This is a genomic window from Sphingobacteriales bacterium, from assembly GCA_016711285.1.
GTDB lineage: Bacteria > Bacteroidota > Bacteroidia > Chitinophagales > UBA2359 > JADJTG01.
The window spans coordinates 57,672-115,342 of the sequence record JADJTG010000017.1 but is presented as its reverse complement, the minus strand read 5'-3'; the positions used below and the strand labels follow the sequence as shown (position 1 = coordinate 115,342).

Below are 57,671 nucleotides of genomic sequence, written 5' to 3'. Positions count from 1 at the left end.
AGGAAGAAAATATTACGCGGCTTGCCACCCACTTGCGAGGATACGATATTGTCCACATGATAAATAGGATAGCTCACGCGGGTATTTTCCGTTTTGTCCACATTATCATAATCCACCGTGCGAGTCCCGGATTTGAAGTTGATATTTTCCAACAAAGCACCAAATTTAATGGCATCAAAAATCTGCGGCTCTTTGTTGGGGTCTAAGTTGATACATTTGGCATAGCAACCACCTTCAAAGTTGAATACATTATCATCAGCCCAGCCGTGTTCGTCGTCACCGATGAGGCGGCGTTTTTCGTCGGCGGAAAGGGTGGTTTTTCCTGTACCCGACAATCCGAAGAAAATAGCGGTGTCTTCGGCTTTGCCCACATTGGCGGAGCAGTGCATCGGCAATACGCCTTTAAATACGGGCAGCACAAAATTCAACACACTGAAGATACCTTTTTTGATTTCACCGGTATAGCCTGTGCCGCCGATGATGATGGTTTTGCGCGTAAAATTAATAACGGCAAAATTGTGTTGGCGCGTACCGTCTTCGGCGGGGTTGGCGCGGAAGCCGGGAGCCGAAATTACATGCCACTCCGGCTGAAAACGCTGTATATCATCTTGCGTAGGGCGAATGAACATGTTGTAGGCAAAGATATTTTGCCACGGATATTCCGTAACAACGCGCACGCCCATTTTGTATTTGGGGTGAGCGCAGGCGAAAGCATCGCGTACAAACACTTCTTTTTCGCCCAAATAAGCGCATACTTTATCGTAGAGCTTGTCAAAGTTTTCGGAACTGAAAGGAATATTGAATTTTCCTCCCCAATCCACATGATGCTCGGTGATAGCATCTTTTACAATAAAGCGGTCGTTAGGAGAGCGACCTGTAAATTCGCCGGTATCAATTGCCAAAGCACCTGTATTGTTCAAATTTCCCTGACCTTTGCAAAGGGTAAATTCCGTGAGTTCGGCAGGCGTTAAATTCCAATATTCCGTGGCATTGCGAATGCCCAGTGCGCTCAGGTCGGCACTGTGATTTTTATGTCCTGTGATACGCATATTTTTGATGATTAGGTTAATTAATTGAAGCCACAAAGTTACGAATTTTTCTGCTATCTGTTCAAAAAAAACTATACTATTTTCGCTCATTTAAAATGCTGTGGAATTGTTTTTTATATTAAAATGTACAATATGTGTTGAAGCGTAAACAAGATATATTTTTGTAAATAATGATGCATTTGTTTTTTTATCAAAAAATGGATTGATTTTTGTTGTAATATAGTGGGTGCGCTATGGCTCACTTGATGATAAGTTTGCTGTTCGCTTGCCTATAAAGCATTGATATTTAATTATATAAGTAATTGATGATGGATAATTGGAAGAACAGGTGCTTATTCCTTATTATGTAAATAATATATATTATGTTGAAAATTTTTACTTTAGCTGCTTTTTTGGGGATACCTTTGTGTACAATATGGGCGCAAAACAAAATACAGCGTTGTGCCACTTACGAAAGCGTTCAGGAGTGGAGCAGCCAGCGTAAGGAGTATCAGAATATGTACAAACAAAAATCACTTTCGGAAAATGATGAGATGCTGACCGCCACCACCGATATTGTTATACCGATAGTGGTACATGTATTGCATAATCAAGCCGATGGCAGTACCAAGGGAAACAACATTACAGAAGCGCAAATCATTTCTCAAATTCAGAGCCTCAACGCAGACTATACCGCCACTAATTTTGAAATTAATCAGGTGCCCGACATTTTCAAACCTGCCTTTGCCAATGAAGGCACAGGCATACAATTTTGTTTGGCAAAACAAGATATACAAGGCAATGAATTTAATGGTATTCATCGTGTTTATACCACCAAAAGCGATTTTTCTCATACCCTGAACGACTGTAAAAATGTTTCGGAAGGTGGTGCTGATATTTGGAATCCGTGCCACTACCTGAATATTTGGGTAGTTCCCTCTTTGGATAACGGACAGACGTTGGGCTATGCACAATTTCCGGGGGTGGGCGACGACAACACTGATGGGGTGGTGATTGTACATAGTGTTTTTGGCAACGAAAGCGGCACGGCGCAAGGAGGCAACTACACCAAAGGGCGCACGCTCACGCACGAAGTGGCTCATTTTTTTGGATTAAAACACATTTGGGGCGATGATAACGGAGCCTGCAGCGGCACAGATGACATTAGCGACACCCCCAATCAGGGAGGCGCAACACTTTCCTGCCCCGATGAATTGCCCAGTTCCTGCGGCAGTTATAATATGACGATGAATTTTTTGGACTATACCTACGACGAATGTTTGTATATGTTTACCAAAGGACAAGTGTCCCGTATGCAGCAGGTACTCAACACGCACTCTAAACGACAATGTTTGCTCAACGCCGCCGTTACTACGCTTTGCGACAACGAAGCCATTACCCCTACCGAAAATTGTCAGGCAGATTATGGTATATTATCCGCGCCGGCGGAGCGCAAAATCTGTTTTGGCGGCAATAATGAGGCAGTGCAAACGTTTAATTATCAAAACAACGGATACAGCAATTTGTATTTGCTTGCCGAACAAACGGGTAATAAAAAAATAGTGGCTTTGAATGAAACCGAAGGTATTTTTAGTTTTGAAGGTTTGCCCGCAGGTAAGTATGAAATATGGGTGGTCAATATCCGAAATAACCAGAAAAATACATTTATCAATAATATTGAAATAGGTACTACCACTTACAATGCCCTGAAAAATATTGCAACTTCACAAAATTTATGCTTTGAAATAGTAAGCACTAATGCCCCAGTTTTTGAACATTTAGAGCCGCTCACCGCCACCGTCTATTGGGAATGTTTGTATAATCCCAACGGACAACTCAGCGGTTTGGCTCAATATCATTTAAACGTACAGGGCGGCAGTGGCACTACATATACTATCACAGGCAACAATGAAGGCGATATATTGGCGATGCAGCAAAGCTACAATTCTGTTGTTACGGACAACTACGGCTGCACCACTGCCATTGAAAGTGTTTTGGAATCCTGCGAAGCACCCACAGCCTTGGTATCGGCAGAGGCTGCGGATTTTTCTTTGCAATACGATGCCATCCAAGCCCTGATTTGGATAGCAGCAGCACAAAAATTCAACTATACCTTATTGGACAGCTACGGCAGAGTATTGGCTCAAAGCGACAGCCCACATTCTGATTTTCAAGTATCTTTACACCCTTTTGTGAAGGGAATGTATTTTTTGTATGTACAAAACAAACAAGGCAGCACGGTGAAAAAAATAGTAAAATGGTAAGAATATCATCGGTGCTTTATTATTTTAGGCAAAGTGGCAAAGTTGTTCTTTTACTGCCGTTTTTATCGTCTGAACCTTAATTTTTAGGATTGGGGAATTATCCTGATTTTTTGTCATTATTCTTTTTATTATTTGATGAATTTTTGGGTAAAAACCTTGCCCGATTGGGTGTGTACTTGCAACATATACACACCGCTTGCGAGGTGGTTGATTGTAACCTCCCTTAATCTCTCCTTTGGCAGTGTTAATAATTTGTTGATAATACTGTATTCTTGCAAAAAAGAAAAATCGTATAATAAGTCAAACCTGCCAGTGTTATAAATGTAGCGGCACAAATATAGTAAAAAACGGCAAAAATGTAAGTGGTAAACAACGCTATAAAACGCTATAAGTGCAAACAAAGATTGTGGAGGAGTTTGGGGTCTTAGTGCCCAAACGCAAGTGTGTACAAAAAGTACAGTACAAGCAACTCAGGCAGATACTGTATTGGAAGTAGATGAGATATTTTCTTACATACTATTAAAAATCAATCACATACGAATTTGGATAGCAGAAAATAAGCAAACGAGGCAGATTATTTTCTTTTTTATTGGGGAAAATGGGTAGCTGCAAGCGTATGTGGCGGAAAATACCCTACAGTTATCTGCGGTGCAATAGTTTTTCTGGTTTTTGGCAATCCTATAATTATCTGCACCAAACTACTCATACCAAAGTGGGAAAGAAACAGGTCTTACTAACCACGTCGAAAGATGGAATAACACGATACGGCAATGTTTTAGCAGATTTGTGGGAAAGGCACTGTCCTTTTCAAAAAGGAGTATATGCTCAACTTCCATTTTAAACTTTGGGCTTTTCAATACAATAAAAAAGTTATTAACCAACAATTTACATTACCCCATAACAAAGATTTGGGCAGCTTTGCCTGCAATTCTGTTTCCAAATCACACTATGTTTATCTGACAATCTTATATTGTGTGCCATAAGTAAAAGGCGTGTGACGACTCCTCTAATTTATGGCATTTTTTATCCTTAAAAGACTGTTGTATAGTTAGGTTTTTTCATTAAAAAAGCCGTTTCCTATAAAAGGGAAACGGCTTTTTTAAATTCTTATAAAACTATGTATTAAAATGGTTTAAACGTACCATCTAATTACGCATAAATTGTATGGTTGGGCACAAATTAGTAGGGCAACAAGAGATTGTCTCAATAATAACAGGACAACAAGTGCCATCTGCACAGCCTCCGTTATCCGCTGTGTAGGTGTAGCTCCCCGCCTGATTAGCAATATAAGAACTGCCCGTTCCTACTTGCACACCGTCTTTGAACCACACTACATTCGTTAAGCCCATTTCCGCCTCTAATGTAATAGATTGAGAACCGTCATCACAGATTTGCATCGGTACGCTTACACATACATCATCTATATCATCTTCTCCGGCTACGCCATTGTTCGGTGTGCTGTCTATGTCCGTTCCATTCACCGCACTGATCTCTGCCGTGTTGTAATGTACACCCTCGCTTAATATCGTTCCTACTATTGTCAGCGTTTTCGGTGCATCATTCGCCAAGAAATCGCCCACCGTCCATACACCTGTAGCCGAATCATAGCTGCCCTGACTGGCTGAACTGCTCACATACGATATACCCGTTGGCAATACATCACTCACCGAAACTCCACTCGCATCTGTGCCGCCTTCATTCGTTATCGTTATCGTGAATGTCACCTGCTCGCCTATCTGAGCGATTGTTTTGTCTATCGATTTATCCAATGCCAAATCTACAGAATCTGCAATACCCGGCGTAATCTCAAAAACATAATCTGATATTTCACATACATTACAAATACCTGTATTCGTGATAGTAAGTGTCACAAGATTATTATTTGCAGGTACTGATCCTACTAATTGAGTACTGCCATAAGGCAAATCATTAGCTGTCAAATCGCCGCTCACATCGTAAGTTGAGGACAAGTTTGTTCCTGTCGGATTTGAATAGATTTGCCATTCGTCATCTGCTGTATCGGCAGTACCTTTGTCATCTTTTACTGCTGACAATCCGAAGCTGTTCAAGGAACAAGGCAAACAGTAAAATCCGAAGTCAACTGTCAGGTTTTCATTGGTATCTGTTGTGGCAGGGTCGTTATCAGGACTTTCTCCTGTAGGCTCGCCATCACCCAAAGTGATTACACCGCTTTGAATAGTAGTTCCTACTACCGTGATGCCGTTGTCGTTGCCATCTGTGTCAGGAGTTGTTTCATCTACTGTACTGCTCTGCGTACCTGTGGGTATTTCAACCGATACGATATAGTCGCCCGCAGCCAAACCATCAAATAAGTACAGACCGCCGCCGGAGGTTACTGTCGTGTCTATCGGAGTACCCGTTGCATCCAACAAGTAAACCGTTACACCGTCTATACCTGCTTCGCCTGAATCTATCAAACCGTTGTTGTTGGTGTCGCTCCATATTTGGTTACCCACTGAATAAGTATCCGCAGGTATTGGATAAAATCCGAAGTCAACTGTCAGGTTTTCATTGGTATCTGTTGTGGCAGGGTCGTTATCAGGACTTTCTCCTGTAGGCTCGCCATCACCCAAAGTGATTACACCGCTTTGTATCGTAGTTCCTACTACCGTAACTCCGTTGTCGTTGCCGTCTGTGTCAGGAGTTGTTTCATCTACTGCACTGCTCTGTGTACCTGTGGGTATTTCAACCGATACGATATAGTCGCCCGCAGCCAAACCATCAAACAAATACAGACCGCCGCCGGAGGTTACTGTCGTGTCTATCGGAGTTCCCGTTGCATCCAACAAGTAAACCGTTACTCCGTCTATACCTGCTTCGCCTGAATCTATCAAACCGTTGTTGTTCGTGTCGCTCCATACTTGGTTACCCACTGAATAAGTATCCGCAGGTATTGGATAAAATCCGAAGTCAACTGTTAAGTTTTCATTCGTATCTGTTGTGGCAGGGTCGTTATCAGGGCTTTCTCCTGTAGGCTCGCCATCACCCAAAGTGATTAGACCGCTTTGAATGGTAGTTCCTACTACCGTGATGCCGTTGTCGTTGCCGTCTGTGTCAGGAGTTGTTTCATCTACTGCACTGCTCTGTGTACCTGTGGGTATTTCAACCGATACGATATAGTCGCCCGCAGCCAAACCATCAAACAAATACAGACCGCCGCCGGAGGTTACTGTCGTGTCTATCGGAGTTCCCGTTGCATCCAACAAGTAAACCGTTACTCCGTCTATACCTGCTTCGCCTGAATCTATCAAACCGTTGTTGTTCGTGTCGCTCCATACTTGGTTACCCACTGAATAAGTATCCGCAGGTATTGGATAAAATCCGAAGTCAACTGTTAAGTTTTCATTCGTATCTGTTGTGGCAGGGTCGTTATCAGGACTTTCTCCTGTAGGCTCGCCATCACCCAAAGTGATTAGACCGCTTTGAATAGTAGTTCCTACTACCGTAACTCCGTTGTCGTTGCCATCTGTGTCAGGGGTTGTTTCATCTACTGCACTGCTCTGTGTACCTGTGGGTATTTCAACCGATACGATATAGTCGCCCGCAGCCAAACCATCAAACAAATACAAACCGCCGCCGGAGGTTACAGTCGTGTCTATCGGAGTACCCGTTGCATTCAACAAGTAAACCGTTACTCCGTCTATACCTGCTTCGCCTGAATCTATCAAACCGTTGTTGTTGGTGTCGCTCCATACTTGGTTGCCTACTGAATAAGTATCACACAATGTGTTAGGGGTATATTCGCACTGACAAGTCGTTGTATTATAATTATCATCTGTGCAAGGATTATTGTCATCACAAGCGGTAGAAGGAGGCGTGCCGGGTACACAAGAACAAGTAGCATCTGACCACGTTTCTAAGCCATTCATACAGTTACCGTCATCGCAAGTAAGCGGTGTAACTGGTGTACCGGGTACACAGGCACAAGAAGCTGCATCGTAAGTCTCTACTCCATTCATACAATTACCGTCATCACAAGTCGGTATCTCTCCGGGAGTTCCCGCAACACATTGACAAGTAGCAGAATCCCAAGTCTCTACCCCATTTTCACATACACCATCATCGCAGGTAAGTGGAGTAACAGGCGCGCCGGGGACACAGGCACAAGTAGCATCTGACCAAGTTTCTACGCCATTCATGCAGTTACCGTCATCGCAGGTAAGTGGCGTAACAGGGTACCGGGTACACAAGCACAAGAAGCATCTGACCACGTTTCTACGCCATTCATACAGTTACCATCATCGCAGGTAAGCGGAGTAACTGGTGTGCCGGGTACACAGGCACAAGTAGCATCTGACCACGTTTCTACGCCATTCATACAGTTACCGTCATCGCAGGTAAGCGGAGTAACAGGCGTGCCGGGTACACAAGCACAGGTAGCATCTGACCACGTTTCAACGCCATTCATACAGTTACCATCATCGCAGGTAAGCGGAGTAACTGGTGTGCCGGGTACACAGGCACAAGAAGCTGCATCATAAGTCTCTAAGCCATTCATACAATTGCCGTCATCACAGGTCGGTATCTCTCCGGGAGTTCCCGCAACACATTGACAAGTAGCAGAATCCCAAGTTTCTACCCCATTTTCACATACACCATCATCGCAGGTAAGTGGAGTAACAGGCGTGCCGGGTACACAAGCACAAGTAGCATCTGACCACGTTTCTACGCCATTCATACAGTTACCATCATCGCAGGTAAGCGGAGTAACTGGTGTGCCGGGTACACAAGCACAAGTAGCATCTGACCACGTTTCAACGCCATTCATACAGTTACCATCATCGCAGGTAAGCGGAGTAACAGGCGTGCCGGGTACACAAGCACAGGTAGCATCTGACCAAGTTTCTACGCCATTCATACAGTTACCATCATCACAGGTAAGCGGTGTAACTGGTGTGCGGGTACACAGGCACAAGAAGCATCTGACCACGTTTCAACGCCATTCATACAGTTACCATCATCGCAGGTAAGCGGTGTAACTGGTGTGCCGGGGATACAAGCACAAGTAGCATCTGACCACGTTTCAACACCATTCATACAGTTACCATCATCGCAGGTAAGCGGTGTAACAGGCGTGCCGGGTACGCAGGCACAAGTAGCATCTGACCACGTTTCAACACCATTCATACAGTTACCATCATCGCAGGTAAGCGGTGTAACAGGCGTGCCGGGGATACAAGCACAAGTAGCATCTGACCAAGTTTCTACACCATTCATACAGTTACCATCATCGCAGGTAAGCGGAGTAACAGGCGTACCGGGTACACAAGCACAAGAAGCTGCATCGTAAGTCTCTAAGCCATTCATACAGTTACCATCATCGCAATCCACATTACAAGCACAAGGCGCATCATAAGCAGCTACTAAGGTATCTGTGCAAACAGTATCATTTACAAAAGTAGCAGATACATCTACATCCTGCGCAGCATCTGCTGTGATGCCTGTTACTGTAAGAGTATCGGGGCTGTTGCCATCAGGTGTGAAAGTGTAATCCGTACCACCCACGTTGATAATAATATCTCCAACTGCCGGATTAATATATGATACGGTAACATCTACATCATACAAATTATTGCTGCAAGCAGTCGGTACGGCACTATCTACAGTGAGAGTACAAACGGGGCAACAAGGTGCTGAAGCCGAGGAAAGTGTACCATAAATATCAAAATATACGTGATTGCCTGTAGTACTTGAAGTGAAGCTAATACTGATACTTTTAATCAATTCATCGGGACGAATGGCTATAAAAGGACGATTGTGATTAATATTTTCAGGAGAACTAATAGTGCCTGTTGCTGCATCATAGGTAGGTGTTGCACCTACGGTGCCTGTAGTTTGCCCTGAAGCTACAGCTGTAGTGGCATCACCCGTACCCATCACTATCCAATTCGACAGATCTGTAATAACATTACCATCAGCATCCGTAGCCGTAATCACCACTTGATCGTTCTGGTCCACATCATATACAATAAAATCAAAATCAGCAATAGGAGTATCGAAAGTAAAATTAATCGTTTGTGTATTACCTGCACTTGTTTCCAAATAAATAGGCTGAACTGGCCAAGGGACATCACTGGTATATAAGGAAGTGTAAGCAAGGGCATCTAAGGAAGTAAAAGTAGTTGGTTCTTGCCTCACTCTGCCTCCACTTGTAATACTATAATCAACGGTCATACTACCGTGTCCAGGTATGGGTGCTACAAAGCTTCCAGTAGCCGCTCCACTAATGATGGTTGTACCTAATGCGCTAAAATCGGCATAACCCTCTTGTGTTGCCTGATAGCAAAGACAGGGTAGGTTACAGACTGGTTGCACCACATGGACGGTATCAATACAAGCTCCGCCGCCCAATATAGCCACATAGTCGCCAGCAGTAGATAGGTTTGTAATAAGACCTGTTGTTGGGTCAATAGAAGCACTTGTTCCCGAAGGCGTATATAATAATGACCACATAGAACCATCTGTTGCATCGGGTAAATCATAGCTGCTTGGTGCACCTATGCTATCGCAGGCTAAAACAATATCGGGAATGGGGACACAAGTTACCGCCTCTCTGAATCCCATATCCAATGTATGATTGTTTTGTCCATAATCATCAGTGGTTACACTTATAGTGGGGATATTACTCACTAAAGTGGCATCGCTATCTCTAAAATCGCCATCGATGGTGATGTCAGTATCAGCTGTTGTAAGTAGATATCCTTGTAAGGTTCCTGTTCCACTACCACTAGACCAATCAGAAGAAGCAATGCGGACTGTATAGGTTGAATAAGGTAGTATGCCACCGGTCACATTGGAGGTATTGAAATACCAAGTACCATTAGCATCAGTTATTGTGGTTCCTACAACATTGCCTAAATTATCTAACAACTCTATGCTAACATCAGGTATCGGCAACTCTTCAGGGTCTTGCACACCATCTTCATCCGTATCAATCCATACACGATTACCTATTTCTAATGGTTGAGGACCCATATTCACAAAGTCAATATCACCCAAGCCATTTGCTTTACCAAAACTACCTTGCCATTCTCTTGGATATACCCTTGTCCATTGAAACTTATCACCAGTTGTGTGGTCATACCAGTAGTACCCACCGGTACTCCAATAATTTGTTCCTGTAGGTTCACCTGGTGCTATAGGATCCATAACAATGCTTATTAAATCTTGTGTGCCTAATAGCAATAGTGAAGCCCCTTGATTAGCTTCAGCGGATCCATCACCAGAAAGATCCTCAAAATATTCCATGGTAGTGAGACCATAACTTGTATTAGTTCCAGTATCTGTATTAAGTTGTGGGCAGCTAGGAACCGTTCCTTCCAAAGCCCAAGAAGATCCATCATAGCAAGCATAAAGCATATCTCCTAATGCGGTGGCAGTAATTGTACTATTATCACCACTCAATGCTTTAGGTTGTCCCAAACCCATTTGATGCCCCCAACGATCCATAATATTAATAATCATGTCTCCTTCTTCAGTTATCGCTATATCAGAGACTACAGGCTGTGGCGAAAAATCATCCTTGTGTACTTGCGACCAAAGATATGACCAAGGCTTATATGAGTGATAGGTGCCTAAATTGATGGTCAATTCAAGTGTCAATCCCGCCTGCGGATTAGCAGGATCAAAACTAAAAACATACCCAATAAGATCAGTGGAAACACGTGAAATGGATGCATCGCATACCATTCCTAAATATCCAACACCTTTATCGAACCCTAGTCCCCAAGGGCGCATAATTCCATTAGCGCAAGAAGGAATACCAGGTAATGACATTATATCATAGGTATTGGTTATGCCACCTAATATTGCTGCTGAAGCATTGTTTAATGTACTAGTAGGAACTGATGCATCAATACTAATCAATGTCCGTTGCTTGAGATTGACTGTCCATATCAAATTATTAACAGGGTCATAATCAGTATCGCCATATCCTGTGGTTCCTACTTTCGCAAATGCATCGAGATCCCGACAATAGGTTGTAGTGGCATCACCAATAAAATTATCATCGCCGCTTATATGATTTCTTGTGATTGTTCCTAAATCAATAGTCGATCCCCCATTCGCCGGAACTACGCCTTGCAAATCAAAACCAGCAGCTATACCAAAACTGTTATTGGATAATTCCTCTACAATGTATATCCCATCAAGACCTCTTGGACCTTCCTCTGAATGTCTTTTTGCTAAGGCAGAAAAAAAGCTTCTCTCTAAGTTTTTTTGATATGCCTGCCCCCACACTGTACCAACCTCACCAAATTTTGCAATAGTATCAATAGATATATTAATAATATTACTTGCCGTAGTAGGTACACCTTGTGTTGTCTTGTAAAATCTTCCTATAGCAACACCATCAGTCATCATTCCATCATACGCACCGGCACTATAGCGAGGAATCATAAACGACACATCATTAATAGCTGACGAATCCCAGTAATCCTGAGGTGAATTAAGCGCAAAATCAATATCCGTAGTCGGTGCTTGCACAAACTGAACCGAACTGCCATAAGCACTTCCAAGAGAAGATGTATAATCTCCCGGATTAAGACCGGTGAACTCTATCCGTGCATAAGTTGATGTGCTTATTGCACTTGATGGGAACGTGTACGACCCAGTTGCATCGGTGCTTGTACTTATGACCGTACCATCAGTTAGATATGCGGTAACTGCTATACCACTGACACCAAATTCATTGTATTCAGGTGATGAGTCCTGAAAACCATTCCCATTGTAATCTCGAAAAGCAACTCCGCTAACCTGAGCATTAAGAGTAACGGAAATACCCCAAATACCAATAAATATTTGAGAGGATAAGCATTATCTCTCAATAGTTTCTGTTTAAGGTTACTTTGTTTAAATTGTTTCATACTTTTAATTTTATTATTATATAATATAAATTTATTAAATATATTTGATATAAAATCCGTTGTGTCAAAATGCTCGCAGATAACGAGTAAATTTTTTTATAGCTAAAAACTTCAAAAGACACACTGCAATAATGGAATAACGAAAAACCAAAAGACAATCATTTTCAACAAATTATATGCCATTGTTAAATTTATTTTCTATACTATAGTATTAAATAATTTTTATCATTCTATAATATTTAATATTAAATAGCAGCTTCTATATAAAATCTCATTTTTATCTATTTACATTGTATAAAAAAGTGTATTATTGTATAAAAATCTGATTAATATTTTAATCTTATTTCCCTCACGGGTCATTTATTCTATAGGTTACATAAGCGATACGGAATTTCCGAAATTCTGTATCCAATTTTGATTTTAACATAAGTAAAATATTATATTGTGTGCTTCCAATCAGAATTTATAAACACAAAAATTTATTGAATATCATCGTAGATAACTCGCTCAATTCTTTATTAATTTTGATAATATCAGCGACATTGGCGGATAGTTCTTCCAGATCTTTCAAATAATGTTAGCAGTTTTGCCCTTGATGTATCGCCATATCATCTCTGCGGGGTTTAATTCGGGTGAATAAGGAGGAGCAAACAACAGATGAATGTTTTTAGGAATTACTAATTGTCGGCTGTGGTGAAAAGCACCATTGTCAAGTAGAAGTATCTTGAATTCTTCGGTTTTTATAAGGTGAGATTGTATCCGTTGATGGGGGAATAGGCACCGAAGAGATAGAAGTTTTGCAAACAAACGAGTAATGTTATCCCTGCACCATCCGGATATTTGACCACTTACTCGCTTTATTAACCATTTGGTTGCCCACTTTGCTTAGGATAGCACTGCCTGAAACTATGCTCGCTTTCATAAACAATATTAGGGATTTTATGAACCATAACGAAGATTTGGGCAGCTTTTTTGCAATTCTGTTTCCAAATCACTATGTTTGTCTGACAATTTTATATTGTGTGCCATAAGTAAAGGGTGTGTGATGACTCCTCTAATGTGATGACTCCTCTAATTTATGGCATTTTTTTATCCTTAAAAAACTGTCGTATAGTTAGGGTCTCTTACTAAGACAACTGCAAAAGTGATATCAAAAAGATGAATTTGCTTATATATACTATGCGTGTTTTGTATTTTTTATGGACGGCATTTTGCATGCTGTTGATAGCTATTATTTTGACTTTTGCATTTTTGGGATTGGTAGTATTGGTATGGATTACGCCACAGCACCAACGCTCACGGCTGTATATATTGCCGTATTATTTTGCCAAAATATGCTTATTTATTTGCGGTATTCGCCTAAAAGGAATTGAAAATATTCCGGTAGATTTTTCGCAGCGATATGTATTTATCTTCAACCATACTTCGAACCTCGACCCTTTAATTTCGGCTGTAGCCACGCGCGGCAAAGCAAAATTTTTGGGAAAAGCGGAGATTTTGCGGTATCCTGTTTTTGGGTATATTCTCAAGCATTTATATATTTCGGTGGACAGGTACAATGCCAACGACCGCGCTTTGAGTGTATATCGCCTCACCCGCGCCATTGTGGAGGGCGACTCCATTGTTATTTATCCCGAAGGCACGCGCAACAATGGACCCGAGTTGCTGAAACCTTTTCATAAAGGAGCTTTTCAGATTTCCATAGATACCGATGTGCCGATAGTGATGCTCACCTGCCCCGATTCGGTGTTGCGGCTGCCGGGCAACTCGTGGCTGCTGCGTCCGGGCACTATCCATTGCGTGTGGGACGGTCCCTTTTCTCCCGCCCCCTACCAAGCCGCTTGCGATGTGCAGGGCTACTCTGCTGCTGTGCGCTCGGTGATGGAAGCGCGTATGCGCCTCGCTTTTCCCGATGGCGCGCTACAAATGCCTTCCTGACGACAACACAAAAAGGGAACAGTAGCATAACTGCACACTGTTCCCTTTTTTTATAACCTGATATTGGGTTTATTTCAATGAAAATTGCATCAAAAAAAACTGCCTTTGAGGTTTTAGCTCAAAGTATTTACTCTTTTCATCAAAGATGATTTGAGATTGGCAGCTTTGTTGCGATGAATGATATGGCGTTTTGCCAAACGATCCACCATACTTACTACACTTGGCAATAAAGTAGTGGCTTCTTTTTTATCCTCAATAGTACGCAATTTTTTAATGGCATTGCGTGTAGTTTTGGCATAATAACGATTGCGCAGGCGACGTTTTGCAATCTGACGAATTCTTTTTTGGGCGGATTTATGATGTGCCATAAATGTAAAACTCTATTTTCGTTTAGATTTTTTATTGAGGTGCAAAGATATAGCTTTTTATGTGATGTTAAAACTTTTTAGGTATAAAAAATCAATGATTTAAAAATTTTTCCAATTCTGTCACCAATCTGGCTACGGGTAAGCCCATTACATTGAAGTAGCAGCCATTTATTTTTTCAATGCCTACCAATCCTATCCACTCCTGAATGGCATAGCTGCCCGCTTTGTCAAAAGGTTGATAATGAGCAACATAGTGCCGGATTTGTCCATCGCTCAAAGGCTTAAAATACACTTCGGTCACTTCCGAAAAACAATGGCGGTGTTGGCGGCTCAAAAAACAAACTCCCGACACTACTTCGTGTTTTTTGCCCGAAAGTGCGTGCAGAGTATGGCAGGCTTCTTCCTCGTTAGCGGCTTTTCCGTAGATGCTGCCGTTTAATAATACAATGGTATCGGCGGCAAGCACCAAATCATCGGGTTGCAAATCGGGCAAGAGGGCAAGTGCTTTTTTTTCTGCCAAATACTGCGGCACTTGGTGAGGCAGCATATCAGGCGGAAAATCACTTTCATCAATTTCTTTTACACGCTGCTCAAAGCGAAAACCCGCCTGCTGCAACAAAAAAGAACGGCGCGGCGATTGCGAAGCCAAAATAATTTGAGGCAAATGCGAAAACATATAATAGTTGATAATTTTGTGAGCTATACTGTTGCACAACAAGAGCAGCATCGCAAATTACGCTATTTCTGTCGTAACTGCCAAATTTTAAACAGTCACCTCTAAAAAGATACCCCCTATATTTACATCAGCGTAAAAATTTATCCTGAACCATCTTTATTATTCTTATTTCCATAATTTTATGCTTTATTTTATTTCTTGAAAAAAATATTCCTTTCCATTGCTTTTATAAAAATATGGCACACGACATCAATTTTACCACAAGTTTGCTTTCAAAAGAACAACGCTATACCGAAACCCTCCAATTGGCGCAGCACCTGCTGGCAGAAGAAAATGACCTGATTGCGAATATGGCAAATATGGCTGCTTTGTTGCGCCAAGCCTTCGGATTTTTTTGGGTGGGCTTTTATCGCATGGTGGCGGGCGAATTGCGTTTAGCTCCTTTTCAGGGTACAGTGGCTTGTACGCGCATTGCGCTGCATCGCGGGGTGTGCGGAGCAGCGGTCACGCGCCAAAGTACGCTTGTCGTGCCTAATGTAGATGAATTTGAAGGACATATCGCTTGCAGCAGTTTGTCTAAATCCGAAATTGTTGTACCCGCCCTGCATCGCGGCGAAGTGGTGTTTGTGCTGGACGTGGACAGCGACCGCCTTCGCGAATTTGACGATACCGACCGCCATTTTTTGGAAAAATTGGTGGCGATGATGCTGGCGGCTACTTATCAAAATGAAGAACAACAAAAATGAAGAACAACAAAAAACTAAACCGAATTTTTGCAATATGCAATATTGTCATCTCATCGCTCCACCGCAGTTGTGCCCCGCCGCCGCCATTGATTTGGTAAGTTCCAAAAGCCTCAGCAACCGCGCTTTGCTCATTCGGGCTTTGTGCCGACCCTCGTTTGATATTCATAATTTGTCGAGTTCCGAAGACACACAGCATCTTTCAAAAGCCCTGCAACAAATACGGCAAGCTGCCCCCCACACTTGCACCACTTTGGATATTGGCGCAGCAGGAACGGCGTTTCGTTTTTTGTGTGCTTATTGCGCCGCCACCGAAGGCGAGTACCTACTCACCGGCGATGAGCGACTGCGCCAACGCCCCATTGCGCCTTTGGTGGCTGCGCTGCGCCAATTAGGAGCCAATATCAAATATGTAGAAAAAGAGAATTTTGCACCACTTCATATTAGCGGTAAGCCATTGCAGGGCGGCACGCTCCACATTGCCGCCGATGTGAGCAGCCAATTTATCAGTGCATTGCTGCTCATTGCACCCACCTTGCAAAGCCCTCTGAAAATTTGCGGCGAAGGAAAAATGGTTTCTGAACCTTATATTGAAATGACTTTGCAGTTGCAACGCTATTTCGGCATTGAAGCGCACCGCTCCGGCAACGAAATCAGCATAGTGCCGCAAACTTATCAGGCACGCCCCTATACAGTAGAAAACGATTGGAGTGCGGCTTCTTATTGGTATGCCATTGCTGCTTTGCGGCGCGATATTGTTATTGAAATACCTGATTTGCTTGAAAATTCGTGGCAGGGCGACAGCCACCTAGTACAATGGGCAGAGCAATGGGGAGTAAAAAGTGTTTTTACAAACCACGGCTCGCTGCGTTTATATACACAGCCACCCCTTGAACAGCTACCCGCTCTGATAGAGTTGGATATGCTGGATACCCCCGATATTGCGCCCACAGTGGCGGTATTGCTGGCTGCCCTGCGGCGGGAGGCTTTTTTTTACGGTTTGCAAACATTAGAACTCAAAGAAAGCAAAAGATGCAGTGCATTACACAGCGAATTGTCAAAAATAGGGTATGCTTTTGAGCCGCAAGGAACTGCTTGGCATTTGCACCCGACAGCAGTAGATTTTGACCGTGCGGCGGCATTGCCCACATTCGCCACCCACCGCGACCATCGCATGGCAATGGCTTTCGCACCTCTGGCATTGTGTTTTCCGCGCGGGGTGCGCATTGAAAATCCGGCAGTGGCGGGCAAATCATATCCCGATTTTTGGAATGATTTGCAGCGAGCAGGTTTTGAAGTCCGTTTTGTATAAATGCCGAAAAATAAATAAGCCGAATTTTACAACAAAAAATGATATTGAAAAATATTATCTTAGTACAAATATTGAATGATAACGAACGAAATAAATGATTAAAAATGAAATATTTAACCAATAACTAATCACTCAAAACTCAAAACTAAACACTCTATCGGTTGTTTTTGATGCCGCGATATAGTATTAAATAAATAGCCAGCGCACTCGTCCAGCAGGTGCTTTGTTGCACAAACGCCAACCAGTCGTAATCGTAGAGCCAAGGTAACAATGCTGTAAAAAAACTCCAGACAGTTGCATACAACAATATCCAGGGCAGGGGTTTTAGCAGCACCGCCACGCCCACGAGCATGTGAATAGCTCCGAGCAGAGGCAGCAGCAGGGTTGCCGCTTCGCTATTGATACCCACCCAAGTCAGATATTTTGCCAAACGTGCATCACCCTGAAAGGCAGCAATGGAGTGCGCCACAAAATTGCCGCCTACACCTATCTTCAACAAACCGGAAATAATATACTTATCCATAACAATTATACAAGAAAGATACCTCAGTCATCAGAACTTTTGAGGGTATTTATTTTAAGAAAAATACCAAACCAAAAGCACTTTTTATTGTTAATAATAGAAAAAATGTAGATAATTCGCCGCAAAAATGAAACTTTTTTGAGCAAAAAAAGTATATTTGCAGAAGAAAAAAAAGAAACAACAGTATTTACCAATTAATCCCTATTTTATTTTATGAGTACATTTGAAATTGAAGGCAAACTGATAGCCATTTCTGACGTTCAGGCGAAAACCGAATCATTTAAGGTACGTGAATTTGTGATACAGGTGGACAGAGAAATAGGCGGCACTATTTACAGCGATTATTTAAAATTTCAGCTTACCCAAGACCGTGTGGTGTTGATAGATGCTTTTCAGCTCAACGATACCGTAAAGGTAAGTTTTAATTTGCGCGGCAGAGGTTGGACAAAAGACGGCGTAACGAGCTATTTCAACTCCTTAGATGCGTGGAAATTAGAGCGTAGCGGCACTTCTTCGGCGGGTAGTAGTTTTGCTCCGGCAAACGAATCCTATACTGCAACAGCAACACCGGTTGCCCCTGCTCCTGTCATTACGACAGCCTCGCAATTAGCAGCCGATGACGACTTGCCCTTCTAAAAAAAATAAAAACCTTGTTTCTGCTGTCATAATGGCAGCTTTTGCACGATTGGAACTTATTTTGAGGAGTAAGTTGTTATCAATAACATTTTTCACTCAACAAATAAAAATAAAACACACAGTTTTTTATGGCGATGCAATTCACCGATGCCAACTTTTCGGATACCGTAATTAATAGCGGTAAAGTGGCAATTGTAGATTTTTGGGCAGAATGGTGCGGTCCTTGCCGTGCAGTGGGTCCCATCATCGAAGATTTGGCAAAAGATTACGAAGGACAAGCATTAGTAGGCAAAGTAGATGTAGATACCAATCCCGAAACTGCTTTTAAATACGGAGTGCGCAATATTCCTACCATTTTGTTTATCAAAAACGGAGAAGTTGTAGATAAACAAGTAGGTGCTGTGCCCCGCTCTGTATTGGAAAATAAATTAAAAGCACTTTTATAGTACTTTTTTTAGTGAGATAAAATGGCGGTAAGTGGAATAATTTTCACTTGCCGCTTTTTTTTTATGACCTTTCTCCACCGATATATCGCAGCACCTCCCGCGCCGCCTGCCGGTCTGTCGGAAAAGTAAACTGCTCCACCTCCAAAGCCTTGAGCGGCAACCAGCGCAAACGCTGTGCATTTTGCACCTTTGCTCCGAATACAAAAGGAGTAGCCGAAATATCCGCCACAACAGCCGTTTCTGTTTTGATGAAAAAATACAAAGCAATCAATTGCTCCTGTGGATTAAATGCAGAAAGCTGCAAAAATGTATTGACGTAAAATACGCGCTCCACACCGACCGACAAATGATGCTCCTCTTCAAACTCCCGACACAAAGCCGCCTCCAAACCCTCGCCCAATACTACGCCGCCGCCCGCAAATTTGGTCATCTGCATACCTTTATACACTTCGTCGCTTACCAGTAAACAATCGTTTTCAATCAAAATGCCATATACGCGCACATTATAAGCGAGTACAGGCAACGATGGTGTGCGGTTCATGGTTATATTTTAGAGCGCAGGGTGAGAGATAAAAAAAAACAGCTGCCGGATGAAGGGGCAGCTGCTATCAATTGTCTAAGTTAGAAAAAATACAATTTCTTTTTTTATAGGAGAAAAAAAGCACACTACACGCCCGCTTGCAAATAGGTCTGTGCGGCTTTTCCCAAGTTCAGATAGCGGCTTTTTTGGGTGTATTCCGAAGCATCTTTGTAGATGAAGAAACAAGTGCCGCCTTTTATGGTGTTGATGATAGGTTTAGAATCTGTCGGAGACACTGCCGGACAGCCGTGACTGCGCCCCAATCTGCCGTGTTGTTTTACGAAATTTTCGCTTACATAGTCGGCGGCGTGCATCACAATGGCGCGGTCGCGGGCATTGGTATTAAATTCTGTTTCTATGCCGTCGAAGCGCAACGAATAACCGTGTTCGCCGCTATAAGTTTCGGCGGTGGTATAAAAACCTAAGCTGCTCTTGTGCGAATTGGGAGTGTTGGAAAACCACTCTGCATAGTTGTCGCCCGTTTTTTGACCGTGTGCGCACAAACTTTTATAGAGCAATTTTTCATTTTTCAAATCAATCACATACAAGCGTTTGGCAGAAGAAGGCTGCTCAAAGTTGGCGATAGAGATAATATTTTTATTGCCTACTTTGCCTTCTGCTACCATATTATAATAGCCAATCAAAGCGGAACGGAAGGCATTGTAGTGCAAGCCAGCTTTTTTCAGCGACATTCTTTCATACAAAGCATAAATATCCTGCTCAAAATGCTGAACAGTATAGTTTTTTACAATGCTTGCTGTATGAAGATAGGTATTGCTACCGAAGGATATTTTCTGAAAATAAAATAATAAATGTACTAATAGAAAAAGGCGTATAGCAAAGCGCGTTTTTTGCATGTTGTTGAAAAATAATTGATTTTTGGTTTTTACTAAAAATGAATTACTCGGTAATAAAAGGACGAAAGCAATAAGATGGAACCATTAATTATTGCTGATGCAAAAAAGGTTTTTCTTTATTTAAGAAACGCAAAGAAATATGATTTATTTTAAAATAACAAAAAAAGGCAAAAAAAAATGTACCGCTGCATCGGAAAATCGGGAAATGAAGCGCGTGTTTATTGCTTTTTTGTATTGTAAAATACTGATAATCAGTGCTTTGATGTGATGAGTGTTTTTTATTAAAAATTATTATTATTGATGAAAAAATAATTTACAAACGTTGCATAATGCGGGCTAAAGTGGCATTTTTCCAAGTTGCGAAATCGCCGCCGATGATATGTTCGCGGGCTTCTTTTACCAAATTTAGATAAAAACTCAGGTTTTGCAACGTGGCAATTTGCGCTCCTAGAATTTCTTTGGAGATAATCAGATGGCGCAGGTAGGCTTTGCTGTGTTGGCGGCTCACCGCCGAAGGGCTGTCGGCATCGATGGACGAAAAGTCGTTTTTCCATTTTTGATTTTTGATATTGATAATGCCCTGCGAAGTAAAAAGCCAGCCGTTGCGGGCGTTGCGGGTGGGCATCACACAATCAAACATATCCACGCCTAAAGCGATGCTTTCCAAAATATTCACCGGCGTGCCTACGCCCATCAAGTAGCGCGGCTTGTCGGCGGGCAAAATATCTGTCACCAAATCGGTCATTTCGTACATTATTTCGGCGGGTTCGCCTACAGCCAAGCCGCCAATGGCATTGCCCGCCTGCTCCTGCGCCGCCACAAACTCCGCCGACTGCACCCGCAAATCGCGGTAAACGCTGCCCTGCACGATGGGAAACAACATTTGCTCGTAGCCGTACAAGGGGGGAGTAGCATTAAATTGCTGAATACAGCGCAACAGCCAGCGGTGGGTGCGCTGCAAAGACTGATTCGCATAGCCGTACTCGCAAGGGTAGGGCGTACATTCATCAAAAGCCATTATAATATCTGCCCCGATTTGCCTTTGAATATCCATCACGCTTTCGGGCGTAAATAAATGGTAAGAGCCGTCAATATGCGACTGAAACTTAACGCCTTCTTCGTTGATTTTTCGGATTTGCGTCAAGGAATACACCTGATAGCCGCCACTGTCGGTGAGTATGGGCTTGCCCCACGAATTGAAACGGTGCAAACCGCCCGCCTCCTGCAAAGTCGCCGTACCCGGTCGCAAATACAGATGATAGGTATTGCCCAAAATAATTTGCGCCTGCACCACTGTTTCTAATTCGGCAAAATGAACGGCTTTTACGGTACCCGCCGTACCTACGGGCATAAAAATAGGTGTTTGTATGATGCCGTGTGCCGTGTGCAAGGTAGCAGCGCGGGCTTTGCTGTGCGTGCAGCGTGCTTCTATTGAAAATTTGCTCATATTCCGGCAAAGGTACAACAGCCAAAGACGAAATTATTGTTTTTGTGGCAATATTAAAATGAAGAAGTCTCTTTTATAAGTTGTGTTTTTACTTCATTTATGCTTCAAAAAGCGGATAATTGCTTCAAAAAAACATATCTTTGTATTTTTAATCAGCGATTTATTTTTTATATACTTATGAATCAGACGCTTATATTGGGGGTGGTCGGCAGTGGCTCCATGGGGAGCGGTATTGCGCAGATTGCCGCCCAGCACGGGGCGCAGGTGCGGATATACGACAGTGCCGCCGCCGCCCTCGAAAAGGCACGCGAGCAAATTGAGAAAAACCTGCAACAACTCGCCGCCAAAGGCAAAATAAGCCCCGAAACCGCAGAGCATACTTTTGCGCGTATTCAGTTTGTCGGCGAACTAAATGCTTTGTCGGACTGCCAACTTGTTATTGAAGCCATTGTAGAAAATTTACCTGCAAAACAGCAGCTTTTTACCCAAATAGAAGAATTGGTTGCTGATTCCTGCATTTTGGCGAGTAATACTTCATCGCTTTCCATTACTTCCATTGCCGCCGCCTGCCGTCTGCCCGAAAGGGTAGTGGGCTTGCATTTTTTTAATCCCGCCACGCTGATGAAACTCGTGGAAGTGATACCCGCACTGCAAACGCACGAAGGTGTGACGGCTGCCGCCAAAAATATAGTGGAGCAATGGGGAAAAACAAGCGTGCTTGCCAAAGATACGCCCGCTTTTATCGTGAACCGCATTGCGCGTCCTTTTTACAGCGAAGCTCTCCGACTTTTGGAAGAGGGCATTGCCGACAGTGCCACCATTGATTGGGCGATGAAGCAAATCGGTGGTTTTCGGATGGGACCCTTTGAGCTGATGGATTTTATCGGCAACGATGTCAATTTTACCGTCACCGAAAGCACCTTTCAGGCTTTTTATGGCGAGCCGCGCTATAAGCCTTCTTTTACGCAAAAGCGTTTGGTAGAAGCGGGATTTTTGGGTAAAAAATCGGGGCGCGGCTTTTATCATTATACGGCGGCAGGTGCGGAAATTCCGGCGGTGCAGGAAAACTACGAATTGGGCGGATATATTGCGCAGCGCATTATTATGATGCTCATCAACGAAGCCGCCGATGCCGTATTTTGGCAGGTTGCCAGCCCGCCGCATATTGATTTGGCGATGACTTTGGGCGTAAACTACCCGAAAGGTCTATTGGCGTGGGCAAATGAAGCGGGGATTGCCGAGTGCGTGCGCAATATGGACGTGCTGTATGATGATTACCGCGAAGACCGCTATCGGTGCAGTTTTTTGTTGCGAAAAATGTCTCGCAATCAGGAGAATTTTGAGTTGTAAAAAATATTTTTCTTTAAAAAAAGCGCGACAGCTTTCTTTATCAAGCTGTTTTATTACAAAAAAACTTCTTTTGGATATATGAACTTATACGTCATTGATACCGGATTTTTTAAATTAGACGGCGGTGCTATGTTTGGTGTAGTGCCTAAAAGCATTTGGCAGCACCTCAACCCGCCCGATGCCAACAACCTCTGCACCTGGGCAATGCGCTGCCTACTGGTAGAAGACGGCAAGCGGCTGCTCCTCATTGATTGCGGATTGGGGAATAAGCAAAGCGAAAAATTTTTCAGCTACTACGAACCCCACGGCGAGGCTTCGCTGCTCGGCTCGCTGAAAAAGCACGGCTTTTCGCCGGACGACATCACTGATGTGCTGCTCACGCACCTCCATTTTGACCACTGCGGCGGGGCAGTAGTGCGTGTGGACGACCACCACTACCGCCCGCAGTTTCGCAATGCCACCTACTGGACACACGAGGCGCACTGGAACAATGCCCTGCACCCCAACCCGCGCGAAAAGGCTTCTTTTCTGAAAGAGAATTTTGTGCCTATTCAGGAAAACGGGCAACTGCAATTTGCGCAAGCCGGAGCCGAGATAATGCCCAAGGTGCGCGTGAGCCTCGCCAACGGACACACCGAAGGTATGTTTGTGACGCATATTCATTACCGCGATACGGTAGTGCATTATGTAGCGGATTTGATGCCTTCGGCGGCGCATATTCCTGTGCCTTATTTGATGGCTTATGATATACAGCCTTTGGAATTGATGCGCGAAAAAGCGGCATTGCTCGAAGGGGTGGCGCAGCGCAACGAGGTCTTGTTTTTTGAGCACGACCGCACTATTGCCTGTTGCACCGTACAAAAAACGGAAAAGGGCATACGCCAAAGCGAGGTGCTGCGCTTAGAGGATATTTAGCGTTTTTGTGGGGTATTTAGCTTTACCAAAGTTGGGAGGAGGGGAGATTTTTGTTTTTATTTTTTATTTTTCATCGTCCGTGTCCTCATAATTAAACTCAACTTTGCTTTGAATGACTACTTCGTCAAGGATTTTGTTTAGATAGCCTTGTTTCACAGCATCGTTAAATCTGTCGTTGAGAGTCGGAATATTTATCACTTCTTCAATGCAGTCCATATACTTATCAACGATGGCTTTGATTGAATACGTTTTACTTGCGTTCTCTCGGATTTTCTTTAAAAGGTCTTCGGTCGGTTCGGTTGATTTGATTACAAAAGTGATTGGATACTTCTGTATTTTGTCAATGTCGAGAAAGTATTTTTTGAAGTCCAAAGTTTCTGTTACTTGAAAAAATCGTCCAAGCGGTTTCATCACGAAGTCAATACCTCCGTCATTGGCGTTTGTTCTTCCTGTTTTGTAAAGTTTTAAATTCTCTTTGTTTAGTTTTTCAAGTTCATAGCCCCAAAATATTTGCTGGTCGTGATAAAAATATTTGAGAATTGAATAACTAACAATTTCAAAAAGCCTTGCATCAACATTTGGCGCAAGCAAACCAATTACAAATTCCTCAATTTTCTTTGGTGTTGTTTTGCCAATCTCAGTTTGGGGCTTGGCGTAGTGGCGGCATTTTAGCATTAATGTTGATTAGAATTACTATTATTCAATTTAGCACAAAAGTTCAATAAAAATCTATAACCCTTCATTATGCAAAACCCTTGTTGCAGGCTGTTCTTGTTTTACACCAAGATTTCATCAAAAAGTAGTTCAAGGTCTTCATCTAAATTTCCGTTATAATCCGTGAAGGGGATTTCCAACTTTTCCAAAACATTTTTGAAACGCTTAAATCCGCCTTCTGTTCGTAGTTCTACCCAATTTACATTTAGGCTATCGAGTTGGTTTTTGTTTGTGTCCGAAAGTTTGTCAGCAACGAAAACTGTGCTTTCTCTTGCAATTACAGCATCAGCAACTTCTGGATTTCCTTTTCCCATAAGTTTTACTTCGCATTTGTGATTTATTCCATTCTTTGATAGGAAAAAGTCTATTTCTCGTTCAAAATCTCCATAACTTGCAGCACCTGCTCCTTCAATTTTTATGCTGTAATTTTCAGTAGAAACTTTGTATAATTTGCATAAGGTTAGCATCAAGGGTCCCTCAACGATTTTACCGATTGTGCTATATGCACCGCCCGTAATTGCAGCACGTTTAACTGCCAAACTGGTAATAACAATTAGGCTTTCGTTCAAGTTTAATTCAACGCTAACGCTATTGAATTTTATTGTGAGTTTTAAATCTATCGTGTCGTTTTCTTCTATTAAATGAGAAATTGAATTTACAAGAGTGTCGTAATTATCTTCGGAAGCGGAAACTACAATTTCTTTCGTTCCACTGTTAAACATATTTGTGATTGTTTTCTTATTTATACCTGCATAAATTGCTCTATCAACAGGTTTGTGAGAATTATTCATCACAAAATTGTCTTTGTACCAATCTTCCGTAATTGTTGTTCCGTTCAATTTTGCATCAACAACTTTCTTGAAGAAATCAAGGCAATAAGTCAAAAACTTTGTGTTGATTTCTGTTTGTGTTACAATTCTGTAATCTTTTGCTTTTAAAAGTCGTTCAATAATTTCTTTGATGACTATTTTTCTCGTAATATCCATTCTTTAAATTCGTCTAATTTTAAAAATTTTGTTTCTCTTTCGTCAAATAAGGCTTTTGATTTTTTTGATTTCATATATTCAAAATAAGTTTCCTCTTTTTCAGTCAAGAAAAAGTTACGTCCTAAATTTTTTGCGGTTTTCCCCATTGTTCCACTTCCACCAAATGGGTCAAAAACTAAATCGCCCTTGAAAGAGTAATATTGAATTACTCGTCTGCAAAGTTCGACAGGAAAAACTGCGGAATGCACTTTGTTAAAGCAAGGGTCAATTTTCCAAACGTTTGATGTTTCGTAACCGTCTGCTACTTTGCTTTCCTGGACTGTTTTGTGGTCGTATGAACGAATATTCCAATCCAATAATTTTTCAGTTGATTTTCTATAAACCATTAAATATTCGGTTACACAATTTGGTTTGTAGCCAAGAGGTTTACGATGTTGCATAAAACCACCAATGCGATTTTTTACACTTGCTTCGGGTTTCAACCAAACAATGTCGTCAATAAATTCCCAACCCATTTCCATTAAATATGGGTGAATGTCAAACGGGATTGGATAGCGTTTACTGCTATGTGAACGGCTAATTCTCGGAATAATAATTGGTGAAGTGTTTACGATTAAAAAACGCCCTTCTTTGGTTATACGATGAACTTCTTTAAAAACGTCTGCAAGAAATTCTAAATACGCTTTGTAGCTTGGGTAGATTGAATAATCCCTTGCGTTGTAATACGGAGGCGAAGTGAACGTCAAATGAATACTTTCATCTTCCAAAAGTTTCATAGTTTCAATCGTATCAGCATTTACGACAACGTTTTTCAGATAGTCGTAACTTTCGATATGAGGCTGATTTTTATGAGTTTTTTGCGTAGGAAAAAACTCTTTATAAATCACCGTTCGCACCATTTCGTTTTCGTGATAGATTAACTTTTTAAGTTCTTCATCAACTCCGTTGCCTTTAAAAACTAAAAGTCCACGAATGGCTTGGCAAACGACTTTTGGGTCTTGGTCTTTTAACGCTTCAACCAAATATGGCTTCACAATTTCTTTTCTCATTCGTCCGATTGATGAAATTGCTTCACGTCTAACAGTTGTATCGTTGTCGTGTTTTGAGATGTATAAAAGTAGTTGAATATTTTCTTCGGTTGCTAATTTTCCGATATTCTTTACAGCCAAAAGCCTAACGTTTGAACTTTTGTGCGTTGTCAAGTCAGGCAAGAATGAACCGTCAAAGTTTTTAGGCAGTTGTCCCAAACTTTCCAAGATAAAAACCAAGTTGCTACTGTTTGTCTTATTTTGTTCGACAAGATGTTTAATAGCACCATTTCTGCTGGTTTTTAGTTTTTTTATGTATTCTTTTGTAAGCATTTATCTGTCTAAAAAGTTATTTGACAAAGTTAGTGTTTTAATTCAGTTTGTCAGTCGTTGTGAATGGTAAAATTGTCAGTTTCTGTTCGTCTACTTTATTTAGGTCGCTCTGTTAGGGTTGCTTGTAACGGTTTTAACGATTAGTTTCAAGGCTACGCAGTATGGGAATAAACTCTGAACTTGGAAAATATTTTTGAAATTCCGAGTTCATTCTGTTGTTCAATGCGTGATTTTGAAGTTTGCTGCCAAAAGGCAATTCCCTTTGTCTTGCAAAAAGTTTGTTAAACAATGCACCTTCATACTTTGAATAATCCCCTTTTTGGTCAAAGCCATTGGCGATATAATCTTCTATGATAACATAGATAGCGTAAAGGTTTGCGAAACTTGAACGAGATTTTGAACCCTTATTTGCTGAACGGGTTTTCTCGTTTATGTATTGAATAAGTTGGCTCTTATCAAAAATATCGTCAGCATTTTTGCCAAAGTGGTTTTCTAAAACCGATTTAATGTTTGCTGTGAATATATTTTCCATTTGGCTCTTCAAATAATTTTAAGGTGTTGGCTGCCGCCAACTTTTCTGTTTCATAAGTGCGGATTTCTTTTTGTAGTTTTTCGCCTTTAAACTCTTTGGCTAATTGTAATCTCCGCAAACCAATTTTTACATACTCTTCTTGTAGTTCTATGCCAATGGAATTTCTGCCAAGTTCTTTTGCCACAAAGCAAGTAGTAAATGTTCCCGAAAATGGGTCTAACACTAAATCTCCTTCGTTTGAACTTGCTTTTATAATCCTTTCGAGTAAAGCGATTGGTTTCTGTGTCGGGTGATTTTCGTATTCGTCCATACGATAACGAACCCTTGCAAACTCCCAAACATTGCCGGGAACTTTCTCTGAACTGTAAACTGTCGGAACGGCTTTGCGATAATCAATGAGTTTTCGTTTTGCTCCTGTTTTTGCTTCTACTAAGATGTCGTTTGTGTTAAAAGTGTAATTGTTCTTGTCTTTTACACAAAACAAAATTGGCTCATACATTGAACCATAATATTTTTTGGCTTGAACGCCTGAACTGTCGTAATACCAAACAAGTCTGGAAAGTATGTCTAATTTTTTTCGTAGATAAATGTCGAAAAACGGCATAAACTGTGTCGCTGTCATTACATAAAAACTGCCGTTTGGTTTAAGTTTTTGAATACACAAGTCAAGCCACTCGTAGCACCATTCAAGGTATGCTTCTTCTGTTTTCCATTTTTCAATATGTCCGTTAAAGTTTTTACCAATGTTGTAGGGTGGGTCGGCAAATATCAAATCCACAGCGTTGTCAGGAAGTGTTTTTAATGCTTCCAAAGCGTCTCCGTGAATAATTTTATGTTGTTCGTTACCTAATATTTCCATTTTGAAATTCAATTAAAAGTCGTTTGAAATTTAGGCAAAAAAAGAGTGAATTGATTTACAAGACAATCTGGTCTTTCGCCTCAATTTTCTTTTTGGTTCATTTTCGGTATAAGGTCGTGTATATCATATCAAGCCCAAATTTATAATTTTTCCTGTACTTACTATTATAAATAATATAGTATTATACAACAAAAAAACTACCGACACCTCAGAGATGTCGGTAGTTCAACATAAAGCCTATACCTCCGGCTCTTCGGTTGGCGGCGGTGCGGGTGCCTCTTCGCTGAGACCTCTACCCGAAAAACGCTTCGCCAAATCTTCGTAAATGCTGTCTGTACCTGCGATGTTCATCATTTTCGCCATCTTCACCGCCTGATAAAAAATCAGAGCCGCCGAATAGCTTTCGCTGCCCGCCAGCATCACGGTATCGTCTATACTTTCCACAATAGCCGTGAGCGGTCGCAGCAAACGCCGCAAATCGTTTACGAGGAGCATGTCTTTTTCAAACTCCGCCACATTCAAAAAAGGCGGCAGCAATTGCGGATTTTCTTTGGCATAGTCCAAAGATTTTTCAACAAAAGCCAGCGATTTATCGCCCATACGCGCATAAGATTGTCGCTCTTCGGGGGTGAGGTTTACCAAGAAGGGCAGTTTTTCTTTGATAACTGCTACGGCTTTGAGCAGTTCCGTCAGGTCGGCAGCAGTCAGCGAAGCCGAAATCTGATTGTGTTGTGCCATAGAATAAATAAAAGATTTAAGAAGTGGTTACAAGGCAACCAATTCGGTTGCGAAACTATAAACGTGAGTAGCTGCGTTGTATTGTGTGAGTTGGGAATTAATTTTAAAAATTGAAAATTAAAAAGGGAGCAAATTGGAGGTAAGAGTGAGAACGGAGAGGGTAAAAGCGAGGACGGCGAGGGTTGAAGGGAGGACGGCGAGGGTTGAAGGGAGGACGGCGAGGGTTGAAGGGAGGACGGCGAGGGTTGAAGTGAGGACGGCGAGGGTTGAAGTGAGGACAGCGAGGGTTGAAGTGAGGACGGCGAGGGTTGAAGGGAGGACAGCGAGGGTTGAAGGGAGGACAGCGAGGGTTGAAGGGAGGACGGCGAGGGTTGAAGGGAGGACGGCGAGGGTTGAAGGGAGGACAGCGAGGGTTGAAGGGAGGACAGCGAGGGTTGAAGTGAGGACAGCGAGGGTTGAAGGGAGCAAATTGCAGGTCAAAGGGAGGAAATTGATAACTTTGTCAAAGTTCCAACTTTGACAAAGTTTATTTTACACCCCAAAAAAGTTGAATTGCAGGTAGGCACCCACTCCGGTCGGCGGGCGGGCATTCAACTTTGACAATGTTTCAAACATTGTCAAAGTTGGGTGGGCATCAAAGTTGGGGGCATATCAAAGCTGGATAATCGTAATACCATCGCCGCCGTATTGCGGGTCTTCATCGGAAATATGGAGTGCGGCGGGGTATTTGCGAAGATACTGGCGTATTTGTTTGCGCAAAATACCGTCTCCTTTGCCGTGAATAATCTTGAGGCGGTCGGCATTGAGCATCAGGGCATTATCCATCAGTCGTTCCACTTCGGCGAGGGCTTCGTGGCTGCGCAAGCCACGCACATCTAAGGTAGCATCAAACTCCAAACTCCGCTCAAAAGTATGGAGGCGCGTGGTAACTTTGGCGGCGGCTTTGGGCTGCTGCACCAAGGTCAGTTCTTTGAGTTTGGCGCGGGTTTTCAGCGAGCCGAACTCCAAAAGAGCCGTATCGCCGTTGATTTCCAATACCGTTCCGCGCTGCACCCCATCGCGCAGCAGCACCACCGAGCCTATTGCTATGGCATCTTCTTTGTCGTTTACAAATACGCTCTCCTGCAAATCCGCTATTTTTTCTTCCAATATTTTGCGCTCCTGCTGCACCTCATTTTTGAGTTGTTGCAAGGTTTCCTTTTCTTTTTGCTCCGTAAATTCGCGCAGCATATTTTCCATGCGCTTATTGGTCTGCTGCAAAGCAAAGAGCGTGTCTTGTTCGGCTTTGAGGAGTATTTTTTTGGTGTTTTTATCCAAAAAGCGCGATTTTTCTTCGTATTCCTGCTTCAGTTTTTTGTTTTCTTCCAATAGTTTGCTCACTTCTGCATCTTTTTGCATCAGGGTAGTTTTTTCGCTTTGCAAAGAAGAAAGCAAATGGTCAAACTGCTGATAATCTGCGCCCACTTTTTGTCGGGCTTTGTCCAAAATATCTCCTTTTAAGCCGCTTTTTTGAGCAATTTCAAAAGCATAAGAACTCCCGGGCTGCCCCACCTGCAAGCGGTAGAGGGGCTGTAAGGTTTCGTTGCTATACGACATAGCCCCATTGATAATACCTTTGGTTTCGGAAGCAAAAATTTTGATATTGGAGTAGTGCGTGGTGATAACACCGTAGCAAAAACGGCGGTTGAGGTCTTCCAAAATACTTTCGGCAATGGCACCGCCGAAGCGCGGGTCGGTACCCGAGCCGAACTCATCTATCAAAAAGAGGGTTTTGGCATTGGCAAAATCCAAAAAATATTTCATATTGATGAGCTTGGAACTGTAAGTGCTCAGGTCGTTTTCGAGCGATTGCTCATCGCCGATGTCCACAAAAATTTGCTCAAACAACATAAAAGTAGAAAGTGCCTTTACCGGCACCAACAAACCCGTTTGCAACATCAGTTGCAGCAGCCCCACCGTTTTGAGGCTCACCGATTTGCCGCCCGCATTGGGACCGCTGATGACCAAAACCCGCTCGGCGGGCGAAAGGCGCAAATAGAGCGGAACGGTATTTTTTTGTTGCCTTTGGTTGCGCAGCAGCAGCAAAGGGTGATAGGCTTGTTGCCACTCCATAGTGCGGTCGTTGGAGAGGTAGGGTTTCACACCGTTGATTTGCAGGGCTAATTTGGCTTTGGCGCGTATAAAATCCAAAATCCCCAGCACATTCTGATACTGCCCCAAAGACTCGTGATGCTGCCGTATGTGCGCTGTCAGGGTTTTTAAAATACGATAAATTTCGCGTTTTTCTTCCAACTGCAATTCAAACAACTCATTGTTGAGTTGCAGGGTTTCCTGCGGCTCAATGAAAGTAGTTTTTCCGGTCGCCGACTCGTCCAATATCACGCCTTTTATTTTGCGTTTCAGCTCCGAAGGCACCGCCAGCACGCGCCGTCCGTTGCGCACACTTTCTTCATCTTCGGTGAGCCAGTTATTTTTCTTAAATTCACCCAGCAGGCGGCGAAAAGCATTGTTGATTTCGGCATATTTGAGGCTGATATTTTTGCGGATACGCTGCAATTCGGATGAGGCATTGTTGCGCAGCCTGCCTTCTTCGTCCAAAATCGCCTTGATGGCATTGAGCAAATCCTTATCCACCGCTATTTTTTGAACGATGACATACAATTCGGGAAAAATCGCCTGATTTTCGCCCTCTTTATTATTAAAAAAATGGACAATGCGCTGCGTGGTGTGCAATACCTTGAAAACACGAAAAATCTGCTCCGCCGTCAGCACCGAAGCCTCAATGCGCAGCAGGGCGAGTTCGTCGTGGAGGTCTAAATAATTATCGGTAGGAAATTCAAAATGGCTGTTGCCCTCAATGCGCACAAACTCCTCGGTTTGGGTCAGCAGGCGCAGCACCAAATCGGGGTTAAATTGCGGCTGAATAGCTGCCACGTGGCGTTTTCCGAGTGCGCTTTGGCACGATTTTTCAAGAATTTCCAATATTTTATCAAATTCCAGCTTGGCATACACCTCTTTGGGATACAGTTGAGCCACTTTGGGACGATACGAAGGGCTATGTTGTTGTGTGGTCATTGTTTGGTAAGGGTCAATAGCAACAAAAGCAAGCGCAATAAAGTTGCTCCGGTGTTTTTCTTTTATTAAGGTGCAAAGATAAAATGAAAAATCAAAACAGCGGCTGCACGGATTTTTGCACTTTGTTTGCATCAAAAACTTTAATACTTTTTCTGTTGTTAAAGAAAGAATAATAGCAGCCTCGCACGGAAATATAGTACCTTTGTGCCCTTAAAGCACGGCAGCAAAGGGCAGCCGCTTTTGGGGCTTTGTTCGGTGCACATTATTGATTATTCATTATATTATTATAAAAAAACAACAATGGAAAAAGTAAAATGTCTCATCATCGGCTCAGGTCCGGCGGGTTATACGGCAGCCATTTATGCGGCGCGTGCCAATGTCAAGCCCGTATTGTTTACAGGATTGGTGCCGGGCGGTCAGCTCACCCAAACCACCGATGTTGAAAATTATCCGGGTTATCCCGAAGGCATTATGGGACCCGAAATGATGGAAGATTTCCGCAAGCAGGCGGAGCGTTTCGGTACGGATATCCGCTACGAAATGGTGAGCAGCGTAGATTTTTCGCGCCGTCCGTTTACGGTTACTTTGGACGGGGGCAAGAGCCTCCAAGCCGATACCGTTATCGTGAGCACGGGAGCATCTGCCAAGTGGCTCGGATTGCCTTCGGAGCAGCGGCTCAACGGCAACGGCGTATCTGCCTGTGCCGTCTGCGATGGTTTTTTCTACCGCAATCAGGAAGTAGCCATTGTAGGGGCAGGCGATACGGCTTGCGAAGAAGCACTTTATTTGTCTAAGCTGTGCAGCACCGTACACATGCTCGTGCGCCGCGATACGATGCGGGCTTCCAAAATTATGCAGGAGCGCGTGCTGAGTACGCCCAATATCAAAATATACTGGAATTCCGAAGCCGAAGAAATTTTAGGCGACAGTGTAGTAGAAGCTATGCGCATTGTGCATCGCAATTCCGGCGAAAAACAGGAAATTCCCATCACCGGATTTTTTGTAGCCATTGGTCATCAGCCCAATACCGACTTGTTCAAAGGGATTTTGGATATGGACAAAGAGGGTTATCTCATTACCCAAAACGGCAGCACCCGCACCAATATAGAAGGGGTATTTGCCGCCGGCGACTGTCAGGATAAAATCTATCGTCAGGCGATTACCGCCGCCGGCACGGGTTGTATGGCAGCCCTCGAAGCCGAGCGTTATTTAGCGCATCAGGAATATTTGGAGTCGCAGTATCTTGCGGGATAAAGGGCAGAAAAATAAATATAGTAGCGGTTTTGGATTGGGCGTTGGGCGGGTTTTGGCTTATAAAACTGTCAAAGAAGCACTGAACTTGGATAGCGGCAGGAAAGCTCCGAGTTTGCACGCAATGTTCTGATATTTTATCGAAGTATCACCCCGCCTGACGCACAAAACCTTTCCTATATTGGTAATGCCATTCATTTTATACCATAAAACAGGCAGCTTTTATTCTGTCCACCAAGTCAAGGTTCAATTTCAATTGGTGTCCCAATTTTTACTGCGCTATAAAGTTCGTCAATTTCTTCGTCTGTCACCGCAATGCAACCTAAAGTCCAGTCATACCAGCGATGAAACTTACCGATAAATCCGGTTTTGTTTCTAAGTCCGTGAATTTTAACATCACCACCGGTAGGCTTACCAAGTCTTTTGGCATTTTCAATGTCGTCTTTGTTTGGGTAAGAAATACCTAAGTTTTTATGATAACCACTATTCGGGTTTTTGTCGTTAATGATATAAAGTCCTTCGGGTGTTTTTTTATCTCCTTCAAATTCTTTGTCCCCGATTGGTTGTCTGCCGAGAGAAATTTTATATGTTTTTACAAGTTGTCCGTTTGAGTATGCCAATAATTGTCTTTTTGATTTATACACAACAAGTTTGTCAATTTGTGTGTCTGCTGGAAGTTTGTCTTCCGGAAAAAAATAATAAACTGCCACTCCCAAGAAAATAAGGAAAATTGTCAGCCATATTATTTTATTTTTTTTCATTGCAAGTTATATAACCTTTTAATAGGTTCACCAACAAAATCCTATCCGAAAAGTTATTAAAAAACCAATTTGTAAGTTTTAATAAAAACACACACAAATTTTTATTTTTCGGGTAGCCTTTTGTTGCAAAAAAAATCAAAAGAAATTTATTGCGGATTGCCGGGGGCAAATTCCCAGCGCGCTTCTAATTGCTTGGTATGAAAAATATACTCGGTGCGCACACAATTTTTCACGGTATCGTAAGCCGTAAAACTATCGCTTTGATAGCTTTTGTCAAAATTGTAATCTTCATACTCTTCCCACACCATTTTTTCTTTGCGCAACTCGCGGAGGTGAAAAATACGCTCCGGCACATACAGCACCGGCACACCGTATTGCACTAAATTTTGGGCATCTATATAAGGGAAGTTCATCAAACGAAGGGCGGCTTTGTCTTTGTCGTCATCTACCCAGTACCATTTTTCGTTTTCTACGGCAAAAGTGCCTTTTAAGTCACTCTTTTTAATGTCGTCATAATAATTATACTCCCCTTGTACGCTGTATGCTCCGTGTCGGTCAATTTGAATAAAATAGTTAAATTCAATATCAAAATTGCGGGTAGTACCCTGACTGCCCACAGCATTGGTATAGGTAATTTCTAAGTTGTTGTCGCCAAAAAGGTGGTCGCTGCTGAGGGTAGTAACCATGTTCCCTTTTTCGGCGAGGGTGTCGCAGAGGGCATCGTTGAAGCCGATATTAATGCCATCGGCGGTTTCCATGCTGTGGCTATATACTTTGAGTTCCCAGTTTTCGGCGAGGCGTTCGCGGCGCGGAATAAAGGAAATAAAGGGGTCGTCTTCGCCACGGCGACAAGCGGTAAGCAAACTAATAATTCCCAGCAACAAAAGTGCTGTCCGGCGAAAAGACGGTGTAGTTGTCATTTGGCAAAAAAAATAAAGCTGATGAATACTAAAAAAATACGAGTGCGAAGATAAAGCAGCAAAATGTATTTTTACTATAAAATAAAACGACAAAATCAAGATTGTGGCGGCTTGCTGCTTTGCGCTTGTGCCGCTATTTGACGAATGCGCTGTACCATAGCATTGAGTCCGTTGGAGCGTTGCGCCGACAAATGGCTGCGCAAATCAATGGCATCAATGAAGTGCAAAGGGGCGGTTTGTACAATGTCGGGTGTTTGGCCATTGAGCACCCGCAACAGCAAAGCGATAATTCCTTTGGTAATAACAGTGTTGCTGTCGGCTTGATAGTGCATTGTTCCATCGGCTTGCAGCGCACCCGCTAACCACACCGTAGATTGGCAACCTTTCACTATATTTTGTTCGGTACGCAATTTTTCATCAAAATCATTCATTTTCTTTCCGATGTCAATGAGGTATTCGTAGCGTTCTAAAGGCTCGCAGAGATATTCAAATTCTTCAATAATATCCCGTTCTATTTGTTCCATGCGGGGCATAATATGTGTTTTTTTATGATGATTTTTTTCTTAAAATCAGGATATATAGGTTTATGCCAAAATACGCGCTGCTTTTTGTATGCCTTCGGCGAGCCGGCTCACTTCGTCCAACGTATTATACAAAGCAAAAGAAGCCCGCACCGTACCTTCCACGCCCCACCAACGCATCAAAGGCTGGCAGCAATGATGACCGGTGCGGCAGGCAATACCCATTTGGTCGAGCAATACGCCTATATCGTAAGGGTGCGCGCCTTTGACATTAAAAGACAGCACCCCGCTGCGCAAGGGAGCTGCGGCTCCATATACGGTGAGGTTTTCTATTGCCTGCAACTGCTCTGTAGCCGCTTGCAGCAGGTTTTGTTCGTAGTGCTCGATTTGCTGAAAATCAAATTGCTGCAAATAAGCGATAGCGGCATCTAAACCGATAGCTCCGGCAATGTCGGGAGTGCCGGCTTCGAAACGAAAAGGAATATCGTTGAAGGTGGTGCGTTCAAAAGTTACTTCCCGTATCATAGCTCCGCCCAACTGATAAGGCGGCATTTGCTCCAAGAGGTCGGCACGCCCCCACAGCACGCCAATTCCGGTAGGTGCATACAATTTATGCCCCGAAAAACACAAAATCGCATTGCAGAGCCTGCACATCTACCGGAAAATGTGCTACCGCCTGTGCAGCATCTACCACCACCACCGCCCCTACCTCGTGCGCTTTGGCAATGATGTTTTGCAAAGGATTGACAACCCCCGTAACATTGGAAAGATAAGTAATTGCCACTATTTTAGTGCGTTCATTGATGTAGTGTTGCAGATGATCTAAACACAAAGTAGCATCTTCGTTGAGTGGCAATACTTGAAGTTGCGCGCCTTTTGCCTCACAGAGCATTTGCCAAGGGACAATATTGGCGTGGTGTTCCATGTGCGTGAGCAGCACTGTATCGCCGGCTTGCAGGTGCTGTGCGCCGTAGGTACTCGCCACCAAATTAATGGCTTCGGTGGTACCTTTGGTGAAGATAATTTCGCGGTCGGAGGCGGCATTTATAAAATGGGCGATACGGCGGCGGGCGGCTTCGTAGGCATCGGTGGCAAGTTGGCTGAGGTGGTGCACCCCGCGATGCACATTGCTGTTGTAGCGGCTGTAATAATCGCTAATGGCATCAATAACCTGCTGAGGCTTTTGGGTAGTTGCTCCATTATCCAAATACACCAAGGATTTTCCGTGTACATTTTCCCGCAAAACAGGAAAATCGCGGCGTACAGTTTCAACAGAGAAGGGGAGGGTGTGAGAGATGTTCATATCCGAATTAAATCAACTTTTTTTTATAAAAACCTTCGCTATTTTTGATAAGAGAGCCTTTAAAACAATCAAAAAAAATATTTTACCCCACCATCTTTTCACCGATAAGTTTCAAAGCATAATCGCGCAAAGCGGCGTGGCTGATGCCATGCACCACTTCGGAAGCAAAGCCCTGCAACAACAAACGCCGCGCACTCGCTTCGCTGATACCGCGTGCCCGCATATAAAAAAGTGCCGCCTCATTGAGCTGACCAATGGTGCAGCCGTGCGAGCATTTTACATCATCGGCAAAAATTTCTAACTGCGGTTTGGCAAACATTTGAGCCGTATCGCTCAACAAAATATTGCGGTTTTGCTGGTAAGCATTGGTTTTTTGTGCATCAATATGTACTTTTATTTTGCCGTTGAACACTGTTTTTGCTTTGTCGGTGGCAATACCTTTGTATATTTCATTGCTGTAACAATTGGGCTGAATATGATTGACAAAGGTATGGTTGTCCATAAACTGTTTTTCATCGGCTACATACAAGCCATTCAAATAACACGAAGCATTATTGGCGGTGAGGTGCAGGTTCAAATCGTTGCGTAGCCAGTTTCCTTTCAAGCTAAGGGTAAAAATTTTAAAAACGGCATCGGCGGCTATGGCGGTGTTGGTGCTGCCGAAGTATGCAGCTTGTGAGGCTTCATTCTGTATTTGTACATACTCGGTGGTGCTGTGGTCGGCAGCGCGGATTTCTGTCACCTGATTGGTATAAAGAGCCGTTGTTCCCAAATTGCGGTGTTCTTCGTAAAAAACGGCTTCGCTGTGGTCGGCGATATGTACCAAACAGCGGCTTTGACGAAGTTGTTGAGCCTGCGGATTGTCGTACAAAAACAAGAGATACACCGGATATTGCAAGGAGGTATGCGGAGGCACTTGTATCCACACGCCCTGCGCAAAAGCCGTATTCAGAGCTACCCACGCCGCTTGTTCGCTGTCGGCGATTTGGTTAAAAACCTCATGTACGGCGGTATTTTTGGCTTGTTCAAGGGCATTTTCGAGGCTGCACACTTGCAAAGATTTATCTAAAAAAGCAGATTTTTCGGCGATATACTGTCCGTTGTACAGCACCACTACATTGCTTTCAAAAGGGGCGGGCGGCACGTTGATGCTATGAACTGCTGCCGTTTTTTGCGGGCTTGCAATGCTTTTTATGTGCTCTACAATTTTGGCAGGATTGCTGTATTTCCAATCCTCCAGCGCAGAGGTCGGAAAACCGAGTTCCAAAAAATGCTGTAAAGCAGCTTGGCGTTTTCCTTGCAAACCATTGTGCAAAGAGTCGTTTAAGTTGTTTTGAAAACTATTGAAAGTTTCTTGTATTTGTTGTAATAATGTTTGTTGCATAATATGGCAGCAAATCTTGCTTTGAGCGGCTGTTTTTATTTTTAAATGAAGGGGCAAAAAAGATAACAGAATAAAAAATAAGTCAATACTTATTGTTTGTTGCCGCTATCCCACTATTTCGCTTTCTTCTTTAATCCAGTCGTAGCCTTTTTCTTCCAATTCTAAAGCCAGTTCTTTGGTGCCGGTTTTCACGATTTTTCCCTGATACAATACATGTACAAAATCGGGAACGATATAATCCAGCAAACGTTGGTAATGCGTGATAACAATGATACCCATATTGTCGTTTTTTAAGGTATTTACACCATTCGACACAATGCGCAGCGCGTCAATATCCAAGCCGGAGTCGGTTTCGTCGAGTATTGCCAGCACCGGCTGCAACATCGCCATCTGCAAAATTTCGTTGCGCTTTTTTTCGCCGCCCGAAAACCCCTCATTCACGGAGCGTTTCATAAAATCGGGGTGAATTTCGAGCAAGTCCATTTTTTCGCGTATTTGCTTAATAAACTCCACCGTAGTCATTTCTTCCAAGCCTCTGTACTTGCGGCTTTCATTTACAGCCGTGCGCAAAAAATTGGAAATGGTGACACCCGGAATTTCCACCGGATACTGAAACGCCAGAAACACTCCTTCGCGGGCGCGCTCTTCAATATCCATTTCCAATAAATTTTTTCCGTTGAGCAAAATTTCGCCTTCGGTCACTTCATAATCTTCTTTTCCGGCTAATACCGAAGCCAAAGTGCTTTTTCCGGCTCCGTTGGGTCCCATAATAGCGTGTATTTCACCGGCTTTTACTTCCAAATTCAAACCTTTCAAAATGGCTCTATCTTCTACCGAAGCGTGTAAATTTTTGATGTGTAACAGCATATAAAAATAAATAAGCAAATAATAAATTGATGGTGCGGGGTTGATAAATTTTTATCAGGGTTTAATGATTTTTTTGTGTACAGAAGCCTGTCCTTTTTTATCGGGAATGATGCAAACGGCATACAGTCCGCTATTCCAGTGCTGTGTGGCGATGGTTTCTTTGGCGGCAGCCGCAAAATGTTGTTGCAGTAGCAATTTTCCGTTCATATCCGTAATCATCACGGTAGCAGCTTCTTCTGTTTGTATAGATAAATTTTCTTCAAAAGGATTGGGTGCAATGTTGTAAAGCAAAGGATTGACGGCAGCAAGAGCCGTAGCAGTATCGGGCGCAAATTGCGAGCGGCGGTAATCTTTGAAAAACAACCATATCGTTTCGCTGGCATTAAAATCCTGATTGGTAACACCGATGCTGATAGGTGCGCCGGGCCAAGTATGTGCGCCGCCGTTGATGCGATAGAGTTCCACGCGGCTGCCTTTTTCGCAACTCGTATATACGGTGTGGGTGGCGGTGCAGCCGTCGGCGGTATTGCTGTCGGCGAGGTCGGTGATTTGCGGCGGCAATTCGGGGCACTGATTGCGGGCTACCCAAAAATTGACAGCCTCTTGCACAGGCATCATTATCGTGCCGCCCAAGCCCGCGCCGCCTTCGTAGGGAACGGTGCTGTCGGCAGTGCCGTGTATGTGCAACAAAGGCACGGGGCGCGTATTTTGGCAATAATGAAACACACTATCCACCGCCACACCCGTCACCGAAGCAATGGCAGCGATGCGCTCCTCCAACTCGCAAGCCAGCCGATAGCTCATAAAACCGCCCATTGACATACCGCAGGCATAGATACGGTCTTGGTCTATATTATATTGAGCCGAAATGCTGTCCATCATTGCCTGAATAAAGCCCACATCATCTGAGCCTGAATGATAAGGAGACATAAAACCGCAGTTCCAATAAGTAGTTTGAGAAGCGGCATCTTGCAAGCCATCGGGATACGCTACTACAAAAGCAGCAGTATCGGCGATATTATTCATTCCTGAATACGCCTCTTGTTGCCAGGCATTGGAGCCTAAGCCGTGCATGTTGATAATGAGGGGCAAGGCAGTGCTGCTGCTGTAATCCGGCGGCAGATGCAGGCGATAGCTGCGAGTGGTGCCTTCCCACTGCAAAGTGCGCACCGTAGTTTGTGCCGATACCGAAAAAGCGGCTGCACTTAGCAGCATATATATAATGTAGAGGTGTCTCATTTTTTAAAATTAAATAATGAAAAAATTTTTTTCTGTTAAACAGTAACGCGGAACGCACAGACAGGGCTTTTTAATTTTTTATATTTTTAAAAACACCGAAAAGCAATTGAAAAAAAGGAAAAACTTTATCCTACACTTCCTTCCAATGAAAGGGCGAGTAGTTTTTTTGCTTCTACGGCAAATTCCATCGGCAGGTGCTCCATTACTTCGCGCACAAAGCCATTGATGATGAGTGCGGTGGCGGCTTCGGTATCTATGCCGCGCTGACGGCAATAAAACAACACTTCCTCCCCGATTTTGCTCGTGGTGGCTTCGTGCTCTACCTGTGCGGAGGCGGAGGCAGCTTCTATATACGGAAATGTATGTGCGCCGCAGCGGTCGCCGATGAGCAGCGAGTCGCACTGCGAAAAGTTGTAGGCGTTTTTTGCACCTTTCATCACCTTCACCAAGCCGCGATAGCTGTTGTGGCTGCGCCCTGCCGAAATTCCCTTGCTCACAATGCGGCTTTTGGTATCGTTGCCGATGTGTATCATTTTAGTACCCGTATCCGCCTGTTGAAAATGGTTGGTAACGGCAACGCTGTAAAACTCGCCCACCGAATGGTCGCCTTTGAGAATAACGCTTGGGTACTTCCACGTAACGGCAGAGCCGGTTTCTACCTGTGTCCATGATATTTTAGAACGCTCCCCCTTGCAGATGCCGCGTTTGGTGACAAAATTATAAATACCGCCTTTGCCCGTTTGTGGGTCGCCGGGGTACCAGTTTTGCACGGTGGCGTATTTTACTTCGGCTTTGCGCTCGGCGATAATTTCCACCACGGCGGCGTGCAGTTGATTTTCGTCGCGCATAGGGGCGGTGCAACCTTCTAAATACGACACATAGCTTTCGTCTTCTGCCACAATGAGGGTGCGCTCAAACTGCCCCGTTCCTGCCGAGTTGATACGAAAATAAGTGGAAAGTTCCATCGGGCAGCGCACTCCTTTCGGGATATAGGCAAAAGAGCCGTCTGTGAAAACGGCAGAGTTGAGGGCTGCATAATAATTGTCGGTGGGCGGCACGACCGTTCCGAGATAACGGCGCACCAAATCGGGGTATTTTTGCACTGCCTCGCTGAAAGAGCAAAAAATGATGCCGAGTGTGGCGAGTTCTTCCTGAAAAGTTGTTTTCACCGACACGCTGTCAATCACGGCATCAACGGCTACACCACTCAGGCGTTTTTGTTCATCTAAAGAAATTCCCAATTTTTCAAAAGTAGCTAAAATCTCGGGATCTACTTCATCTAAACTTTTGAGTTCTTTGGGCTTTTTTGGAGCAGAATAATAAATAATATCTTGCAGGTTGGGTTTGTCGTAGCGCACATTTGCCCACTCCGGCTCTTGGAGCGTACAAAAATGACGATAGGCTTCCAAACGCCATTTCAGCAACCAATCAGGTTCGTTTTTTTTGTGCGAAATGAAAGCAATAATTCCTTCGTTCAGCCCTTTGGGGGCATTATCGGCTTCAATATCACTCACAAAACCCCATTTATAGTCGCTTTGCGTAAGTTGGTCAATGGTTGTTTGAAAATCGTTCATATAATTAGTATCAAAAATGCTCAATAATGCTGCAAAAATAATGTATTTTAAGTAAAAAACGGCTTTGTAAGTAAATTGTTTAAAATTAGTCTAAATAACACCTGTTTTAAATACTTTCAGTTTCAAAACATCGCTAACTTCCTTATCCTGCCATTATTGCAGCGATACCAAACAGGCTACTTTCTTTATTATACCCCAAAAAACGCCTGCTCAATATCTTTGCAATCACTAACTTTGTGGGCTGTTGTGCTGTTGTTTTTTTCTGTAAGAAAGCAGCATTTTATTTTTTACTTTATCTATAATTATCAATTAAATATATGAAAGTTTTTAAATTCGGCGGAGCTTCGGTAAAAGATGCCGATGGGTTTCGCAACTTTGCCCGTATCCTCCAACGTTATGCCAACGACAGTGTAATGGTGATTTTGTCGGCATTGGGCAAAAGCACCAATGCCTTGGAAGAAATTCAAGCTGCTTACATCAAACGCGACAACGAGCGGCTGACGATGCTGTTTGAAACCTTGTGCCAAAAACATATAGAGCTTACGGAGCAGCTTTTTGACAAGAAAGAACAAAAGAAAGCCGTTCAAGCCGATTTAGAGGGTTTTTTTCAGCAAATGCAGCAGCAGTTTGGGCAAGAGCCTAACGCCAATCCCGCTTTTTTGTACGACCAAATCGTATCCAAAGGCGAGCAGCTTTCTACCGTGATAGCGGCTCATTTTTTGCGGGCGCAGGGTTTGAAATGTCAGTGGATAGATGTACGCAATTATATCAAAACCGACAATACATACCGCGAAGGTACGGTGGATTGGGCAGAAACGAGCAAGTATATACGCCAACTGCAACAGGAAACCGCCGCACAAACGGGTATTTGGATAACACAGGGATTTTTGGGCGGCACACCCGAAGGATTTACCACCACACTCGGTCGCGAAGGCTCGGATTACAGTGCGGCTATTTTTGCCCATTGTTTAGATGCCGAGAGCTTGAGTATCTGGAAAGATGTGCCGGGGATTCTCAACGGCGACCCGCGCATTGTAAAAGATGCACAGCTCATCGGCGAGTTATCTTATGAAGAAGCGATAGAAATGGCATTTTACGGAGCAACGGTGATACATCATAAAACCGTAAAACCTCTTCAAAACAAAGACATTCCTTTGTATGTGCGCTCCTTTATCAATCCAGATGTGGAGGGTACGGTGATACGCTCGCGGGTGTCGGCGCAGCAGTTGCCGCTGATTGCGCTCAAAACCAACCAAATTTTGATAGATGTTTATACGAAAGATTTCTCTTTTATTGACGGCGCACAATTGGGAAAAATCGTGTCTTTGCTGAGTAAATATAATATTACGCCGCATTTGTCGCAAAACAGTGCTATCAGCTACACCACCTGTGTTACACATAACCATCGCATTGCCGAATTACTTGATGAGTTGTCGCTGTATTTTGATGTGCGTTATCAGGGACCTATTGAAATTCTCACTATTCGCCATTTCAACGATGAAGTAATTGCCAAACAATTGGGCAGCCGCAAAGTGATTTTGCAGCAAAAAGACGACCAAACCGAAACACTTTATATGGTGATAGAAGGCAGCAGCGGGATACGCAAGTAAAAAAATATCCTAAAAACTACAAGATTTTAAATGTCTTGTAGTTTTTTTGTTTTATTGCCATATATTTTTTCAAAATCGCTGCGCAATATCTTGCAATCTATCCATTCGCCGTCCATCTCCATTTCAAAGGGCTGCCGCAGATAAAAGCGCAAAGCGGCTTCGTTCCAGTCCAGCACCTGCCACTTGACGATATTGGCTTGCACCTCCACGGCGTATAAAAACACTACATCTAATAATTGCTGCCCGATGCCGTGCCCGCGCCACGCTTCGCGCACCACCAAATCATCTAAAAACACCATTTTGCCGCGCCACGTGGAGTAGCCGATATAATAAAGAGCCATACCCACAATTTCGTCGGTATCGGTATTTTCGGCGAGGGTGAGTTCAAAACAAGGGCGGTCGCCAAAACCATCGTGTATAAAAGCCTCCAAAGAGTTGGTAACTTTTTCGGGAGCTTTTTCAAAAAGAGCCAATTCCCGAATCAAATTCAGGGCAGCAGCAGCATCGGCGGCGGTGGCAGAACGTATTTTTATCATAAAGTTTTGTGAAAATACTTGTTTTGTTTGTTGATGTAGCCGAAATTTACAATTTTTGTAATTGAGATAGTTATTTGCGGTGATAAATTTAATATTTTTATAATTTCTTGTACAAAAAAATTATTTATATACACTTTTTCAATCATTTTTAATTGTTATTTATTTCTCTATTTTTTTACGCTCATTATCCTCACACAACATGAACCAAAGAATTATTACTTTAGATGAGTTTATTATTCAACGCCAACAAGATTTTCCTTTTGCTTCCGGCGATTTATCGGCATTGCTGCGCGATATAGGGCTGGCTGCTAAAATTATCAATCGCGAAGTAAATAAAGCGGGTTTGGTGGATATTTTGGGTGTACACGGCACCCAAAATATATTTGGTGAGGAGGTGAAAAAATTAGACGTACTGGCGAATGATACCCTGATTGCGGCATTGCGAAACAGCGGGCATTGCTCAGGAGTAGCTTCGGAGGAATTAGATGATTTTATTTATTTTACAGACTCCCACTCCGATGATGCCGAATATGTAGTCTGTATGGATCCCTTAGACGGCTCTTCCAATATTGACGTAAATACAGCCATCGGTACTATTTTTTCCATCTATCGCCGCCTTACGCGCTCGCGCAATTGTGTGTTGGAAGACTTTTTGCAAAAAGGAGTTTATCAAGTAGCAGGCGGCTATATTATTTACGGATCTTCTACGATGATGGTGTATTCTACGGGCAGCGGCGTGAACGGTTTTACGTTAGACCCTTCTATCGGCGAATTTTGCCTGTCGCACCCCAATATCCGTATTCCGTCAAGGGGCAATATTTATTCGCTCAATCAAGGCTACGAGAGCAAATTTGAACAAGGGCTGAAAAATTATATAGCTTACTGTCAATCTTCGGATAAAGCCACCGACAAAAAACCATATAGCGGTCGTTATATCGGCTCAATGGTGGCAGATGTTCACCGCAATCTGATTAAAGGCGGTATTTTTATTTATCCGGCAATGAGCGACAGCCCCAAAGGGAAATTGCGTCTGTTGTACGAATGTAATCCGATGGCATTTATTGTTGAGCAGGCAGGCGGCAAAGCCACCGACGGAAAAAACCGTATATTGACGATGTCACCACAAAGTTTGCATCAAACCACCCCTGTTTTTATCGGCTCACGCGAAATGGTAGAAGACGCAGAGCGTTATTTGCAAGAGTTTTCTTCTTGAAGATTTATAAGTTACAAAAAATTTTATATGTCATATAGTGACAGTTATAAATATTCCTAAAAATTATTTTCTAAATAATTTTTAGGAATTGCTACTTTTCGCAGGATAAATAATAAGCACCTATATTTTTATTTTCCTCACTCAGTTTTATGATTATTGTATGAAAAAAATCTTTTACTTATTTTTATTATTGCTTCCGTCTATACCCGTATTGGCGCAATGTTCTCCCACTTCTTTGGGCAGTATTGGAGCTGGTGGTTACAATGCCAGCCGCACCACTTGCGGAAAAGGCGATGATTTTACAGATGTCAATACCGTTACCTGTGGCAGCACTTATTATTTAGATGGCGAAGATGAGTTGTTGAGTTTTACGGTAGCTACTACCGGCGCATATCAATTTACGATGACGGGTACTACCTCTTCGGATAATTGGTTAGGTATGAAACTATACGATGCTTGTCCACTTACCAGCGTTACTCCGAATGCCGCTTGTTTAGCCAATTCTACTTCCTCATCTTCATCCTCGACTACTTTTACGATTAGTTTGACAGCCGGAATTACTTATTACCTCATTACAGACACTTTTCCTTCGCCCAATTGTGCTAATTACACTTTAAATATAAGTACTGTGCCTACAGCGAGTTGTAGTCCTACTTCATTAGGTACTATCAGTGCGGCGGGTTATAATGCCAATCGCTCCACTTGCGGACAAGGGAATGATTTTACAGATGTCAATACTGTTACCTGTGGCAGCACTTCCTATTTGGGTGGTGAAGATGAATTGTTGAGTTTTATGGTAAGTACCACCAATACATATAAATTGACTATGACTGGTACCACCTCTTCGGATAATTGGTTAGGAATGAAATTATATAATGGTTGTCCTTTGTTGGCTGCTGCTGCTCCGGGTACTTGTTTAGGAGAGTCGTCTTCTTCAAGTACTAACGTTACTTATTTTTCGGTTACTTTAACGGCGGGTGTCACTTACTATTTAATTACAGATACTTATCCTTCACCCAATTGTGCCAATTATAATTTAACGATTGTATTAGCTCCGCCGCCGCCTGCTAATGATAATTGTGCGGGAGCCATTGCATTGCCAAGTATTCCGACCGATGCTACTTGTGCTTCTGCCACTTACAATACCACCGATGCTACCCAATCTCAAGCTGGTTGTGTGGGAACAGCCGATGATGATGTGTGGTTTAGTTTTGTAGCTCCGGCGGGCGGTGCGGTTGATATATCCCTAGCGAATACTTCAGGTAGTACCGACTGTGTTCACGAAGTATTTTCGGGTAGTTGTGCCGGACTGTCATCTGTCAGTTGCTCTGACCCCGAAAGCAACTCTATAACGGGATTGACGGCAGGGCTTACTTATTATATACGTATTTATACTTACAGCTCTGCCGTACTAACAGCAGGAACTTTGTGCGTAAAAACCCCGCCGCCTCCGCCTGTCAACGACGAATGTAGTGCCGCCACTTCCATAACAGTAGCACAGGGTACTTGCAGTTCGCCTACGGTAGGCTACAATAACGGCGCAACCACTTCCAGCCAAACAGCCCCCACTTGTGCCTCATTTAGTGGTGGTGATGTATGGTATTCTTTTGTTGTTCCGAGCAGCGGTAGTGTAATTGTAGAAACCAGTGCGGTAAGTGGAAGCAATGTAGGCGATACCGGATTAGAAGTGTATTCAGGCTCTTGCGGAAATTTGGCAGCTATAGAGTGTAATGATGACGGCGGCAGTGGTTTGTTTTCATTAGTGGCTGTTAGCGGACAAACGCCGGGCAGCACTCTTTATGCGCGCGTGTGGGAGTATGGCAATAATTCTTTCGGCGAATTTGGTATTTGTGCGTATGATACCACCACTACGGGCGGTGGCGGCTCCGGGAAACTGCCCACCCGATTATACTTTAATCAATACAGAAACCGATAGCATTGATTATGAAACCAATGGTGTTATTATCACTATTTCTGCTATTGAGTCTGGAGCGGTTATTGATTACGATTCCAATACTTATATTGATTTATTGCAGGGTTTTTGGGCAAAAGAAGGTTCTAATGTAGCGGCTTTTATTGATACTTGCGATGGCGGATATGGTGGTTTGATTGAACCTGCCGCCAAAACACAGGATTGGACAACAACGACTCTCGTTGCAAAAGCATTTAATATCGCTCCAAACCCGGCAAACAATATAGCTAATGTAGATTTTGCGGTGGAAAAAATGCTTTTGTACAGGTAGAACTTTACGATGTGCAGGGCAGAAAAATACAAACGCTTTTTCAGGATAGGGTAGAAGGCGGTATGCCGTATCAAGTGCAGGTAGAAGGCGACAACCTGCCCGACGGGCTGTATATCATTCGTTTAATATCTGATAATGATATGGTGCAAACGCGCAAACTGATGATACAACATTAAGATAGAAAAGGGCTGCAATAAACAACAAACAAAATGTTTTTATATTGTTTTTGCTGAATGTAAATAAAATAAAAAAGGCTGCTCCAAAGAGCAGCCTTTTTATAGATTTTGTGTATAGTATTTTAATGGTATTATTGCGGTGACGGCGGCGGCAAAGTCTTATCATCGCCTACGCGCTCCACTTGATACACGAAATATTTAGTATCACCCAAAAAACTGTAATGAAAAAACCGTTCTTTGTAATAAAGTTTTACGCGGTAGCCGTGGTCAATGGCAGCTTCTAAATCTTTGAGTACCTGATCTTCGCTGCCGGATACACTGAAATTCCACACGCCGGCATTGATGTCGTCGCCCTGCGAACCCGCCATACCGCCGGGTATTAAGCTGCCCTTCGTGTGTTTTAAATAAAATGCCTTTTTTACTCAATTTTACTACCGAGCCGCTGCGAAATCCATCGCTGAAACTCAACGATGTGCTGATATAAAAAGCACCGAACATCACCACTAAGAGCAATGCCAATATCAATAAACCCTTTCTCATGTGTTATTAATTTTTTGTTGGATTTTTTATTGTTACCCGCTTTATAAATAAAACAGAAAGCTAAATTAGTTCCTTTTGATGATGAAAATATAGTTTTCTTTATAAAAAAAGCAGATAAAGCCCGTTTCGCGCTTCATCTGCTTAGATATGTGTTGTTATATTAAAATTTTATTGCTGTGCAAAAACCGCCTGTACTTTTTCGGCAGCTTCTTTGAGCAATATCGCCGACTGCACTTTTAAGCCCGACTCATCAATGATTTTTTTGGCAATATCGGCATTAGTGCCTTGCAAACGCACAATAATCGGCACATTTACCGAGCCTAAAGCTTTGTAGGCTTCTACAATACCCTCAGCTACGCGGTCGCAGCGCACGATACCTCCGAAAATATTGACTAAAATTGCTTTTACGTTGGGATCTTTGAGGATAATGCGGAATGCCTGCTCTACGGTTTCGGCAGAGGCAGTGCCGCCTACATCTAAGAAATTTGCCGGCTCGCCGCCCGCTAATTTAATAATATCCATGGTTGCCATTGCCAAACCCGCACCATTGACCATACAACCCACATTGCCGTCGAGTTTTACATAATTGAGGCGATATTCGCTGGCTTCTACTTCGGTAGGGTCTTCTTCGTTGAGGTCGCGCATGGCGGCAATATCGGGGTGGCGGCGCAAAGCATTGCCGTCAATGCTCACCTTGGCATCTACGGCGATGACACGGTCGTCAGATGTTTTGAGCACAGGATTAATTTCTATCAAAGCGGCATCAATACCGATATAGGCATTGTACAGTTTTTGAACAAAATCTGCCATTTTATTACCCGCATCGCCGCTCAATCCCAAATTAAAAGCAATTTTGCGTGCTTCAAAAGGCTGCAAACCCACTTTGGGGTCAATAAATTCTTTGTGCAGCAAATGAGGTGTATTGTGGGCTACTTCTTCAATGTCCATACCACCTTCGGTAGAATACACGATGACATTGCGTCCAGAAGCGCGGTCTAACAAAATACTCATATAAAACTCCTTCGTTGGCGAAGCACCGGGCGCATATACATCTTCGGTAACGAGCACTTTGTGAACTACTTTTCCTTTGGCTCCGGTTTGTGGAGTTACTAAGGTAGCACCCAATATAGCGGTTGCTTTTTCGCGCACTTCGTCTAAATTTTTTGCTAATTTGATACCACCTGCTTTACCACGCCCGCCCGCATGAATTTGCGCTTTGATAACGTGCCATTGAGTGCCGGTTTGCGTGGTCAATTCTTGGGCAACACGCACCGCTTGTTCGGCAGTTTCGGCAACAATGCCTCGCTGTATGGGAATTTGAAAACGGGTAAGCAGTTCTTTTGCTTGATATTCGTGTATGTTCATTGAAAAAAGAGGTTGTTTTCTGATTTTGAGTTGCAAAGTTACGTTCTAACTGATTTATAAAGAAATAATGAGAAATAATTTTTTATATCTTTGCTTACTATGTCTAAAAATGTTTTATAAGAAATCAATAATTTGATGAACTTTTCAAATCTTTAACCTGAATTAATACATGGAAAAAAAAATAATATATTTTTCTGGACTGAATGGAATAAGAGCAATAGCTGCAATTTTTGTATTGATAGCACATACAATAGAATTTTTTCCTAAATTTGGCTTACAGGTAGATGGAAATTTACCAGGTGGATTGGCGGTTACTATTTTTTTTAGTTTAAGTGGTTTCTTAATTTCTTTTTTATTATTAAAGGAATACGACAAACAAGGATATATAGATATTAAGAAATTTTATTTAAGAAGAATATTGAGAATTTGGCCGCTATATTATCTTTGGTTGTTTTTAAGTATTATAGTGATATTCATTTGTCATTTAAAATTTGACGGCACAACTTTTTTGTTTTATCTGTTTTTTGGAGCAAATATACCTGTTATTCTACATAAGCAATTGCCTTTAATAGCGCATTATTGGTCTTTAGGCGTGGAGGAGCAATTTTATCTAATCTTACCATGGTTAATTCCACATATCAATAGAATAAAACGATTAATCTTTATATTCGTTATCTTTACTATACTTATTAAAATATATCTATCTTTGTTTTTTTATGATACTTTGCCATTTAGAATATTAGATATTGCTAGAGTGGATTGTATGGTAATAGGGGGAAGCATAGCTTATGCTTATTACAAAAATCACTCAATAATTAATATTATTAATAGTAGAGAAATTCAATTTATAAGTTGGGCGGTACTATTTTTTTTACTTAGTATAAAAATACTTACTCCATTTAAACTTAAAAGCATACTTATTCATCATGAAATTACAGCATTGCTAACAGCCTTCATAATAATTGGGCAAATAAAGAAAACAAATAAAATTTTTAACTTAGAAAATAAAATTTTTGACTATTTAGGTAAAATTTCCTACGGCATATATGTGATACATCCATTAATGCTATTTATTACTTCTAAATTACTTGTCAAACTTGTATTTAACAGACATGTATTACCAACAGGAATAAAATGTTTTTTATTTTCTATTATAGTTTTTCTTTTAACATTTCTATTTTCATCTTTTTCTTATCTGTATTTAGAAAAATATTTTCTAAAATTTAAGAATAAATACGTTGTAGTACAAAGTCAATCTACCATGTCGTAGATGTTGTTAGATTTAAAACAGGCAAAAACGCATATTTTTTATTCTAATTGATAGTATTTATTTTTATCAAACACCATGCTGGATCAAATCAACTTAGAAAATCTTTTATTTTTAGATATAGAAACCGTCACCGAAACGGACGAGCTCGGCGATATGTCGCTCGCCAAACAGCAGCTTTGGAAAGAGCGTACTGCACATTCATCTGCCGCCGCCGACATCAGTGCCGAACAACTTTTTGAGCAAGAAGCCTCGCTGCACGCCGAATTTGCAAAAGTGGTGTGCATTTCGGTGGGGCTGCTATTTCGCACTCCCAACAAAACGCTGGGCTTGCGCATCAAATCGTTCTGCGACCGCGATGAACAAAAACTATTGGAACAATTTTCAAAACTCCTCAACCAGCATTTCAACAACCCCAAAAAAGCAACCCTTTGCGGACACAATATCAAAGAATTTGACGTACCTTTTTTATGCCGCCGTTTGGTAATTCACAATATGTCTGTGCCACAACTGTTGGAGGCGGCTTTTTTAAAACCCTGGGAACTGCCATTTTTGGATACCATACATTTGTGGCGTTTTGGCACAGGTCGGCATTTTGTGTCGTTGCGGCTGCTGCGCGAGGTGTTGGAAATTCCACACAACGCCGCCCTGCCCGATGGCAGAGCCGTATCGCGGCTGTTTTGGCTGCAAAATGACCTGCAACAAATTCGGAGCGTGTGCGAACAAGATGTTGCCTCCGTAGCACAAATGGTGCTGCGCCTCAAAGGATTGCCCTATATTCAAGCCGCCGACATTGAAGCCGCCGCAGAATAAAATTGTGCTGGTATTTCTGTAAGATACACACGCATCTATGAACCACGTTACTCCTCGCTTACAACAATTGCTGTCGTTGCAAGCCGCTGCCCCGAACGATGCTTTTATCGCCTATGCCATAGCCGCCGAATACAGCAAATCGGGCGATACCGCCGCCGCCATTGTCGCTTTTGAAACCCTGCGCCGCCAACACCCCGCTTATGTGGGCTTGTATTATCATCTCGGCAAACTTTACCAACAGCAGGAAAATTACGAGCAAGCACGTTTTATATTCGAGGCGGGTATGCAAACTGCCCAAAGTATCGGCGACTCGCACGCTCTCCGCGAATTGCAAGCTGCTTATCGCAATCTTTTAGATGAAATGATGGAATAAAAAACAGCATATAATCATAAAAACTGACTTTTTGTCACTTTTTGTTCCTAAAACCTAATTATGGGCGATAAATATTGTAACTTTGTGCAGCGAAAAGGTATACTATTATTAATAGCTAAATATTTTGGGGTTTATTTGAAAACCACTACACACCCAATTAAATAATCCTTTTATTACGGATAATTGAATAATTATATAAAAAAATTCATTATTTTAAAAATATATGTTTGAATCTACGCACAACGGCACTGCTCATAATGTGCCTTTGCAAGAAGAAAGACAAGGCGAAGTGCTGGCAATGCCCTTGGTGGCGGCTGCCAACGGCAAGCGTTTTTATATAGAAAGCTACGGCTGCCAAATGAATTTCAGCGACAGCGAAATTGTGGCTTCGGTGCTATATGCCGATGGCTACGGCATCACCGACAACTACCAAAATGCCGATGTCATACTCCTCAATACCTGCTCTATCCGTGAAAAAGCCGAAGAGCGGGTGCGCCACCGCTTACAACAGTTGTCGGGCATCAAAAAACAAAACCCCAACGCCGTAGTCGGTTTGCTGGGTTGTATGGCAGAACGCCTCAAAAGCAAACTTATCGAAGAAGAACGCCTCGTTGATGTGGTGTGTGGACCCGATGCTTATCGCGATTTGCCGCGCCTCCTCGCCGAAGCCGAAGGCGGGCAGCGCGCCGTCAATGTATTGCTCTCGCGCGAAGAAACCTACGCCAACATTGCCCCCGTTCGCTTAGATGCCAACGGTGTCAGTGCTTTCATCTCCATTATGCGCGGCTGCGACAATATGTGCTCTTTTTGTGTAGTACCCTTCACGCGCGGACGTGAGCGCAGCCGCGACAGTTTCTCCATCGTTGCAGAGGCACAGGATTTATTCAACAGAGGCTACCGCGAAGTAACCCTGCTGGGGCAAAATGTGGACAGCTACAAATGGCAAAACCCCGAAAGTGGTGAACACATCAACTTTGCAAAACTGCTCGAAATGACCGCACAGGTAAATCCGCTGTTGCGGGTGCGTTTTTCTACCAGCCACCCCAAAGATATTACCAACGAAGTACTTGAAATAATGGCAAAACATGATAATATCTGCAAATATATCCACCTGCCTGTCCAAAGCGGCAACAGCCGTATTTTGGATTTGATGAACCGCACCTACGACCGCGAGTGGTATTTGGAGCGTGTGGCTGCCATTCGCCGCTATATGCCCGATTGCGGCATCAGTACCGATGTCATCAGCGGCTTTTGCAGCGAAACCGAAGCCGAGCATCAAGACACTTTGAGTTTAATGGAAATCGTGAAATACGATATGGCATATATGTTTGCCTATTCGGAGCGTCCGGGAACACTCGCCGCCCGCAAATATGCCGATGATGTGGACGAAGCCGTCAAAAAACGCCGACTTAATGAAGTCATTGCTTTACAAAATGCACATTCTTTTGAGCGTAACCAAGCCGATGTAGGAAAAATATATGAGGTGCTGGTTGAAAAAACATCTAAACGCTCTGATGAAGAAATGTGCGGGCGCAATTCGCAAAACAAAATGATTATTTTTCCGAAAGGCAATGCCGAAGCCGGACAATATGTGCAAGTGCGTGTCACCGACTGCACTTCTGCCAGTTTGCGCGGCGTATTGGTACAATAATATAGTAGTAGCGATTTTTATTTCCGTATCAGTTTTGGCAAATTTTTTAGTATTAATATAAAAAAAATACAGCACCACCCCAACTAACCAGACATGGCAGAGCAAGACCTTCAAAGTATCAAAGCGCGTTTTAATATTATCGGCAATTCGGAAAATTACCTGCGAGCCTTGCGCGTGGCGGTACAAGTAGCTCCTACCGACCTCACCGTGCTCATCAGTGGCGAAAGCGGCGTTGGAAAAGAAGTGTTTTCAAAAATTATCCACGAATTGAGTTTGCGCCGCCACAACAGTTTTATCGCCGTCAATTGCGGTGCTATCCCCGAAGGCACTATCGACAGCGAGCTGTTCGGTCACGAAAAAGGAGCTTTTACAGGAGCGGTGGATAATCGCAAAGGATATTTTGAAGTAGTAAATGGCGGCACTATTTTTTTAGATGAAATAGGCGAAATGCCACCCTCCACACAAGCACGTCTTTTGCGCGTACTCGAAACCGGCGAATACATACGGGTAGGCTCTTCCAAAACACAAAAAACAGATGTGCGTGTAGTGGCTGCCACCAATGTAAATTTATTGGAAGCCATAGCCAAAGGCAGGTTCCGCGAAGATTTGTACTACCGTCTCAATACAGTGCCTATTACAGTACCACCCCTGCGCGAACGCCGGGAAGATATTCCTTTGTTGTTTCGCAAATTCACGGTGGACTTTGCCGAGCGCAACCGTATGCAGCCCCTCCGCCTGAATGAAGATGCAAAAAACCGCTTGATTAATTATCGTTTTCCGGGCAATGTGCGCGAACTCAAAAATATCGCCGAGCAAATGACGGTACTTTCCAAAACGCGCGACATCACCGAAGAAGAAATATTGCAGTTTTTGCCTACACATCATTTTTCGCAACTGCCCGCTTTGGCGGTTGCCGGCGCACAGGAAACCACTTACAGCGAGCGCGAACTGATGTATAAATTATTGTTTGATATGCGCAAAGACATTAACGAACTCAAACAATTTATGTTTACATTGGCAGAGCGCGGCTATGTGCCTTCTGATATGGTGCAAGCTCATTTTGTGGAGCGCGGCGAAGCATACAGCAATGAACAAGTAATGCCTTATTCGGGGGCAGATAGTTTTAATACACCGATTATTTTGAGTGCTGCACAAGAAAGTGGTACACGCTTGCGCAATAATACCGCCTATACCGAAACTGCTTCGGCTGAAATTGTAGATGAGTCCTTATCCTTGATGGATAAAGAGCAGGAAATGATCATCAAGGCATTGAAAAAATACAACGGTAAGCGCAAATTAGCAGCCGAAGAATTGGGGATTTCCGAAAGAACGCTCTACCGTAAAATCAAAGAATACAAAATTGATGAATAGAAATTTCTTTTCAGCACCATAAAAAAATTAAAAAGAAATGAACGCTGCCACTTTTCATACTGCCCGCCAACATCTGATGCTGCAAGATGCGGTGATGGCTCGATTAATAGCCGACTATCCGATAGAAGTGCATTATGAAGAGGCGGGAGATATATACGAAACACTCTTAGATGCTATTATTTCGCAGCAGTTGTCGGTAAAAGCGGCAGCAGCGATTGTCAAAGAATTTAAGGCTTTGTTCGGTGGGTATTTTCCTGCTCCACATTTATTACTGCAACACGATACGGAATTTTTGCGAACAGCGGGCATTTCTAATCAAAAAGCCGGTTATTTGTTGAATATTGCCCATTTTTGGACAGATAATAATTTGCAAACTTTTGATTTTCAGCAATACAGCGATGATGAAGTGCTGCAACTGCTCACACAAATAAAAGGGGTAGGATGCTGGACGGTGGAGATGATTTTGATATTTGCCCTGTATCGCAACGATGTGTTTTCGGTAGGCGATTTGGGTATCCGCAAAGCGGTGGCGCGTCATTACGAAATTGCCGCACCCATCGAAAGCCGCGCTTTTGCCGCCGAAGCCGCCGCCCTCTCCGAAAGCTGGCGACCCTACCGCAGCTACGCCTGCCGCTATCTGTGGGCTTCTTTGGATAATAGCTGATATTGTGTCATTTCCGTGTTTTATTCCGCCAACTCCTTCGCTAATTGCACCCACTCCGCCACACTCAATTGCTCGGCGCGGCGTTGTTGCCAGGCGGGCAGCGTAGTGCGGTGCCAGCGGTCTTGATGACATTTCAGCGCATTGCCCAACATTTTTCGTCTTTGCCCGAAACCTGCCTTCACCACCGCCTTTAATTGCGGATACGCCACAGCATCTTCGTACAAATAATGCCGCTCCAAATGCAATACGCCCGACATCACTTTGGGCGGCGGTGCAAATACCTGCGGCGATACATCAAACAAATATTTTGCTTTGTAGTACGCCTGTGTCAGCACCGAAGTAATGCCATAATCGGGGTGTTTTTCACTGGCACAGATTCGCTTTGCCACTTCTTTCTGAAACATACCCACCAAATGCTGTACCTGTGCGCGGTGTTCCAATACTTTGAATACAATTTGTGTAGAGATATTGTAAGGAAAATTACCGATAACGCCAATTTTTTCAGGAAAAACAGCAGCAAAATCTACCACCAATACATCTTGATTAATGATTTGTGCGGCTTGCAAAGACGGAAACCTTTCCGACAATACCTCCGGCAGACGGCGGTCAATTTCAATGATATAAAAAGCCGGAATATCGTTGCGTTCCAAAAGAAACTGTGTGAGCACACCCTCGCCGGGACCGATTTCTACCACAGCTTGGCAGGCGGCGGCAGGCAAGGCTTGTACTATTTTGCGTGCAATATTGTTATCTTTCAGAAAATGCTGACCTAAACTTTTTTTTAAACGCAACATAAAAAAAGAAATAACGGTATATGTAAAATGATAAAAGAAAAGAACCTTGTAAAATGCAACAAAGTACATTTTACAAGGTTCTTTTTTGAAATATAAAAAAAGAAAAGATATATTATTTTTTCTTACCGACAGGAGTAGCTTCGCTACGCATACTGCGCGGAATTTCGATAGTAGCCAACGGTGTGCTGGGCGAATTGACGATTTCTACATTTTCTAATTTTAGGTCGCCTACTTTAATAGTTTTGCCCAAATCCAATTCCGTCAAATCCACCGAAATCTCAGGAATTAAATTTTCCAAAGTAGATTTTACTTTCAGCCTGCGTTGTTTGGTCACTAATTTACCACCCACACGCACACCTTTGGCAGTACCTATATAGCGCACCGGCAATTCCAAAGTAATTTTTTTACCTTCTTTCAACTCAAAAAAATCAACGTGCAACAAGGCATCGGAGACAGGGTGAAATTGAGTTTCTTTAATAATGGCGATGGATTCTTTGCCGTCCAAATTAATTTTTGCTGCGTGAAAATCAGGATTATAAATTAATTTGTGCAAATCGCTTTCTATCACGGTGAAATGATGATTTTTATCGCCACCGTACAATACACAAGGCACTAAACCCTCTTTACGGTTTTTTTTGGCAGCATTTTCGCCCAAAGTATTGCGCACCACACCTTGAATGTCTATCGTTCTCATTGTTGAATAAAATATTATTTTTTAAAATTTTTATTGATTGTTACCGTAAATTCTTACTTCCGGTACGGCTTCTGTATGCAAACCGATACTTTTGTAGTAAAATAAGTGCGCAAAGGTATTGTTTTTTTTGCAAAAATCAAAAATAAATACCTTTTTTAATACATTATTTTTACTCAAACTTTAAGTGATACTTGTAGAATGTAATAATTTTTCAAAGGACTATTGGCATACAAACTACAGAAACAGCAATGTAAAGCAGTAGTAGTCATTTATTTTTCTTAATAAAACCCTGTTATAAAACCAAAAAT

At 42.8% G+C, this 57,671-nt stretch carries 51 protein-coding genes and 2 pseudogenes (1 of these 53 only partly in view); 21 read left to right on the top strand and 32 right to left on the bottom strand.

Annotation, left to right across the window (positions count from 1 at the left end; translation table 11 throughout):
- Positions 1-1,049, bottom strand: partial view of a phosphoenolpyruvate carboxykinase (ATP) gene (pckA, locus tag IPL35_16485; protein ID MBK8444899.1) — the 5' portion only. Its footprint begins 562 nt before the window's first position; 1,049 of the gene's 1,611 nt are visible here — the first part of the coding sequence; it begins with the start codon at positions 1,047-1,049; its stop codon lies off the left edge, out of view.
- Positions 1,050-1,411: 362 nt separating this feature from the next.
- On the opposite strand from pckA, the gene IPL35_16480 reads away from it, so the two are divergent.
- Entirely contained in the window at positions 1,412-3,292 is a 1,881-nt protein-coding gene (locus IPL35_16480; protein ID MBK8444898.1) for a T9SS type A sorting domain-containing protein, read from the top strand.
- Positions 3,293-4,437: 1,145 nt separating this feature from the next.
- Here the strand turns inward: IPL35_16480 and IPL35_16475 are convergent.
- The 5 genes and pseudogenes from IPL35_16475 to IPL35_16455 form a co-directional block, all read right to left on the bottom strand.
- Entirely contained in the window at positions 4,438-7,503 is a 3,066-nt protein-coding gene (locus IPL35_16475) for a DUF11 domain-containing protein (GenBank protein ID MBK8444897.1), read from the bottom strand.
- The gene (locus IPL35_16470) at positions 7,449-8,228 is read right to left on the bottom strand and encodes a hypothetical protein (protein ID MBK8444896.1); all 780 of its coding nucleotides are present in this window, start codon (positions 8,226-8,228) and stop codon (positions 7,449-7,451) included. The genes IPL35_16475 and IPL35_16470 overlap by 55 nt, the downstream gene beginning before the upstream one ends.
- Positions 8,168-11,089: a hypothetical protein gene (locus tag IPL35_16465; GenBank protein MBK8444895.1), complete on the bottom strand. Its 2,922-nt coding sequence runs from the start codon at positions 11,087-11,089 to the stop codon at positions 8,168-8,170. Before IPL35_16465 ends, IPL35_16470 begins: the two co-directional genes overlap by 61 nt.
- 771 nt (positions 11,090-11,860) lie before the next feature.
- Positions 11,861-12,112: pseudogene (locus IPL35_16460) on the bottom strand (hypothetical protein).
- A gap of 632 nt (positions 12,113-12,744) precedes the next feature.
- Entirely contained in the window at positions 12,745-12,984 is a 240-nt protein-coding gene (locus IPL35_16455) for a transposase (protein ID MBK8444894.1), read from the bottom strand.
- Positions 12,985-13,335: 351 nt separating this feature from the next.
- Here IPL35_16455 and IPL35_16450 point away from each other — a divergent pair, with 351 nt between their 5' ends.
- The gene (locus IPL35_16450; GenBank protein MBK8444893.1) at positions 13,336-14,115 is read left to right on the top strand and encodes a 1-acyl-sn-glycerol-3-phosphate acyltransferase; all 780 of its coding nucleotides are present in this window, start codon (positions 13,336-13,338) and stop codon (positions 14,113-14,115) included.
- A gap of 113 nt (positions 14,116-14,228) precedes the next feature.
- On the opposite strand, the gene IPL35_16445 is transcribed toward IPL35_16450, so the two are convergent.
- Together IPL35_16445 and maf are read right to left on the bottom strand one after the other, a co-directional pair.
- Complete coding sequence (locus tag IPL35_16445; protein ID MBK8444892.1) at positions 14,229-14,483, bottom strand: 30S ribosomal protein S20; 255 nt, start codon at positions 14,481-14,483, stop codon at positions 14,229-14,231.
- 91 nt (positions 14,484-14,574) lie between these two features.
- Positions 14,575-15,159: a septum formation protein Maf gene (gene maf, locus IPL35_16440; GenBank protein ID MBK8444891.1), complete on the bottom strand. Its 585-nt coding sequence runs from the start codon at positions 15,157-15,159 to the stop codon at positions 14,575-14,577.
- A 236-nt stretch (positions 15,160-15,395) separates the two neighbouring features.
- On the opposite strand from maf, the gene IPL35_16435 reads away from it, so the two are divergent.
- Both IPL35_16435 and aroA read left to right on the top strand, forming a co-directional pair.
- Positions 15,396-15,905 carry a GAF domain-containing protein gene (locus tag IPL35_16435; GenBank protein MBK8444890.1) on the top strand — a complete coding sequence of 170 codons (510 nt, stop codon included), beginning with the start codon at positions 15,396-15,398 and terminating at the stop codon, positions 15,903-15,905.
- Positions 15,886-17,214 (top strand): 3-phosphoshikimate 1-carboxyvinyltransferase, encoded by a 1,329-nt coding sequence (gene aroA, locus IPL35_16430; GenBank protein ID MBK8444889.1) that lies wholly within the window; start codon positions 15,886-15,888, stop codon positions 17,212-17,214. The genes IPL35_16435 and aroA overlap by 20 nt, the downstream gene beginning before the upstream one ends.
- A gap of 154 nt (positions 17,215-17,368) precedes the next feature.
- Here aroA and IPL35_16425 read toward each other — a convergent pair whose 3' ends face one another.
- Positions 17,369-17,737 carry a hypothetical protein gene (locus IPL35_16425; protein ID MBK8444888.1) on the bottom strand — a complete coding sequence of 123 codons (369 nt, stop codon included), beginning with the start codon at positions 17,735-17,737 and terminating at the stop codon, positions 17,369-17,371.
- A 213-nt stretch (positions 17,738-17,950) separates the two neighbouring features.
- Here IPL35_16425 and IPL35_16420 point away from each other — a divergent pair, with 213 nt between their 5' ends.
- Both IPL35_16420 and trxA read left to right on the top strand, forming a co-directional pair.
- On the top strand, positions 17,951-18,373 hold the full coding sequence (locus tag IPL35_16420; GenBank protein MBK8444887.1) for a DUF3127 domain-containing protein: 423 nt from the start codon (positions 17,951-17,953) through the stop codon (positions 18,371-18,373).
- 128 nt (positions 18,374-18,501) lie between these two features.
- A complete protein-coding gene (trxA, locus tag IPL35_16415) occupies positions 18,502-18,819 on the top strand; it encodes a thioredoxin (protein MBK8444886.1) in 318 nt (105 codons plus the stop codon).
- A gap of 61 nt (positions 18,820-18,880) precedes the next feature.
- Here the strand turns inward: trxA and IPL35_16410 are convergent, their stop codons facing one another.
- From IPL35_16410 to tgt, 3 genes are all read right to left on the bottom strand, one after another.
- Positions 18,881-19,360, bottom strand: a complete 480-nt coding sequence (locus IPL35_16410) for an NUDIX domain-containing protein (protein ID MBK8444885.1) — start codon at positions 19,358-19,360, stop codon at positions 18,881-18,883.
- A gap of 125 nt (positions 19,361-19,485) precedes the next feature.
- Positions 19,486-20,256 carry a murein L,D-transpeptidase catalytic domain family protein gene (locus IPL35_16405; GenBank protein ID MBK8444884.1) on the bottom strand — a complete coding sequence of 257 codons (771 nt, stop codon included), beginning with the start codon at positions 20,254-20,256 and terminating at the stop codon, positions 19,486-19,488.
- Between the two features lie 313 nt (positions 20,257-20,569).
- Complete coding sequence (gene tgt / locus IPL35_16400; protein ID MBK8444883.1) at positions 20,570-21,703, bottom strand: tRNA guanosine(34) transglycosylase Tgt; 1,134 nt, start codon at positions 21,701-21,703, stop codon at positions 20,570-20,572.
- A 177-nt stretch (positions 21,704-21,880) separates the two neighbouring features.
- Here tgt and IPL35_16395 point away from each other — a divergent pair, with 177 nt between their 5' ends.
- On the top strand, positions 21,881-23,053 hold the full coding sequence (locus IPL35_16395) for a 3-hydroxybutyryl-CoA dehydrogenase (protein ID MBK8444882.1): 1,173 nt from the start codon (positions 21,881-21,883) through the stop codon (positions 23,051-23,053).
- 78 nt (positions 23,054-23,131) lie between these two features.
- Positions 23,132-23,968 carry an MBL fold metallo-hydrolase gene (locus IPL35_16390; GenBank protein ID MBK8444881.1) on the top strand — a complete coding sequence of 279 codons (837 nt, stop codon included), beginning with the start codon at positions 23,132-23,134 and terminating at the stop codon, positions 23,966-23,968.
- Between the two features lie 63 nt (positions 23,969-24,031).
- Here the strand turns inward: IPL35_16390 and IPL35_16385 are convergent, their stop codons facing one another.
- The 6 genes from IPL35_16385 to IPL35_16360 all read right to left on the bottom strand — a co-directional run bounded on the left by IPL35_16385 (position 24,032) and on the right by IPL35_16360 (position 29,158).
- Positions 24,032-24,478 (bottom strand): type II restriction endonuclease, encoded by a 447-nt coding sequence (locus IPL35_16385; protein ID MBK8444880.1) that lies wholly within the window; start codon positions 24,476-24,478, stop codon positions 24,032-24,034.
- A 266-nt stretch (positions 24,479-24,744) separates the two neighbouring features.
- Complete coding sequence (locus tag IPL35_16380; protein MBK8444879.1) at positions 24,745-25,668, bottom strand: CfrBI family restriction endonuclease; 924 nt, start codon at positions 25,666-25,668, stop codon at positions 24,745-24,747.
- Positions 25,647-27,029 (bottom strand): HEAT repeat domain-containing protein, encoded by a 1,383-nt coding sequence (locus tag IPL35_16375; GenBank protein MBK8444878.1) that lies wholly within the window; start codon positions 27,027-27,029, stop codon positions 25,647-25,649. The genes IPL35_16380 and IPL35_16375 overlap by 22 nt, the downstream gene beginning before the upstream one ends.
- 133 nt (positions 27,030-27,162) lie before the next feature.
- Positions 27,163-27,561, bottom strand: coding sequence for a hypothetical protein (locus tag IPL35_16370; protein ID MBK8444877.1), 399 nt, complete (start codon positions 27,559-27,561; stop codon positions 27,163-27,165).
- Positions 27,533-28,420, bottom strand: coding sequence for an adenine-specific DNA-methyltransferase (yhdJ, locus tag IPL35_16365; protein ID MBK8444876.1), 888 nt, complete (start codon positions 28,418-28,420; stop codon positions 27,533-27,535). The genes IPL35_16370 and yhdJ overlap by 29 nt, the downstream gene beginning before the upstream one ends.
- A gap of 237 nt (positions 28,421-28,657) precedes the next feature.
- Entirely contained in the window at positions 28,658-29,158 is a 501-nt protein-coding gene (locus IPL35_16360; protein ID MBK8444875.1) for a hypothetical protein, read from the bottom strand.
- A gap of 133 nt (positions 29,159-29,291) precedes the next feature.
- On the opposite strand from IPL35_16360, the gene IPL35_16355 reads away from it, so the two are divergent.
- Positions 29,292-29,678 carry a hypothetical protein gene (locus IPL35_16355; GenBank protein MBK8444874.1) on the top strand — a complete coding sequence of 129 codons (387 nt, stop codon included), beginning with the start codon at positions 29,292-29,294 and terminating at the stop codon, positions 29,676-29,678.
- A gap of 131 nt (positions 29,679-29,809) precedes the next feature.
- Here the strand turns inward: IPL35_16355 and IPL35_16350 are convergent, their stop codons facing one another.
- Positions 29,810-32,233: an endonuclease MutS2 gene (locus IPL35_16350; GenBank protein MBK8444873.1), complete on the bottom strand. Its 2,424-nt coding sequence runs from the start codon at positions 32,231-32,233 to the stop codon at positions 29,810-29,812.
- 300 nt (positions 32,234-32,533) lie between these two features.
- On the opposite strand from IPL35_16350, the gene trxB reads away from it, so the two are divergent.
- Positions 32,534-33,487, top strand: coding sequence for a thioredoxin-disulfide reductase (gene trxB, locus IPL35_16345; GenBank protein MBK8444872.1), 954 nt, complete (start codon positions 32,534-32,536; stop codon positions 33,485-33,487).
- A gap of 236 nt (positions 33,488-33,723) precedes the next feature.
- On the opposite strand, the gene IPL35_16340 is transcribed toward trxB, so the two are convergent.
- The 8 genes and pseudogenes from IPL35_16340 to sufB all read right to left on the bottom strand — a co-directional run bounded on the left by IPL35_16340 (position 33,724) and on the right by sufB (position 42,053).
- A complete protein-coding gene (locus IPL35_16340) occupies positions 33,724-34,245 on the bottom strand; it encodes a L,D-transpeptidase family protein (protein ID MBK8444871.1) in 522 nt (173 codons plus the stop codon).
- A 146-nt stretch (positions 34,246-34,391) separates the two neighbouring features.
- The gene (locus tag IPL35_16335; GenBank protein ID MBK8444870.1) at positions 34,392-35,165 is read right to left on the bottom strand and encodes a hypothetical protein; all 774 of its coding nucleotides are present in this window, start codon (positions 35,163-35,165) and stop codon (positions 34,392-34,394) included.
- 95 nt (positions 35,166-35,260) lie between these two features.
- Positions 35,261-35,698: a SufE family protein gene (locus IPL35_16330; protein ID MBK8444869.1), complete on the bottom strand. Its 438-nt coding sequence runs from the start codon at positions 35,696-35,698 to the stop codon at positions 35,261-35,263.
- Between the two features lie 51 nt (positions 35,699-35,749).
- Positions 35,750-36,989, bottom strand: a pseudogene (locus IPL35_16325) (cysteine desulfurase).
- 82 nt (positions 36,990-37,071) lie between these two features.
- A complete protein-coding gene (gene sufD / locus IPL35_16320; protein MBK8444868.1) occupies positions 37,072-38,373 on the bottom strand; it encodes a Fe-S cluster assembly protein SufD in 1,302 nt (433 codons plus the stop codon).
- 105 nt (positions 38,374-38,478) lie between these two features.
- Complete coding sequence (gene sufC, locus IPL35_16315) at positions 38,479-39,237, bottom strand: Fe-S cluster assembly ATPase SufC (GenBank protein ID MBK8444867.1); 759 nt, start codon at positions 39,235-39,237, stop codon at positions 38,479-38,481.
- Positions 39,238-39,294: 57 nt separating this feature from the next.
- On the bottom strand, positions 39,295-40,455 hold the full coding sequence (locus IPL35_16310) for a T9SS type A sorting domain-containing protein (GenBank protein ID MBK8444866.1): 1,161 nt from the start codon (positions 40,453-40,455) through the stop codon (positions 39,295-39,297).
- A 149-nt stretch (positions 40,456-40,604) separates the two neighbouring features.
- Positions 40,605-42,053, bottom strand: coding sequence for a Fe-S cluster assembly protein SufB (gene sufB / locus IPL35_16305; GenBank protein ID MBK8444865.1), 1,449 nt, complete (start codon positions 42,051-42,053; stop codon positions 40,605-40,607).
- Between the two features lie 317 nt (positions 42,054-42,370).
- On the opposite strand from sufB, the gene IPL35_16300 reads away from it, so the two are divergent.
- On the top strand, positions 42,371-43,663 hold the full coding sequence (locus tag IPL35_16300; GenBank protein MBK8444864.1) for an aspartate kinase: 1,293 nt from the start codon (positions 42,371-42,373) through the stop codon (positions 43,661-43,663).
- Positions 43,664-43,689: 26 nt separating this feature from the next.
- On the opposite strand, the gene IPL35_16295 is transcribed toward IPL35_16300, so the two are convergent.
- The gene (locus IPL35_16295; GenBank protein MBK8444863.1) at positions 43,690-44,199 is read right to left on the bottom strand and encodes a GNAT family N-acetyltransferase; all 510 of its coding nucleotides are present in this window, start codon (positions 44,197-44,199) and stop codon (positions 43,690-43,692) included.
- Positions 44,200-44,398: 199 nt separating this feature from the next.
- On the opposite strand from IPL35_16295, the gene fbp reads away from it, so the two are divergent.
- From fbp to IPL35_16275, 4 genes are all read left to right on the top strand, one after another.
- Positions 44,399-45,412, top strand: a complete 1,014-nt coding sequence (gene fbp, locus IPL35_16290; GenBank protein MBK8444862.1) for a class 1 fructose-bisphosphatase — start codon at positions 44,399-44,401, stop codon at positions 45,410-45,412.
- 160 nt (positions 45,413-45,572) lie between these two features.
- Positions 45,573-47,348 carry a PPC domain-containing protein gene (locus IPL35_16285; GenBank protein MBK8444861.1) on the top strand — a complete coding sequence of 592 codons (1,776 nt, stop codon included), beginning with the start codon at positions 45,573-45,575 and terminating at the stop codon, positions 47,346-47,348.
- Positions 47,290-47,655 (top strand): hypothetical protein, encoded by a 366-nt coding sequence (locus IPL35_16280; GenBank protein ID MBK8444860.1) that lies wholly within the window; start codon positions 47,290-47,292, stop codon positions 47,653-47,655. Before IPL35_16285 ends, IPL35_16280 begins: the two co-directional genes overlap by 59 nt.
- 11 nt (positions 47,656-47,666) lie before the next feature.
- Positions 47,667-47,831: a T9SS type A sorting domain-containing protein gene (locus tag IPL35_16275; protein ID MBK8444859.1), complete on the top strand. Its 165-nt coding sequence runs from the start codon at positions 47,667-47,669 to the stop codon at positions 47,829-47,831.
- 131 nt (positions 47,832-47,962) lie between these two features.
- Here IPL35_16275 and IPL35_16270 read toward each other — a convergent pair whose 3' ends face one another.
- Both IPL35_16270 and sucC read right to left on the bottom strand, forming a co-directional pair.
- The gene (locus IPL35_16270) at positions 47,963-48,199 is read right to left on the bottom strand and encodes a hypothetical protein (protein MBK8444858.1); all 237 of its coding nucleotides are present in this window, start codon (positions 48,197-48,199) and stop codon (positions 47,963-47,965) included.
- Between the two features lie 340 nt (positions 48,200-48,539).
- Positions 48,540-49,736 carry an ADP-forming succinate--CoA ligase subunit beta gene (sucC, locus tag IPL35_16265; GenBank protein MBK8444857.1) on the bottom strand — a complete coding sequence of 399 codons (1,197 nt, stop codon included), beginning with the start codon at positions 49,734-49,736 and terminating at the stop codon, positions 48,540-48,542.
- Between the two features lie 169 nt (positions 49,737-49,905).
- On the opposite strand from sucC, the gene IPL35_16260 reads away from it, so the two are divergent.
- From IPL35_16260 to IPL35_16235, 6 genes are all read left to right on the top strand, one after another.
- The gene (locus tag IPL35_16260) at positions 49,906-51,006 is read left to right on the top strand and encodes an acyltransferase (GenBank protein MBK8444856.1); all 1,101 of its coding nucleotides are present in this window, start codon (positions 49,906-49,908) and stop codon (positions 51,004-51,006) included.
- A 75-nt stretch (positions 51,007-51,081) separates the two neighbouring features.
- The gene (locus IPL35_16255) at positions 51,082-51,816 is read left to right on the top strand and encodes a 3'-5' exonuclease (protein ID MBK8444855.1); all 735 of its coding nucleotides are present in this window, start codon (positions 51,082-51,084) and stop codon (positions 51,814-51,816) included.
- Positions 51,817-51,853: 37 nt separating this feature from the next.
- On the top strand, positions 51,854-52,189 hold the full coding sequence (locus IPL35_16250) for a tetratricopeptide repeat protein (protein ID MBK8444854.1): 336 nt from the start codon (positions 51,854-51,856) through the stop codon (positions 52,187-52,189).
- A gap of 223 nt (positions 52,190-52,412) precedes the next feature.
- Positions 52,413-53,840, top strand: coding sequence for a tRNA (N6-isopentenyl adenosine(37)-C2)-methylthiotransferase MiaB (gene miaB, locus IPL35_16245; protein ID MBK8444853.1), 1,428 nt, complete (start codon positions 52,413-52,415; stop codon positions 53,838-53,840).
- A gap of 93 nt (positions 53,841-53,933) precedes the next feature.
- On the top strand, positions 53,934-55,211 hold the full coding sequence (locus IPL35_16240) for a sigma-54-dependent Fis family transcriptional regulator (protein ID MBK8444852.1): 1,278 nt from the start codon (positions 53,934-53,936) through the stop codon (positions 55,209-55,211).
- Positions 55,212-55,248: 37 nt separating this feature from the next.
- A complete protein-coding gene (locus IPL35_16235) occupies positions 55,249-55,875 on the top strand; it encodes a DNA-3-methyladenine glycosylase 2 family protein (GenBank protein ID MBK8444851.1) in 627 nt (208 codons plus the stop codon).
- Positions 55,876-55,895: 20 nt separating this feature from the next.
- On the opposite strand, the gene rsmA is transcribed toward IPL35_16235, so the two are convergent.
- Complete coding sequence (gene rsmA / locus IPL35_16230) at positions 55,896-56,669, bottom strand: ribosomal RNA small subunit methyltransferase A (protein MBK8444850.1); 774 nt, start codon at positions 56,667-56,669, stop codon at positions 55,896-55,898.
- 112 nt (positions 56,670-56,781) lie between these two features.
- The gene (locus IPL35_16225) at positions 56,782-57,363 is read right to left on the bottom strand and encodes a 50S ribosomal protein L25 (protein ID MBK8444849.1); all 582 of its coding nucleotides are present in this window, start codon (positions 57,361-57,363) and stop codon (positions 56,782-56,784) included.
- Between the last annotated feature and the right edge of the window lie 308 nt (positions 57,364-57,671).

What these genes read in the sequence shown, in the direction of transcription:
- IPL35_16480 (MBK8444898.1), top strand. Translation starts at nt 1,412, where the DNA reads ATGTTGAAAATTTTTACTTTAGCTGCTTTTTTGGGGATACCTTTGTGT.
- IPL35_16465 (MBK8444895.1), bottom strand. Translation starts at nt 11,089, where the DNA reads ATGTCATTACCTGGTATTCCTTCTTGCGCTAATGGAATTATGCGCCCT.
- IPL35_16450 (MBK8444893.1), top strand. Translation starts at nt 13,336, where the DNA reads ATGAATTTGCTTATATATACTATGCGTGTTTTGTATTTTTTATGGACG.
- IPL35_16445 (MBK8444892.1), bottom strand. Translation starts at nt 14,483, where the DNA reads ATGGCACATCATAAATCCGCCCAAAAAAGAATTCGTCAGATTGCAAAA.
- maf (MBK8444891.1), bottom strand. Translation starts at nt 15,159, where the DNA reads ATGTTTTCGCATTTGCCTCAAATTATTTTGGCTTCGCAATCGCCGCGC.
- IPL35_16435 (MBK8444890.1), top strand. Translation starts at nt 15,396, where the DNA reads ATGGCACACGACATCAATTTTACCACAAGTTTGCTTTCAAAAGAACAA.
- aroA (MBK8444889.1), top strand. Translation starts at nt 15,886, where the DNA reads ATGAAGAACAACAAAAATGAAGAACAACAAAAAACTAAACCGAATTTT.
- IPL35_16425 (MBK8444888.1), bottom strand. Translation starts at nt 17,737, where the DNA reads ATGGATAAGTATATTATTTCCGGTTTGTTGAAGATAGGTGTAGGCGGC.
- IPL35_16420 (MBK8444887.1), top strand. Translation starts at nt 17,951, where the DNA reads ATGAGTACATTTGAAATTGAAGGCAAACTGATAGCCATTTCTGACGTT.
- trxA (MBK8444886.1), top strand. Translation starts at nt 18,502, where the DNA reads ATGGCGATGCAATTCACCGATGCCAACTTTTCGGATACCGTAATTAAT.
- IPL35_16410 (MBK8444885.1), bottom strand. Translation starts at nt 19,360, where the DNA reads ATGAACCGCACACCATCGTTGCCTGTACTCGCTTATAATGTGCGCGTA.
- IPL35_16405 (MBK8444884.1), bottom strand. Translation starts at nt 20,256, where the DNA reads ATGCAAAAAACGCGCTTTGCTATACGCCTTTTTCTATTAGTACATTTA.
- tgt (MBK8444883.1), bottom strand. Translation starts at nt 21,703, where the DNA reads ATGAGCAAATTTTCAATAGAAGCACGCTGCACGCACAGCAAAGCCCGC.
- IPL35_16395 (MBK8444882.1), top strand. Translation starts at nt 21,881, where the DNA reads ATGAATCAGACGCTTATATTGGGGGTGGTCGGCAGTGGCTCCATGGGG.
- IPL35_16390 (MBK8444881.1), top strand. Translation starts at nt 23,132, where the DNA reads ATGAACTTATACGTCATTGATACCGGATTTTTTAAATTAGACGGCGGT.
- IPL35_16380 (MBK8444879.1), bottom strand. Translation starts at nt 25,668, where the DNA reads ATGGATATTACGAGAAAAATAGTCATCAAAGAAATTATTGAACGACTT.
- IPL35_16375 (MBK8444878.1), bottom strand. Translation starts at nt 27,029, where the DNA reads ATGCTTACAAAAGAATACATAAAAAAACTAAAAACCAGCAGAAATGGT.
- IPL35_16370 (MBK8444877.1), bottom strand. Translation starts at nt 27,561, where the DNA reads ATGGAAAATATATTCACAGCAAACATTAAATCGGTTTTAGAAAACCAC.
- yhdJ (MBK8444876.1), bottom strand. Translation starts at nt 28,420, where the DNA reads ATGGAAATATTAGGTAACGAACAACATAAAATTATTCACGGAGACGCT.
- IPL35_16360 (MBK8444875.1), bottom strand. Translation starts at nt 29,158, where the DNA reads ATGGCACAACACAATCAGATTTCGGCTTCGCTGACTGCTGCCGACCTG.
- IPL35_16350 (MBK8444873.1), bottom strand. Translation starts at nt 32,233, where the DNA reads ATGACCACACAACAACATAGCCCTTCGTATCGTCCCAAAGTGGCTCAA.
- trxB (MBK8444872.1), top strand. Translation starts at nt 32,534, where the DNA reads ATGGAAAAAGTAAAATGTCTCATCATCGGCTCAGGTCCGGCGGGTTAT.
- IPL35_16340 (MBK8444871.1), bottom strand. Translation starts at nt 34,245, where the DNA reads ATGAAAAAAAATAAAATAATATGGCTGACAATTTTCCTTATTTTCTTG.
- IPL35_16335 (MBK8444870.1), bottom strand. Translation starts at nt 35,165, where the DNA reads ATGACAACTACACCGTCTTTTCGCCGGACAGCACTTTTGTTGCTGGGA.
- IPL35_16330 (MBK8444869.1), bottom strand. Translation starts at nt 35,698, where the DNA reads ATGCCCCGCATGGAACAAATAGAACGGGATATTATTGAAGAATTTGAA.
- sufD (MBK8444868.1), bottom strand. Translation starts at nt 38,373, where the DNA reads ATGCAACAAACATTATTACAACAAATACAAGAAACTTTCAATAGTTTT.
- IPL35_16310 (MBK8444866.1), bottom strand. Translation starts at nt 40,455, where the DNA reads ATGCTGCTAAGTGCAGCCGCTTTTTCGGTATCGGCACAAACTACGGTG.
- sufB (MBK8444865.1), bottom strand. Translation starts at nt 42,053, where the DNA reads ATGAACGATTTTCAAACAACCATTGACCAACTTACGCAAAGCGACTAT.
- IPL35_16300 (MBK8444864.1), top strand. Translation starts at nt 42,371, where the DNA reads ATGAAAGTTTTTAAATTCGGCGGAGCTTCGGTAAAAGATGCCGATGGG.
- IPL35_16295 (MBK8444863.1), bottom strand. Translation starts at nt 44,199, where the DNA reads ATGATAAAAATACGTTCTGCCACCGCCGCCGATGCTGCTGCTGCCCTG.
- fbp (MBK8444862.1), top strand. Translation starts at nt 44,399, where the DNA reads ATGAACCAAAGAATTATTACTTTAGATGAGTTTATTATTCAACGCCAA.
- IPL35_16285 (MBK8444861.1), top strand. Translation starts at nt 45,573, where the DNA reads ATGAAAAAAATCTTTTACTTATTTTTATTATTGCTTCCGTCTATACCC.
- IPL35_16270 (MBK8444858.1), bottom strand. Translation starts at nt 48,199, where the DNA reads ATGGCGGGTTCGCAGGGCGACGACATCAATGCCGGCGTGTGGAATTTC.
- sucC (MBK8444857.1), bottom strand. Translation starts at nt 49,736, where the DNA reads ATGAACATACACGAATATCAAGCAAAAGAACTGCTTACCCGTTTTCAA.
- IPL35_16260 (MBK8444856.1), top strand. Translation starts at nt 49,906, where the DNA reads ATGGAAAAAAAAATAATATATTTTTCTGGACTGAATGGAATAAGAGCA.
- IPL35_16255 (MBK8444855.1), top strand. Translation starts at nt 51,082, where the DNA reads ATGCTGGATCAAATCAACTTAGAAAATCTTTTATTTTTAGATATAGAA.
- IPL35_16250 (MBK8444854.1), top strand. Translation starts at nt 51,854, where the DNA reads ATGAACCACGTTACTCCTCGCTTACAACAATTGCTGTCGTTGCAAGCC.
- miaB (MBK8444853.1), top strand. Translation starts at nt 52,413, where the DNA reads ATGTTTGAATCTACGCACAACGGCACTGCTCATAATGTGCCTTTGCAA.
- IPL35_16240 (MBK8444852.1), top strand. Translation starts at nt 53,934, where the DNA reads ATGGCAGAGCAAGACCTTCAAAGTATCAAAGCGCGTTTTAATATTATC.
- IPL35_16235 (MBK8444851.1), top strand. Translation starts at nt 55,249, where the DNA reads ATGAACGCTGCCACTTTTCATACTGCCCGCCAACATCTGATGCTGCAA.
- rsmA (MBK8444850.1), bottom strand. Translation starts at nt 56,669, where the DNA reads ATGTTGCGTTTAAAAAAAAGTTTAGGTCAGCATTTTCTGAAAGATAAC.
- IPL35_16225 (MBK8444849.1), bottom strand. Translation starts at nt 57,363, where the DNA reads ATGAGAACGATAGACATTCAAGGTGTGGTGCGCAATACTTTGGGCGAA.